This window comes from Bacillus sp. FJAT-27001 (genome assembly GCF_019039175.1).
Taxonomy (GTDB): domain Bacteria; phylum Bacillota; class Bacilli; order Bacillales; family Bacillaceae; genus Bacillus; species Bacillus velezensis.
Genome location: NZ_JAHOAA010000001.1, coordinates 743,294 through 800,025, shown reverse-complemented (window position 1 = coordinate 800,025; position 56,732 = coordinate 743,294). Strand labels below are relative to the sequence as shown.

64 protein-coding genes, 1 riboswitch and 1 other annotated feature (1 of these 66 cut by a window edge) are annotated in these 56,732 nt (G+C 47.9%); of the genes, 53 read left to right on the top strand and 11 right to left on the bottom strand.

Annotated features, from left to right (window positions below; translation table 11 throughout):
* The 28 genes from BGM27_RS03175 to BGM27_RS03040 form a co-directional block, all read left to right on the top strand.
* A protein-coding gene (locus BGM27_RS03175) for a PBSX family phage terminase large subunit (RefSeq protein ID WP_007407277.1) crosses the window boundary here: on the top strand, positions 1-634 show its end. The gene continues 665 nt to the left of window position 1, outside the view; only the last 634 of its 1,299 coding nucleotides appear in the window; its start codon lies beyond the left edge, outside the window; it ends in the stop codon at positions 632-634.
* A gap of 48 nt (positions 635-682) precedes the next feature.
* Positions 683-2,068 carry a phage portal protein gene (locus tag BGM27_RS03170; protein WP_106080344.1) on the top strand — a complete coding sequence of 462 codons (1,386 nt, stop codon included), beginning with the start codon at positions 683-685 and terminating at the stop codon, positions 2,066-2,068.
* A 25-nt stretch (positions 2,069-2,093) separates the two neighbouring features.
* Positions 2,094-2,939, top strand: a complete 846-nt coding sequence (locus BGM27_RS03165) for an XkdF-like putative serine protease domain-containing protein (protein WP_007407275.1) — start codon at positions 2,094-2,096, stop codon at positions 2,937-2,939.
* A gap of 26 nt (positions 2,940-2,965) precedes the next feature.
* Positions 2,966-3,901 (top strand): phage major capsid protein, encoded by a 936-nt coding sequence (locus tag BGM27_RS03160; RefSeq protein WP_007407274.1) that lies wholly within the window; start codon positions 2,966-2,968, stop codon positions 3,899-3,901.
* 16 nt (positions 3,902-3,917) lie between these two features.
* The gene (gene yqbG, locus BGM27_RS03155) at positions 3,918-4,301 is read left to right on the top strand and encodes a protein YqbG (RefSeq protein WP_007407273.1); all 384 of its coding nucleotides are present in this window, start codon (positions 3,918-3,920) and stop codon (positions 4,299-4,301) included.
* Positions 4,298-4,654 (top strand): DUF3599 family protein, encoded by a 357-nt coding sequence (locus BGM27_RS03150; RefSeq protein ID WP_007407272.1) that lies wholly within the window; start codon positions 4,298-4,300, stop codon positions 4,652-4,654. The genes yqbG and BGM27_RS03150 overlap by 4 nt, the downstream gene beginning before the upstream one ends.
* A complete protein-coding gene (locus BGM27_RS03145; protein WP_007407271.1) occupies positions 4,651-5,154 on the top strand; it encodes an HK97 gp10 family phage protein in 504 nt (167 codons plus the stop codon). Before BGM27_RS03150 ends, BGM27_RS03145 begins: the two co-directional genes overlap by 4 nt.
* A complete protein-coding gene (locus BGM27_RS03140; RefSeq protein WP_007407270.1) occupies positions 5,151-5,597 on the top strand; it encodes a hypothetical protein in 447 nt (148 codons plus the stop codon). The genes BGM27_RS03145 and BGM27_RS03140 overlap by 4 nt, the downstream gene beginning before the upstream one ends.
* Positions 5,594-5,803, top strand: a complete 210-nt coding sequence (locus tag BGM27_RS03135; RefSeq protein ID WP_007407269.1) for a YqzN/YkzM domain-containing protein — start codon at positions 5,594-5,596, stop codon at positions 5,801-5,803. The genes BGM27_RS03140 and BGM27_RS03135 overlap by 4 nt, the downstream gene beginning before the upstream one ends.
* Positions 5,803-7,200, top strand: coding sequence for a phage tail sheath family protein (locus BGM27_RS03130; RefSeq protein WP_007407268.1), 1,398 nt, complete (start codon positions 5,803-5,805; stop codon positions 7,198-7,200). Before BGM27_RS03135 ends, BGM27_RS03130 begins: the two co-directional genes overlap by 1 nt.
* Position 7,201: 1 nt before the next feature.
* Positions 7,202-7,645, top strand: a complete 444-nt coding sequence (locus BGM27_RS03125) for a phage tail tube protein (protein WP_003154837.1) — start codon at positions 7,202-7,204, stop codon at positions 7,643-7,645.
* A 76-nt stretch (positions 7,646-7,721) separates the two neighbouring features.
* Positions 7,722-8,168 (top strand): phage tail assembly chaperone, encoded by a 447-nt coding sequence (locus tag BGM27_RS03120; RefSeq protein WP_003154836.1) that lies wholly within the window; start codon positions 7,722-7,724, stop codon positions 8,166-8,168.
* Between the two features lie 41 nt (positions 8,169-8,209).
* Complete coding sequence (locus BGM27_RS03115; protein WP_015239684.1) at positions 8,210-8,362, top strand: hypothetical protein; 153 nt, start codon at positions 8,210-8,212, stop codon at positions 8,360-8,362.
* The gene (locus BGM27_RS03110; RefSeq protein WP_007407267.1) at positions 8,350-13,473 is read left to right on the top strand and encodes a transglycosylase SLT domain-containing protein; all 5,124 of its coding nucleotides are present in this window, start codon (positions 8,350-8,352) and stop codon (positions 13,471-13,473) included. Before BGM27_RS03115 ends, BGM27_RS03110 begins: the two co-directional genes overlap by 13 nt.
* A complete protein-coding gene (locus BGM27_RS03105; RefSeq protein ID WP_007407266.1) occupies positions 13,466-14,125 on the top strand; it encodes a LysM peptidoglycan-binding domain-containing protein in 660 nt (219 codons plus the stop codon). Before BGM27_RS03110 ends, BGM27_RS03105 begins: the two co-directional genes overlap by 8 nt.
* Before the next feature lie 13 nt (positions 14,126-14,138).
* Positions 14,139-15,116 carry an XkdQ/YqbQ family protein gene (locus BGM27_RS03100; protein WP_007407265.1) on the top strand — a complete coding sequence of 326 codons (978 nt, stop codon included), beginning with the start codon at positions 14,139-14,141 and terminating at the stop codon, positions 15,114-15,116.
* Positions 15,116-15,382 (top strand): DUF2577 family protein, encoded by a 267-nt coding sequence (locus BGM27_RS03095; protein ID WP_007407264.1) that lies wholly within the window; start codon positions 15,116-15,118, stop codon positions 15,380-15,382. Before BGM27_RS03100 ends, BGM27_RS03095 begins: the two co-directional genes overlap by 1 nt.
* A 103-nt stretch (positions 15,383-15,485) precedes the next feature.
* A complete protein-coding gene (locus BGM27_RS03090) occupies positions 15,486-15,911 on the top strand; it encodes a DUF2634 domain-containing protein (RefSeq protein ID WP_003154825.1) in 426 nt (141 codons plus the stop codon).
* Positions 15,904-16,950, top strand: coding sequence for a baseplate J/gp47 family protein (locus BGM27_RS03085; protein ID WP_007407263.1), 1,047 nt, complete (start codon positions 15,904-15,906; stop codon positions 16,948-16,950). Before BGM27_RS03090 ends, BGM27_RS03085 begins: the two co-directional genes overlap by 8 nt.
* The gene (locus tag BGM27_RS03080) at positions 16,934-17,512 is read left to right on the top strand and encodes a YmfQ family protein (protein ID WP_007407262.1); all 579 of its coding nucleotides are present in this window, start codon (positions 16,934-16,936) and stop codon (positions 17,510-17,512) included. Before BGM27_RS03085 ends, BGM27_RS03080 begins: the two co-directional genes overlap by 17 nt.
* Positions 17,509-17,781 (top strand): hypothetical protein, encoded by a 273-nt coding sequence (locus BGM27_RS03075; RefSeq protein ID WP_003154822.1) that lies wholly within the window; start codon positions 17,509-17,511, stop codon positions 17,779-17,781. Before BGM27_RS03080 ends, BGM27_RS03075 begins: the two co-directional genes overlap by 4 nt.
* 2 nt (positions 17,782-17,783) lie before the next feature.
* Positions 17,784-19,406 carry a pyocin knob domain-containing protein gene (locus BGM27_RS03070; RefSeq protein WP_007407261.1) on the top strand — a complete coding sequence of 541 codons (1,623 nt, stop codon included), beginning with the start codon at positions 17,784-17,786 and terminating at the stop codon, positions 19,404-19,406.
* Between the two features lie 12 nt (positions 19,407-19,418).
* The gene (locus BGM27_RS03065; protein ID WP_007407260.1) at positions 19,419-19,790 is read left to right on the top strand and encodes an XkdW family protein; all 372 of its coding nucleotides are present in this window, start codon (positions 19,419-19,421) and stop codon (positions 19,788-19,790) included.
* A gap of 4 nt (positions 19,791-19,794) precedes the next feature.
* Positions 19,795-19,992 (top strand): XkdX family protein, encoded by a 198-nt coding sequence (locus BGM27_RS03060; RefSeq protein WP_007407259.1) that lies wholly within the window; start codon positions 19,795-19,797, stop codon positions 19,990-19,992.
* Positions 19,993-20,048: 56 nt separating this feature from the next.
* The gene (locus tag BGM27_RS03055; protein WP_007407258.1) at positions 20,049-20,810 is read left to right on the top strand and encodes a hypothetical protein; all 762 of its coding nucleotides are present in this window, start codon (positions 20,049-20,051) and stop codon (positions 20,808-20,810) included.
* Between the two features lie 51 nt (positions 20,811-20,861).
* Entirely contained in the window at positions 20,862-21,125 is a 264-nt protein-coding gene (locus BGM27_RS03050) for a hemolysin XhlA family protein (protein ID WP_003154815.1), read from the top strand.
* Positions 21,126-21,138: 13 nt separating this feature from the next.
* Positions 21,139-21,402 (top strand): phage holin, encoded by a 264-nt coding sequence (locus BGM27_RS03045; protein ID WP_003154813.1) that lies wholly within the window; start codon positions 21,139-21,141, stop codon positions 21,400-21,402.
* Between the two features lie 13 nt (positions 21,403-21,415).
* On the top strand, positions 21,416-22,294 hold the full coding sequence (locus tag BGM27_RS03040) for an N-acetylmuramoyl-L-alanine amidase (protein WP_007407257.1): 879 nt from the start codon (positions 21,416-21,418) through the stop codon (positions 22,292-22,294).
* 33 nt (positions 22,295-22,327) lie between these two features.
* Here the strand turns inward: BGM27_RS03040 and BGM27_RS20775 are convergent, their stop codons facing one another.
* The 6 genes from BGM27_RS20775 to BGM27_RS03015 all read right to left on the bottom strand — a co-directional run bounded on the left by BGM27_RS20775 (position 22,328) and on the right by BGM27_RS03015 (position 26,802).
* Positions 22,328-22,453 (bottom strand): hypothetical protein, encoded by a 126-nt coding sequence (locus BGM27_RS20775; RefSeq protein WP_023356844.1) that lies wholly within the window; start codon positions 22,451-22,453, stop codon positions 22,328-22,330.
* A 96-nt stretch (positions 22,454-22,549) separates the two neighbouring features.
* On the bottom strand, positions 22,550-22,720 hold the full coding sequence (locus BGM27_RS03035; RefSeq protein WP_003154807.1) for a type II toxin-antitoxin system SpoIISB family antitoxin: 171 nt from the start codon (positions 22,718-22,720) through the stop codon (positions 22,550-22,552).
* Positions 22,721-23,467: a type II toxin-antitoxin system SpoIISA family toxin gene (locus BGM27_RS03030; RefSeq protein ID WP_007407256.1), complete on the bottom strand. Its 747-nt coding sequence runs from the start codon at positions 23,465-23,467 to the stop codon at positions 22,721-22,723. It abuts the gene before it with no gap.
* A gap of 104 nt (positions 23,468-23,571) precedes the next feature.
* Positions 23,572-24,570 carry an inorganic phosphate transporter gene (locus tag BGM27_RS03025; RefSeq protein ID WP_007407255.1) on the bottom strand — a complete coding sequence of 333 codons (999 nt, stop codon included), beginning with the start codon at positions 24,568-24,570 and terminating at the stop codon, positions 23,572-23,574.
* Between the two features lie 12 nt (positions 24,571-24,582).
* Positions 24,583-25,200, bottom strand: a complete 618-nt coding sequence (locus BGM27_RS03020; protein ID WP_003154804.1) for a DUF47 domain-containing protein — start codon at positions 25,198-25,200, stop codon at positions 24,583-24,585.
* A 285-nt stretch (positions 25,201-25,485) separates the two neighbouring features.
* Positions 25,486-26,802: an APC family permease gene (locus BGM27_RS03015; RefSeq protein WP_007407254.1), complete on the bottom strand. Its 1,317-nt coding sequence runs from the start codon at positions 26,800-26,802 to the stop codon at positions 25,486-25,488.
* Between the two features lie 322 nt (positions 26,803-27,124).
* Here BGM27_RS03015 and BGM27_RS03010 point away from each other — a divergent pair, with 322 nt between their 5' ends.
* From BGM27_RS03010 to BGM27_RS03000, 3 genes are all read left to right on the top strand, one after another.
* Entirely contained in the window at positions 27,125-28,075 is a 951-nt protein-coding gene (locus tag BGM27_RS03010; RefSeq protein WP_007407253.1) for a ring-cleaving dioxygenase, read from the top strand.
* 184 nt (positions 28,076-28,259) lie between these two features.
* Positions 28,260-30,407: a glycosyltransferase family 39 protein gene (locus BGM27_RS03005; protein WP_007407252.1), complete on the top strand. Its 2,148-nt coding sequence runs from the start codon at positions 28,260-28,262 to the stop codon at positions 30,405-30,407.
* Positions 30,408-30,418: 11 nt separating this feature from the next.
* Positions 30,419-31,390: a glycosyltransferase family 2 protein gene (locus BGM27_RS03000; RefSeq protein ID WP_007407251.1), complete on the top strand. Its 972-nt coding sequence runs from the start codon at positions 30,419-30,421 to the stop codon at positions 31,388-31,390.
* 363 nt (positions 31,391-31,753) lie between these two features.
* Here BGM27_RS03000 and htrA read toward each other — a convergent pair whose 3' ends face one another.
* The gene (htrA, locus tag BGM27_RS02995; protein ID WP_007407250.1) at positions 31,754-33,103 is read right to left on the bottom strand and encodes a serine protease HtrA; all 1,350 of its coding nucleotides are present in this window, start codon (positions 33,101-33,103) and stop codon (positions 31,754-31,756) included.
* A gap of 286 nt (positions 33,104-33,389) precedes the next feature.
* Here htrA and BGM27_RS02990 point away from each other — a divergent pair, with 286 nt between their 5' ends.
* From BGM27_RS02990 to BGM27_RS02945, 10 genes are all read left to right on the top strand, one after another.
* Positions 33,390-34,949, top strand: coding sequence for an MFS transporter (locus BGM27_RS02990; RefSeq protein ID WP_007407249.1), 1,560 nt, complete (start codon positions 33,390-33,392; stop codon positions 34,947-34,949).
* A 155-nt stretch (positions 34,950-35,104) separates the two neighbouring features.
* Positions 35,105-35,929, top strand: coding sequence for a M55 family metallopeptidase (locus tag BGM27_RS02985; protein ID WP_007407248.1), 825 nt, complete (start codon positions 35,105-35,107; stop codon positions 35,927-35,929).
* Positions 35,930-35,943: 14 nt separating this feature from the next.
* Positions 35,944-36,870, top strand: coding sequence for an ABC transporter permease (locus BGM27_RS02980; protein WP_007407247.1), 927 nt, complete (start codon positions 35,944-35,946; stop codon positions 36,868-36,870).
* A 5-nt stretch (positions 36,871-36,875) separates the two neighbouring features.
* A complete protein-coding gene (locus BGM27_RS02975; RefSeq protein WP_003154782.1) occupies positions 36,876-37,823 on the top strand; it encodes an ABC transporter permease in 948 nt (315 codons plus the stop codon).
* A 5-nt stretch (positions 37,824-37,828) separates the two neighbouring features.
* The gene (locus tag BGM27_RS02970) at positions 37,829-38,857 is read left to right on the top strand and encodes an ABC transporter ATP-binding protein (protein ID WP_007407246.1); all 1,029 of its coding nucleotides are present in this window, start codon (positions 37,829-37,831) and stop codon (positions 38,855-38,857) included.
* Positions 38,854-40,473 (top strand): peptide ABC transporter substrate-binding protein, encoded by a 1,620-nt coding sequence (locus BGM27_RS02965; RefSeq protein WP_007407245.1) that lies wholly within the window; start codon positions 38,854-38,856, stop codon positions 40,471-40,473. The genes BGM27_RS02970 and BGM27_RS02965 overlap by 4 nt, the downstream gene beginning before the upstream one ends.
* A gap of 87 nt (positions 40,474-40,560) precedes the next feature.
* On the top strand, positions 40,561-41,496 hold the full coding sequence (locus tag BGM27_RS02960) for a S66 peptidase family protein (protein WP_007407244.1): 936 nt from the start codon (positions 40,561-40,563) through the stop codon (positions 41,494-41,496).
* 36 nt (positions 41,497-41,532) lie between these two features.
* Positions 41,533-42,600 carry a dipeptide epimerase gene (locus BGM27_RS02955; RefSeq protein WP_254122765.1) on the top strand — a complete coding sequence of 356 codons (1,068 nt, stop codon included), beginning with the start codon at positions 41,533-41,535 and terminating at the stop codon, positions 42,598-42,600.
* Positions 42,597-43,496, top strand: coding sequence for a C40 family peptidase (locus BGM27_RS02950; protein ID WP_007407242.1), 900 nt, complete (start codon positions 42,597-42,599; stop codon positions 43,494-43,496). Before BGM27_RS02955 ends, BGM27_RS02950 begins: the two co-directional genes overlap by 4 nt.
* Before the next feature lie 3 nt (positions 43,497-43,499).
* Entirely contained in the window at positions 43,500-44,471 is a 972-nt protein-coding gene (locus tag BGM27_RS02945) for an ABC transporter ATP-binding protein (protein WP_007407241.1), read from the top strand.
* A gap of 27 nt (positions 44,472-44,498) precedes the next feature.
* Here BGM27_RS02945 and BGM27_RS02940 read toward each other — a convergent pair whose 3' ends face one another.
* Together BGM27_RS02940 and BGM27_RS02935 are read right to left on the bottom strand one after the other, a co-directional pair.
* Entirely contained in the window at positions 44,499-45,548 is a 1,050-nt protein-coding gene (locus BGM27_RS02940) for a lactonase family protein (RefSeq protein ID WP_007407240.1), read from the bottom strand.
* Between the two features lie 70 nt (positions 45,549-45,618).
* Positions 45,619-46,479, bottom strand: a complete 861-nt coding sequence (locus tag BGM27_RS02935; protein WP_007407239.1) for a dimethylarginine dimethylaminohydrolase family protein — start codon at positions 46,477-46,479, stop codon at positions 45,619-45,621.
* 189 nt (positions 46,480-46,668) lie between these two features.
* Between BGM27_RS02935 and BGM27_RS02930 the strand changes: the two genes are divergently transcribed.
* The 8 genes from BGM27_RS02930 to BGM27_RS02895 all read left to right on the top strand — a co-directional run bounded on the left by BGM27_RS02930 (position 46,669) and on the right by BGM27_RS02895 (position 52,914).
* Positions 46,669-47,187, top strand: a complete 519-nt coding sequence (locus BGM27_RS02930; RefSeq protein ID WP_007407238.1) for an acyl-CoA thioesterase — start codon at positions 46,669-46,671, stop codon at positions 47,185-47,187.
* A gap of 99 nt (positions 47,188-47,286) precedes the next feature.
* Positions 47,287-47,832 carry a GNAT family N-acetyltransferase gene (locus BGM27_RS02925; protein ID WP_007407237.1) on the top strand — a complete coding sequence of 182 codons (546 nt, stop codon included), beginning with the start codon at positions 47,287-47,289 and terminating at the stop codon, positions 47,830-47,832.
* 12 nt (positions 47,833-47,844) lie between these two features.
* A riboswitch (guanidine-I (ykkC/yxkD leader) is annotated at positions 47,845-47,953 on the top strand.
* A 66-nt stretch (positions 47,954-48,019) separates the two neighbouring features.
* Positions 48,020-48,358: a DMT family transporter gene (locus tag BGM27_RS02920; RefSeq protein ID WP_007407236.1), complete on the top strand. Its 339-nt coding sequence runs from the start codon at positions 48,020-48,022 to the stop codon at positions 48,356-48,358.
* Positions 48,358-48,672 carry a DMT family transporter gene (locus BGM27_RS02915; RefSeq protein WP_007407235.1) on the top strand — a complete coding sequence of 105 codons (315 nt, stop codon included), beginning with the start codon at positions 48,358-48,360 and terminating at the stop codon, positions 48,670-48,672. The genes BGM27_RS02920 and BGM27_RS02915 overlap by 1 nt, the downstream gene beginning before the upstream one ends.
* Before the next feature lie 74 nt (positions 48,673-48,746).
* Positions 48,747-49,649 (top strand): formyltetrahydrofolate deformylase, encoded by a 903-nt coding sequence (gene purU / locus BGM27_RS02910; RefSeq protein WP_007407234.1) that lies wholly within the window; start codon positions 48,747-48,749, stop codon positions 49,647-49,649.
* Between the two features lie 86 nt (positions 49,650-49,735).
* Positions 49,736-49,949 (top strand) — a binding site (T-box leader).
* A 69-nt stretch (positions 49,950-50,018) separates the two neighbouring features.
* Complete coding sequence (gene proB / locus BGM27_RS02905; RefSeq protein ID WP_007407233.1) at positions 50,019-51,131, top strand: glutamate 5-kinase; 1,113 nt, start codon at positions 50,019-50,021, stop codon at positions 51,129-51,131.
* Positions 51,128-52,375, top strand: a complete 1,248-nt coding sequence (gene proA / locus BGM27_RS02900; RefSeq protein ID WP_007407232.1) for a glutamate-5-semialdehyde dehydrogenase — start codon at positions 51,128-51,130, stop codon at positions 52,373-52,375. The genes proB and proA overlap by 4 nt, the downstream gene beginning before the upstream one ends.
* 113 nt (positions 52,376-52,488) lie before the next feature.
* Positions 52,489-52,914: an organic hydroperoxide resistance protein gene (locus BGM27_RS02895; protein WP_007407231.1), complete on the top strand. Its 426-nt coding sequence runs from the start codon at positions 52,489-52,491 to the stop codon at positions 52,912-52,914.
* A gap of 27 nt (positions 52,915-52,941) precedes the next feature.
* Here BGM27_RS02895 and BGM27_RS02890 read toward each other — a convergent pair whose 3' ends face one another.
* Positions 52,942-53,451, bottom strand: coding sequence for a MarR family winged helix-turn-helix transcriptional regulator (locus BGM27_RS02890; RefSeq protein WP_020953982.1), 510 nt, complete (start codon positions 53,449-53,451; stop codon positions 52,942-52,944).
* A gap of 75 nt (positions 53,452-53,526) precedes the next feature.
* Here BGM27_RS02890 and ohrB point away from each other — a divergent pair, with 75 nt between their 5' ends.
* The 4 genes from ohrB (at position 53,527) to BGM27_RS02870 (ending at position 56,277) form a co-directional block, all read left to right on the top strand.
* Positions 53,527-53,937: an organic hydroperoxide resistance protein OhrB gene (gene ohrB, locus BGM27_RS02885; protein WP_003154758.1), complete on the top strand. Its 411-nt coding sequence runs from the start codon at positions 53,527-53,529 to the stop codon at positions 53,935-53,937.
* 140 nt (positions 53,938-54,077) lie between these two features.
* Positions 54,078-54,662 carry an alpha-helical endospore appendage domain-containing protein gene (locus BGM27_RS02880; RefSeq protein ID WP_007407229.1) on the top strand — a complete coding sequence of 195 codons (585 nt, stop codon included), beginning with the start codon at positions 54,078-54,080 and terminating at the stop codon, positions 54,660-54,662.
* Between the two features lie 21 nt (positions 54,663-54,683).
* A complete protein-coding gene (locus BGM27_RS02875) occupies positions 54,684-55,145 on the top strand; it encodes a hypothetical protein (RefSeq protein ID WP_007407228.1) in 462 nt (153 codons plus the stop codon).
* 4 nt (positions 55,146-55,149) lie between these two features.
* Positions 55,150-56,277 (top strand): glycosyltransferase, encoded by a 1,128-nt coding sequence (locus tag BGM27_RS02870; RefSeq protein WP_007407227.1) that lies wholly within the window; start codon positions 55,150-55,152, stop codon positions 56,275-56,277.
* A 20-nt stretch (positions 56,278-56,297) separates the two neighbouring features.
* Here the strand turns inward: BGM27_RS02870 and BGM27_RS20490 are convergent.
* On the bottom strand, positions 56,298-56,732 hold a 435-nt coding region (locus BGM27_RS20490), incomplete at its 5' end, for a BclA C-terminal domain-containing protein (RefSeq protein ID WP_483297754.1).

Below are 56,732 nucleotides of genomic sequence, written 5' to 3'. Positions count from 1 at the left end.
TTTGTACCGGATCGCCCGCAAAGGACAGTTCGGCGTCAACGGCATCCGCGTGTTTCCGCAGTTTCAGGTCATGGAGCACAACGAAGTAACGGAGCGGATTGCTTCCATCAGGCGCCCCCTGTTTCGGACCGGCATGGATTTCGGTTTTGAAGAGTCATACAATGCGGTCATCCGGCTTGCCGTCGATCCGGATCAAAAAGAGCTTTATATTTTCTGGGAGTATTACAAAAACAAAATGACCGATGATCAGACAGCTGAGGAGCTTCAGGAATTGGCGGATCAAAAAGAGCTGATCAAAGCGGATTCGGCTGAGCCGAAAAGCATCCAATATTTTCGCAGGCAGGGCTTTTGCATGGTTGCGGCCAAAAAGTTTCCGGGCTCAAGACTTCAGTATACAAAAAAACTGAAACGGTTCAAACACATCTATTGCTCAGACAGCTGTCAACATACGATCCGCGAATTGCAGAACTTAACGTACGCAAAAAACAAAAACGGCGCTCTGTCGGAAGATGAGTTTTCAATTGATCCCCACACACTTTCAGCCATTTGGTATGCGCTGGATGACTATGACGCGGCGGATCTGAAAGATGCATCACAAAAACGAAGACGTCCGAATCGGGAAAGGAGGAGGTAGGCGTTGCCGAACTATCAAAACGTTAGAGCCACCGTCTTTAAATCAAAAATGGCCGCGCCGCAGGCAAGGCAGATGAACGAAGATCAATTTGCCGATCTGTACGGCGAAGACATTATTTCACCGCCCTATAATCTCATTGAACTGAAAACAATCGCCGAATACTCGACGATTCTTCAGCAGTGCATTGACGCGTATCGGGTCAATATTACGGGTTTTGGGTTTGATGTGGAATATACCTTTGATGTAAATAGCCCAGATTGCTCCCCGTCAAAAAAGGCCCGGGCCGAAAAAAACTGGATGAAGCTGGAGAGCTTTTACAAATGTCTTCATTTTGATGAATCGGCCGAGACGATCCTCGGATATGCGATAGAAGACCGTGAAAAAACGGGCAACGGTTTTCTCGAAGTGCTTCGGGACGGGGCGGGAAAACCAGCGGGGATTGAATATCTGGATGTGAAACATATGCGCGTGTGCGGTGTGACTGATCCCGTTGAAGTTATATTTTCTTATGAAGAAAACGGCGCATCCAAAACGATTAAAAGGCAAAAACGGTTCCGTAAATATGTTCAGATGCTGAACGGTCGGAAAGTGTTTTTTAAGGAATACGGCGACCCCCGCATGATGGACATGAGAACCGGCGAATACGTAAAGACCCTGTCTGAGGAATACCGGGCAAATGAAGCCATTCACTTAAAAATCGGCAGCGGCACTTACGGAATTCCGCGCTGGGTCGGCAATATCGTCAATCTGTACGGCGCCCGGAAAGCGGAAGAACTGAATTTTATGTATTTCAAGCAGGGCCGTCACGTGCCGGCCGCCATTACGGTTGAAAACGGCATGCTGTCAGAAGCATCGTACAAAGAGCTCCAGGATTATATGAATGACCTGGAAGGGGTGGAAAACGCCCACAAGTTTCTGCTGATTGAGGCGGAAGGCATTGCGAAGGAAAAAGACCTTCACGGAGGCGAAGACATTACGCCCGTGTCTGTGGAAATTAAATCACTTGCCGAAATTCTGCAGGATGATGCGCTGTTTCTTGAATATGACGACAAAAGCAGAAATAAACTCCGTTCCGCTTTCCGTCTCCCGCCGCTTTATACGGGCGAGGCGCAGGAATACAACAAAGCCACCGCCGATACGGCACGGAAAATAACGGAGGAGCAGGTGTTTCAGCCGGAGCGGAAAACGCTGATTAATAAGCTCAACACGTTATTTTTGCCTGAACTGGGTCTCCACGATGTACAGCTCACATTGAAGGGGCCTGATTTTCGCGATCCGCTTGAAATTGCGAAGGTGCTTACGCCATTTATTTCCGCCGGCGCGGTCTCTCCTAATGACCTCCGTGATCTGGCCGGAAGAGTGCTCGGCAAGACGCTTGAGGAATGGCCTGAAGAGTACTACAGCCGGCCGGTGCTGAAAGGGAAAAAGGAGTAATCCTGAAAGGGGGTGAAAACATCTCGTGCCGAGAGAATTGAGAAATGCCGTCATCAGTTTTGTGAGCTATGTCGATAAGGCGGCGAACCAAACGGAATTCTTTTTTACAAAATCAGCCGGAGGCCTTCCGTCATTTGAAAAAAAGGTGCAGGTGTTTACAAAAAGCGAATCGGATGAGCAGAAGCTTGTTTACGGCATCGTTTACGAGCCGGATGTCCCGGATGCCCATGGCGATTATATGACGGCTGAAGAGATTGAAAAGGCCGCTCACGGTTTTTTGGCGGACGCCCGCAACATCGATACAAATCATAATTTTGAAGGCGGGACCGGCGAGGTGGTGGAGTCGTACGTCGCCCCGGATGACTTTGAAATCGGGAATGCTGTGATCCGGAAAGGATCTTGGGTGCTTGTCACCAAAGCTTCCGATGAAGTATGGGATCAGATTAAAGCCGGTATCATTACGGGCTACAGCATGGCGGGAACCGCTGACGTTTACGAAGAGCCGGCAGAAAAGCAAGCCGGCTTATTCGGCGCGGTCAAGCAATTTCTCGACCGTGACCGCAAATCAAGAAACCGCAAGGGAGAGGACTTGAACAAGATGAGAAAAGAAGACGTAAGAGAATCGATTGAACACGCGCTACACCCGCTTTTAAAGCGGCTTGACAGCTTGGACCAAAACACGGAAGACAAAGACGGGGCGGCTGCGCCGTCTGATGAAGAAAAGCTGAAAACGCTTGTTGAGGACATGCTCGCGCCGATTATTAAACGCATTGAAGCGCTTGAAAAAGTAAGAGGCGCATCAAAGCAGCCGGAAGAAGAGACGGGCGGCCAAGAGCCTGTTAAAAAATCCATTTGGAGCGGACTGCTTTAAGCCCAGTCAGAAGGAGGAACTGTAGAGTGAGAAATCAAGATATCATCAGAAAGGCGGAAATGTCACTTTCCGCTTTAAAAAGCGGCGGTTTAATGAACCCCGCACAAGCTTCAGCATTTATCCGCATGGTGCAGAACACGCCGACTATTTTCAGCGAATCGCGTGTGATTCAAATGGAAAATGACTCGCAGAAATTTGAAAAAATCGGTTTCGGCCAGCGGATTCTGCGTGCCGCTGAGGAAGGAAAAGCCTTAACTGACGATCAGCTGACCGTCCCGGCAACAAGTACGGTGCAGCTGAATACGAAAGAAGTCATTGCGGAAATTAATATCACCTATGACACGCTTGAAAATAATATTGAAAAAGACGGCCTGCAGCAGACGATCATGCAGATTTTGGCGGAGCGGGCGGCAGTCGATATTGAGGAGCTTGTCGTAAACGGCGATACATCTTCTTCTGATCCGTACTTGGCACAGCTTGACGGAATCCGTAAGCAGACTGTATCTCACGTCATTGACGGAAACGGGGAAGAGCTGTCCAGAGCCACATTTAAAAAAGGCTTAAAAGCCATTCCGGCAAAATATTTGCGCCTGCCTCAGGAATTCAGATTTTACACATCTCAAGGCATGGAGATTGAATGGAAAGACCGTGTGGCTGACCGTCAGACCAATCTGGGGGATCTTGCGGTGCAGGGCGGTTTGTCTTCAGCATTCGGCGTTCCGGTCAAAGGAGTGTCCAATCTGCAGCCGTACTCGGTCGGAGAAGGTGACTCCCAGTACGATGCGTCTGACATCATTTTGACTCACCCGAAAAATATCATTCTCGGTTTTTCACGGAATATCCGAATCGAAGTAGATAAAGATATCCGCAGCCGCAAATTTATTATCGTACTGACGGCTAAACTTGACAGCAAATTTGAAGAAGAAGATGCAAGCGCCAAAATCGTAAACGTTAAAGAATAAGACGGGGGTGGCAGTTATGTTAATTCAGCCGTCTGACGTTGTTTCATATTCAGTTTATGATCAAGTCAAAAACAGGCCGGAGCCGCTTCTTATACAGGACATTCTGGAGGCGGAGGCGGAAGCGGCCAGAATGGCGGGGCATTCGTTCACTGACCCTATTTACTCACCGCTTCCCGAAAAGATTAAGCTTGCGTTATTAAAGCTTTCTCAATATTTTGCGCTGATCAACCAGAATGAAGCAGCCGCTTCCGCCTATCAATCTGAAAAGATAGGTGACTATTCCTATACGGTGGCAGGTGAAGGCGGAATCAGAAAACCGGCGGTGCACCATCTGCTCTGTGAATATATCGCGCCGGGTTATTCCCCGGTTTCTGCAAACGCAAAGGTGAGACCTTTATGAGCTACGAACGGCTGCTCACTGACAGATGCGATATTTATCATGAGACGGTGTCAGTTCCGAAGGCCGGACGCTTCGGGATTCCCGCCGAAAAGCTCCAGCCTGTCTTTTCTTATCCGGAAGTGCCCGATGCTGAAGACGTGCCGTGTCTGTTTGTTGAAAAACAGCAGCAGCTTATTCAGCTTGCGCCTGATCATAAGGTATATCAGCGGTTTCTCGTTCATTTTCCGAAAGAGGCCGCTGTGCGTGTCAATGACAAAATCATTTGGGAAGGACAGGCGTATATTCTGGAAATGCCGAAGAAAGCAAGACAGCACCATTGGGAGGTTATCGCTGTGAGAGATGACAGACTATGAGCATAAAAAACCTTGAACAATGGAATCGGTCGCTGCAAAAGGCGTCATCCGGAGAATTTGCCCGTCAGGCAGGCGAATGGCTGGAACAGTCAGGAGAGGATTTTCTCGACATGGTAAGGGAGGAGCTTATTCATTCGGGAGGAATTGAAACAGAAAACCTGCTGTCTTCTTTCCGAAAAGGAGCGCAGGATCATGTATGGATCATTGAAAACGGGGGACTGACCCTTGAAATCGGCACCAATGTAGAGTATGCCTCATTCATAAATGACGGACATTGGACCGTCTCAGATGAAAATGTCAGATGGGTGCCCGGGTATTTTCAAGGCTCCCGGTTCATCTATGATCCGTCAGCTTCAACGGGAATGGCGCTCAAAAAACAGTGGATCAGCGGGACTGGGTTTTGGGACAAAGCCCTTCTTTTGTATGAAACACTCTTCGCCGAATCGCTGGACAAGCGTTTCAATCAGTGGCTTAACACGTTGGGGGGAGATATCGGATGAATCGCGAAACCGGTTCAATCGCCGCTTTTTTGTATCAGCAGTGCGGCGTGCCCGTATATGAAAATGAACTGCCTGAACAATTTCAGGTACCGTCACTATACATTCCGCCCCCGTATGTTTTTGACGAGAATGACACAGTCTCCACCTTTAAGAAGACATACAGTCTGAATGTGAAGCTGTTCCATGCCGACTCGGTGCAGGCGCTCTATGCAGCCGACCGGATCGCCGATGCGGTGAGAGAATCAAGACAGCTGATTCCGCTGCTTACGGAATCAGGGGAGGATACCGGTGATTTCGTCCGCATCAGCCGTATCGAAACAAGAGTCGGAGACAAAGGCGAGGCAGTGATCACAATCCGCTGGACGAGCCGCTACTACTATCAGAAACAAACATCTCCCGCACTGCGGGATGTGGACATTAACAGCGGGGTGAAAGAAAAGTGAAACAATATAAAAAGAAAAACGCCGCAGCGGCGGAACGAGCGGTTCTTTATGACACGGCGGATTTAACAAAGCACGCGAAGGAGCTTTTCGGCGTAAAACCCGAGATTCTCCAGGGTGCTTTATTCGGCGTGAAGCAAAAACAAATGACAAAAGCGCAAGCTAAGTCTTACATTGAAGCATTTTTAACCAAGGAGGTCATGCAATAATGAACGGCGGAACATTTACGCAAGGAAAAGAAAAAGAACGTGCCGGGATCTATTTTAACTTTAAAACAACCGCCCAGGAGCGGGTATCGATCGGTGAACGCGGGATTGTCGCCCTTCCCGTCGCATCCGGCTGGGGGGAAGCGAAAACATTCGTTTCCATTTCAAGCATTGAAGATTTGAATAAAAAAGTGGGGCTCAGTATTGAAGATCCGTCACTGATTCTGCTTCGTGAGGCGAAAAAGAAAGCAAAAACCGTTTTGATGTACCGTCTGACAGAGGGAATCAGAGCGAGCGCCGATCTTTCACAAGGTGTTAAAGCAACCGCTTTGTACGGCGGTTCAAAAGGAAATGACATCATCATCCGCATCAGTGAAAACGTCCTTGATCAGACCGCTTTCGATGTGACCACTTACATGGATGAAGCGGAAGTTGACAAACAAACGGTGAAAAAAGCCGAAGAATTAAAAGCAAACGGCTATGTCACATTTACGGGAACGGGCGAACTGTCGGCTTCCATCCCGCTGACAGGCACTGAGGAAGAATCCGGGGAAACGTTAAACCCGCAGGCAGGCATCCGTCTCGCGGGCGGAACTGATAAAGCACCGGTCAACTCAGACTATACGGATTTTTTAGCTGCTGCTGAAACGGAGAATTTCGATGTCATCGCTCTTCCTGTCGCGGAAAACGATCAGCTGAAAGCGACATTTGCCGCATTCATTAAACGCCTTCGCGATGCGCAGGGACAGAAAGTGCAAGGGGTGACCGCCCATTACAGCGGGGATTATGAAGGCATTATCAATGTTACTGAAGGTGTGCTGCTGGAAGACGGAACCGAGATTAAAGCTGAAGATGCGACCGCCTGGGTGGCAGGCGCAAGTGCCAGCGCCGCATTTAATCAATCCTTAACATTCGTTGAATACGAAGGCGCCGTCGATGTGCTGCACCGCCTGACTCATGATGAAGTGATCGAACGTCTTTCCAAAGGTGAATTCCTTTTCTCTTATGATGCCCGTGATAAGTCAGTCAGCGTTGAAAAAGATATCAACTCATTGGTGACATTTACGGCAGAGAAAAACAAAAAGTTCGCGAAAAACAAAATCGTCCGTGTGCTTGATGCGGTGAATAACGATTTGACAAGAGAACTGAAAGCCTTAATTAAATCGAAAAAAGGCACGGGCAGCGATCTTCCTGCGACAAATGACGGCCTTCAATTCGTCAAAACGATGATCATTCAATATTTGACTACGCTTCAGGATGCGGGCGGCATCGCAAATTTTGACTCAGATACAGACATTACAATCGGGCTGAATGAAGACCGCGACGGCTTTTTAATCGATCTCGCCGTACAGCCTGTGGATGCGGCAGAAAAATTCTACTTTAACGTGGAGGTAAACTAAGATGGCATTAAAAGCGCAAAACACGATTTCAGGAAAAGAAGGCCGTTTATTTCTCGACGGAGAAGAGATGGCGCATATTAAAACGTTTGAAGCAAACGTGGAAAAAAACAAATCAGAAGTAAACATCATGGGCCGCCGCATGACGGGACATAAAACAACAGGCGCCAACGGAACGGGCACGGCAACATTCTATAAGGTCACATCCAAATTCGCAGTCCTTATGATGGATTACGTCAAAAAAGGCAGCGACCCGTATTTTACGCTGCAAGCCGTTCTTGATGACAAATCATCGGGCCGCGGAACAGAACGCGTTACTCTGTATGACGTCAACTTTGATTCTGCAAAAATCGCCGGACTGGACGTAGACTCAGAAGCACTCGAAGAAGAAGTGCCGTTTACCTTTGAAGATTTCGATGTGCCGGAAAAGCTTTCTGAAACGTTTTAATTAAGATCGGTATGAGTGAAACAGGCCTTTTTACAGGCCTGTTTTTTATAAAAAAAAGAGTAAGGGAGTTTTCATCATGAGCGAAAAAAACGAACAAGTATATGATCTATCATTCTTTATGCCGGGTAAAACAGTCGAGGCTGAGGAGATTCGGGTTCCGCTTTCAAAGCGTTTTGTCGATAAAAAAGGAAACATCGTGCCTTTTATTTTTAAAGCCATTACGACTGAGCGCATTGATGAACTGGAGAAGGAAAGCACGACATATAAAAATGTGAAGGGCAGAGGCCGAGTAAAAGACTTAGACAGCCAGCGCTTTTATGCGCGGATCGCGGTTGAATCTACGATTTACCCTGATTTCCGGTCTAAGGAGCTCCGCGACGCTTACAAAACGGCAGATCCGGTCGAGGTGGCAAAACGCGTGCTTTCAGTCGGCGGTGAGTATGCAAATTGGCTGAATAAAGCGATTGAGATCAATGGTTTTGAAGATGAATTAGAAGATCTGGAGCAAGAAGCAAAAAACTGATAAAAGATGGGAATAAGGAAGCCGTGTATCTCTATTACGCGATGCATGAGCTTCATTATTCTCCATCAGAACTGAAAGAGTTATATGAAGCACCGAGACATTTTAAGGCGCTGTTGTACGGTTTAATCGGTTACAAGCTGGACATTCTTGAAAAACAAGCGAAGAAAGGGGGAGCGACATCATGGCAAAGCTGACCGCCCGTTTTGAATTGGAAGATCGGGTTTCAAAGAAAATAAGGAAAATCCAAAATGGCTTCAGAGCGCTTGAGAAATACAGGAAAATGACAAAACGCCAAAGTGAAATTGATATACGCAAAGAGAGTAAATCTGTTTTAAGAACAATTGACCGCATTCAGCGCTCTATGAAAAGAAAGCTGGGCGCACAAATGATCTCTATTTCAGCTGAAGACGGAGCCAGTGCCGTCATTCAAAAGGTGCAAGCCCAATTAGCGGATCTGCCTGCGTCTTTAACCATTAAAATAGGAGCAAAAGACAGCGCGACAGCGGCATTTGAGAGATTGCGGGATCTGGCTGCCGGTTTTAAAGGATTTACCGTTTCACTGTATGCGTCAGACGAAGTGACCCCTGCCATGGAACGTATCAAACGCTATATGCAATCTGCGTTAAAGAACGGGTACTCTGTCACTATACGCGTCATAGATCACGTCATGAAAACAGTCGGCCGAATTTCAGCGGGCATTGATTCGCTGACGGGAAAAAACAATGTCATTCAATTATCGTTAAACGAAAAGGTGACAGCACAGCTGGCTGCAATGCAAAAGAATATGCCGGACGTCGGAAAAGCTTCTGCATCTGCTGCTCCTGCTTCGCCGAAAAACGATTTTTCAATGCTTGACTCCATTGCAGACACCTTCATGAAAAAAGTCAATGACATCGCATCCAAATTTTATCCGGAAACAATCATAGCGGAACTGGATAAATTCGCTGCAAGCTTTATGAAGAAAGCGGACGAAATCGCAAGCAAATTCAGCCCGCAAACGATATTAGCAGAACTCGATAAGTTCACGACCTCATTCATGGGGAAAGTAGACGAAATCGCGAGCAAATTCAGCCCGGAGACGATATTAGCCGAACTGGACAAGTTTACGACATCATTCATGGGAAAAGTGGATGAGATCGCGAGCAAATTCAGCCCGGAGACGATTTTAGCAGAATTGGACAAGTTCACGAAATCATTCATGGGAAAAGTGGACGAGATCGCAAGCAAATTCAGCCCGGAGACGATATTAGCCGAACTGGATAAGTTCACAACGTCATTCATGGGAAAAGTAGACGAAATCGCGAGCAAATTCAGTCCGGCAACGATTTTAACCGAACTGGATAAGTTCACAACGTCATTCATGGGAAAAGTGGACGAGATCGCAAGCAAATTCAGCCCGGAGACGATTTTAGCAGAGCTGGACAAGTTCACGACCTCATTCATGGGAAAAGTGGATGAGATCGCAAGCAAATTCAGCCCGGCAACGATATTAGCCGAACTGGACAAGTTCACAACATCATTCATGGGAAAAGTAGACGAAATCGCGAGCAAATTCAGCCCGGAGACGATTTTAGCAGAACTCGATAAGTTCACGAGCTCATTCATGGGAAAAGTAGACGAAATCGCAAGCAAATTCAGCCCGGCAACGATTTTGGCAGAGCTGGATAAGTTCACAACGTCATTCATGGGAAAAGTGGACGAGATCGCAAGCAAATTCAGCCCGGAGACACTTTTAGCAGAACTGGATAAATTCGCTGATTCGTTTATGAAAAAAGTAGACGGGGTCGTAAGTAAATTCAGTCCGGAAGCCATATTGAAAGAACTGGATAAATTCACTGATTCATTTATGAAAAAGATAGATGACGTTGTCAGCAAATTCAGTCCGGAGACCATATTGAAAGAGCTGGATCATTTTACTGATTCGTTTATGAAGAAAGTCGACGACGTTGTCGGCAAATTCAGTCCTGATAAGCTAATCGACCGCGCCGAACAATTTGTAAATGACACGATTGACCGAATTTCTGAGAAATTCGATTTTCTCAATCCGGATAAGATTTTGGAAAAAGTGGAGCAGTTTACATCCTCACTGTTCGGAGGCATTGATAAAAAGTTCGGCAAATTCAGTCCTGATGCGATCATCGAAAAAGCCGAGGCATTTGTTGATAAAATTGTCAGCAAGATTGCCAAGAAATTTGAGAAATTCAGCCCGGATAAAATCATCGAAAAAGCCGGGGAATTAATAGAAAAAATATTATCAGGAATCGCTGAAAAATTAGGCAAACTCAATATCGGCGGATTATTAGGAGGCGGCACGAAAAAAGAAAAGAGTAAGGGCGGCCTTACTGCCGGCGGCTCCAACGGCCCGAAGCGTCCTGATCTGACAAAGGGTTCACAGCGCACGGTAACAGCGCCAAAATCTTCAGGAAAGTCAGCAAAAAAAACCGGCGGGGCTTTGGGGGGCTGCTGCTGCTGTACCGGAGTGACGAGGGGCAAAAGCAGTAAAGTCGAAGGGCGAAATAAATCCTCGAAAAAAGGTTCCTCCGTAAAGGAAAGCAAACAGGCATCCGTAAACACGCCGAAAACAAAAGGGGCAGGTAAAGGCATCGGCGCGCTTTTGAAAGGCTTGGGAGATTCAAAGGCGCTAAAAGGCGGTATGAAAGGGTTAAAAGGTGCCGCTAAAGGAATTCCCGGCATAGGTGAATTGTTATCACTTACTGATTTAGCCGGCATCAATAAAGATAATGCAGGAGAGAAGGTCGGCTCAGCAGGCGGCGGTCTTGCCGGAGCCGCGGCCGGAGCGGCAATCGGCAGCGTTGTTCCCGGAGTGGGCACATTAATCGGCGGCGCGGTAGGCGGCATCGCCGGCAGTTTAGGCGGTTCCAGCTTGGGAGAGGCCTTTGATTCAGGAGCTTTGAAAGACACGTGGAATGATATTTCCAAAGCGGCGCAAAGTGCTTGGACAACAATACAAGATACTTGGGGAAGCGTTTCATCCTGGTTCATGGAAAATGTATGGACGCCGGTTTCATCGGCTGTCGTCGGAGTGGCGACCAGCATCTGGTCAAATATCGTGAATGCGTGGACGACGATTCAAGGGATTTTCAGCACGGTGTCATCCTGGTTCATGGAAAATGTATGGACGCCGGTTTCATCGGCTGTCGTCGGAGTGGCAACCAGCATCTGGTCAAATATCGTGAATGCGTGGACGACGATTCAAGGTGTCTTCAGCACAGTATCCGGCTGGTTTATGAGCACGGTGTGGGGGCCCGTAAAATCGGCTGTCGTCGGAGTGGCGACGTCCATTTGGAGTAAAATCACAGGAGCTTGGGATAAAATTAAATCTGTTTTCAGTACGGTTTCCGGCTGGTTCATGGATACTGTCTGGAATCCGGTGAAAGACATGGTGAAAAATGTCGGTAAAGGAATATCAGATGCTTTCCAGACTGCTTTAGATACGGTAAAGGATATATGGAAAGGGTTAAGCGGATGGTTTGAGAAACATATAAAAGAACCTCTTGTAAAAGTGGGAACAGCCATATCAGATGCTTTTTCTGCAGCATTCGACTGGGTGAAAAAGATTTGGGATAAAACCGGCGGCAAAATGATTTCAGGCATAATGAACTTTGTCACAGGAGGCGGCGGAGATAAAAAGAAAACGGACAAAAACGCCACGGGCGGCTACATTACAAAGCCGACCATTTCCTGGATCGGTGAAGCCGGTAAAGAATTTGTCATTCCCGTTGACAACAATCGCGGACGCGGAAAGATGCTGCTTTCACAAGCTGCGTCTAAGCTCGGCATGCGTGTTGTCGATGATATGGGCGCGGCTTCGGCTCAGTCTTCTGCTGTTCCGGCGGGAACGGGCGGTGTTTCTTCTTCTGCATCTGTGTCGGCCGCAGCGTCTGTAGAGGCATCCGGACTTGCCGGGACGGCTTCATCACTCGGCAAACAGTTTACTGAAGGCTTTGACAGCGGAATCAGCAAAAAAGCGGTGGATATGGACGGCTGGAAGGAAAAAAACATCGGAGCGCCGTTCAATACCCTCATTTCGTCTTCATCCGGTTACGGAAAGCAAGTCGTTGCGGGCTATGCCAAAGGTCAGAATACTTCACCGACGGGCACCGATTCATTTTTAAAAACGAAGGTGAAAACACCTTATCAATCGGCGGTTAATCAATCGTCATCATGGGGCGCCGCAACGGTGAAAGGATATTCGGCCGGACAGAATGCAAAAGATACGGGAACGTCGCAATACGTAAGCACACATATCAATAAACCGTTTGTGCAATCAAGAGATTCCGCGAACGGCTGGGGGTCAGGCCTGATCGGACACTTCGTATCAGGGATGACTGCAAAAGGAAGCGAAGTCAAACAGGCGGCCAAAGATATGGCCAAAAAAGTCGAGGACGCATTCAGGGAAGAGCTTGATATTCACTCTCCTTCCCGTGTCATGATGAGCCTCGGGCGCTTTGCTTCAGTCGGCGTCGTCAAAGGGCTCGGCTCAGTTGACGTGAAAAAATACGCCGAAAAACAGGCAGGCTCGCTTGCAGCAGCCTTTTCCGGCATGGGTGCAGCGGGAGGAAGCGTCAAAGAGTGGCTTTTGGCCGCAATGAAAGCAACCAATACGCCGATCAGCTGGCTTCCGGGATTAATGACGATCGCACAGTATGAGTCAGGCGGCAACCCTAATTCCATTAATCTATGGGACAGCAACGCCAAAGCCGGACACCCGTCACAGGGGCTTATGCAGACGATTCCGAGCACCTTTGAAGATCACAAAGCGCCGGGCATGAATGATATCAGAAATCCAATTCACAACGCCGCTGCCGCTATCGGCTATATTAAAAGCCGATACGGCTCGATCAGCAATGTCCCCGGGATTAAAAGTATGGCTCATGGAGGCCCTTACGTCGGTTATGCCAATGGGGGTCTGATTACCAAGGAGCAGATCGCCCGTGTCGGCGAAGGGAACAAACGGGAGTGGATCATCCCTGAAGAGCGGGGCATCCGCGGCCGTTATCTGCTGCAACAAGCCGCTCAAGCGCTCGGCATGGAAGTGTCCGATCCGTCCCAGACGGAACCGGCGGCGCTTTCAGCCGGCACGGTTTCCGCAGCCGTTAAAGGCGGCGGACAAACCGTTCAAAAAATGGGAACAAAAGAAATTAAAATCGAATTCAGCGGCGATCAGCATTTCCATAACGGACAGGACGCCGACAGCCTCGCCGCCAAAATCAAACAGGCGCTGATTGATGAACTGCAAAAAGACATTTATACCGGAGCAAAGGGGGCCGTTGCTTTTGACTAAATCTGTTTACGAATTTTGGCTGTCTCAGGGGAAGGACAAGCTCCGGCTTCCCGTTCTCCCTGAAGCGATTGATATCGCAAACAGCGTGCAGAATGATTCCGTGAAAGTCACCGGACTTGGAGAGGTGACGTTTATCGAAGAACTGGGAGCGAAAGAAATTTCGTTCTCTTCTTTTTTTCCGAAACGGTACAGCCCGATTGCCGAATATCAAAGCATCCCTTCGCCGGAAAAAGCCATTTCAGCCATTGAAGCATGGATGAAAGCGAAAAAACCCGTTCAGTTTTTGATTACAGGAACAAAAGTTAATGTCACATGCAGCATTGAAAGCTTCAATTACAGCGAAGGTGACAATGAAATCGGCGACCGGAATTTTGATATCGTACTGAAAGAATATAAAACCGCTTCGCCAAGAAAAATCAAACAAAAGAAAAAAACGAAAGTGAAGCGCCCGTCCAAAGTTTCACCCAAAACATATACCGTCAAAAAAGGGGATACGCTTTGGGACATCGCCGGTAAGTTTTACGGAAAACACACGGAGTGGCGGAAAATCTGGAACGCGAATAAAACCGCCATGATTAAGCGCAGCAAAAGGAATATCCGGCAGCCGGGGCATTGGATCTTCCCGGGGCAGAAGCTGAAGATACCGCAATGAAACGGGTGAAAAGATGATTGAACTATTTGTCATAAAAGAAACGGAGTGGCTCGAGCTTGTCACAGAAAGCGTAACGCTGGAAGGACACAGATATCAGGCGCCCCGCTCCATCGAAGCGACGATTGTCGTAAAGCAGGGCAGCCAGACGTATTACGGTGTATCAGAGGGGGATACGGTTTTGTTCAAATGGAACGGAAAAGAACTATTCCGCGGCATTGTCTTTGCAAGAACGCCCGATGAGCAAACCATCGCCTTCACCGCATACGATATGCTTCAATACCTTGTGAAAAACCAGGACGTTTACGTGTTTTCCAACAAGCGCGCCGATCAAATATTGAAAAGGATCGCCAGCGATTTTCAAATTCCCGTCACATCCATTGCCAACACAGGCCATACCATTAAATCACTCGTTTTTAAAAATGATACAAGCCTTTACGATATGATGCTAAAAGCGTTAAAGCAGACAAAAAGCCAGACGGGGCGCAATTATCAGCTCTATTCAGAAAAAGGCAGGCTCGGCTTGCGTGAATGGCCGGAGCCGTCTGACATATGGGTGCTGGAAACAGGAGTTAATATCACAGGGTATCAATACAGCACCTCAATTGATGACACCGCAACCCGTGTCGTCATGCGGCTGCAAAAAGACGATAAAACCGTGAAGGCTTCCGCGTCAGACAGCGCGGGCATGAAAACATTCGGCGTTTTGCAGTATACCGAAACGGTTTCTGACGACATTAATGAAGCCCAGCTGAAACAGCGCGCAAAAGTGAAGCAGGCTGAGAAAAAAGGCGTTAAGAAAGAGCTGAAAAATATACAGGCGATCGGTATTCCTGGGTTGGAAAGCGGATTGCCTGTCTATATCTCAATTCCGGAAATCGGGCTGAAGAAAACCTATTATGTAGATACGGACCGCCATGAATTCCAAGGAACAAAACATACCATGACGATTGACGTCACGGAGAAAAATTCACTTCCGGAGGGGACATCCTGATGAGATTAAGTGATGCCATTAAACATTTAGCCGTCGGAGCGGTTGACGCCGAAGCGCCGGTGGAGCTGATGCCGGCCGAAGTGACCTCCGTTTCGCCGCTCGAGCTGAAACTGAAAGATCACGACAAACTTTTGATTCCGTCTGATGCACTCATTGTGCCGAAGCGGCTGAGATCCGGGGGAGAGGATCCGCTTCAGACGGGAGATCGGGTGATGACCGGCGCTTTAACAGGAGGACAGTCTTTCTTTGTACTAGACAAAATTTAACCGTCATCCGGACGGAGATGTACGAGAATATCAGCCTATTAAAGCCGCTTCATCATCCGAAGAGGGCTTTTTTACATGATCAAATCAAAAAGGAGCGGGTGCAATGGCCCTGACACCGGAAATCGAATTTGAAGATTTGGAGGATGCGAGTGAGGCTGTTGAGACTTCACAAACCTACCGAATTGATTTTGAAAACAACCGGATTACCAATGAACTGATAAACGGACTGGACGCAATCAGACAATTCGTCTATATCGCTCTTCACACAGAACGGTATTCATATTCGGTTTTCAGCCATGATATCGGAAATGAACTGCAGGAAGTGCTTTCAGATCAGAACACGACGGATGCTTATAAAAAAATGGAGATTCCAAGACTGATAGAAGAAGCCTTGCTGTATGATGACCGTATTTTGGCCGTTACCAATTTTGAGATTGAGAAAAAAGATGATGCCTTCATCGTCTCTTTTACCGTTGAAACTGATGAGGGCATGCTTGAGATAGAGGAGGTGCTGGGTGAGGATGTTTGAAGCTCAGACGTTTGACGACATTATGGATAGAATGCTGGCGCGCGTTACGGCGGATATTGATACGAGAGAAGGCAGCGTCATTTACAATGCGCTCGCGCCTGCGGCCGCTGAGCTCGCAAAGTCTTATATTTGGCTGGATACCGTGCTGGAGCTCGTGTTTTCCGATACGGCTCAGGGAGAATTTCTGGACAGGCGTGCTGCTGAAGCGGGAATTGAACGAACACCTGCCACAAAAGCGGTCAGAGCAGGAGAATTTACAGCGGGCATCACCATTCCGTCAGGCTCCCGTTTCTTCGTTGATAACCTGTATTTTCAATATACGGGAGATGGGACGCTTGAATGTGAAACAGCCGGTGAAGCGGGCAATGCCGGCATTTCAGGGCAGAACCTGCTGCCGCTTGATACGATACCCGGGCTTGAGAAAGCAGTCGTGCGCGATATATTAATTCCCGGCCGTGAGGAAGAAGATGACAACAGCTTAAGGGCGCGCTATTTTACCCGTGTCCGCCGGGAGGCAGTCAGCGCAAATAAACAGCATTATAAACAATGGGCCGAAGAGGTTGACGGCGTCGGCAGGGCGAAAATCTTCCCGCTTTGGAACGGAGACGGAACGGTGAAGGTTGTCATCACAAATGCGAATTTGGAACCGGCATCAGATATTCTGATCAAAAAAGTAAAGGATTATATTGATCCGGACGAAGGGCAGGGAGAAGGACAGGCGCCGATCGGAGCGGCAGTAACGGTGGAAAGCGCCGTATGGAAGGAAATCGAAATCTCCGCTTCCGTGCTGCCTGAGCTGAACAGCTCGATTGATGACGTAAAAGCGGAGATTGAAAAAGGCGTCCTGAATTTATTTAAGAAAATGGCCTTCGAAGAAAACACCGTCCGTTTATCACAAATTAACAACATCGTTTATAACTCGGCATCCGTCAGTGACTACGCCGATATCAAAATGAACGGTGCAGCGGAAAACCTCGTGCTCAGTGACGTGGAAATTCCTAAACTCAAAGAGGTGACAATCCTTGAGCAGACTCGATGAGATGACGGCGTACCTCCCGCCGTTTTTAACCCGATTAAAGGAGATGGCACAACTGCTTGAGGCGGAAGCTCCCGAGTTTGAGCGGCAGAATAACGATATTTTCGATTTGACAGATCAGCTCTTTATCACGACGGCGACGTGGGGGCTTGACCGCTGGGAAAAAATATTAAAAATACCGCGGGAATCAGGTGACACGGAGGATATGAGACGGCTCAGGCTGATTTCAAAGATGTCGAATATTCCGCCCATCACACATCAAGCGATCGAGCAGGCGCTAAACCGTTTTTTAAAACATCCGTCAGCTTACGTTCGGATGTTTCCGGGGCAGTATCGTTTTTATGCCGATATCGGGCTTGATGACCTGCAGCACATGAACGAGCTGATTGAAACGCTTGAAAAAATCAAACCCGCTCATTTGGCGTATACACTGAGAGCCGCATTAAACGAAACACTGGAAATCAAAGACCGGGTCATTCTCAACAATCGGAGATACCGAAAAGTCAGTGAACTGAAGGTCGGTTATTCCGTCACACTCAACAATAACGAGGTGGTCTTACCATGATATCAGCCGCTTACAGACAGCGTGCCGCAGCCGATCTGAAAAACAGGATCACAAAAGTGCTGTTAAACGGAAAAGAAACTCCGATTGCGGACATTTCCGTAAAAGATGCCGCAGTCACCGTTCTCACACGCAGGGAAGAAGACGTCAAACACATTGAAACCGTGCAGATGCTTGACGAAACAGGAAGCGTCATCACAGAACGAAAAACAAATTTAGATCTCAGTAATAACAGAACGCTTGATTTAAGATTTACCTTTGAGGTGGTGTAACGATGGCTTACGAAGAAAAAACAGACTGGCTTCCGGACGATCCGATTAACGAAGATGACGTCAACCGCTGGGAAAAAGGCATAAATGACGCACACACGGATCTGGCGGCCCATAAAAACGACATGAACAACCCGCACAAAACGACAAAGGCGCAAATCGGCCTCGGAAACGTGGATAATGTCCAGCAGGCAGCAAAGAAAGATTTTGATCAGCACAATCAAGATCTGGACCGGCATGTGACGAAGGAAGAGCGCCAGAAGTGGAATAACGGGCAATTGTCTAAAATGACAAAAGATAATGGCTCCGCTTTTATTGATATCTCTGACGGACAGGATTTTCATCAGACCGCTGCCAGCCAGAATAAGGCCTTTACTTTCTCAGCGGCTGCAACTGGAGTAAATACCCCGCCTAAACCGTCAGAGGGTATATACTTTTATTCTTCAAAGAATAACGGAGAGGCGGCCGCTTTCTCAGATGACGGGGGATTTTGGAGAAAAACGCTGAAAAACGGCATCTGGACGGAATGGATGCCATTTGAAACCGCTGCCGGAGCACAAGCAAAAGTAAATGAGCATGCCGACAAAACAGATCTTCATGTAACCAAGTCTGACAAAGACAAATGGAATGCAGGGCAGTTATTCAATCTGACTGACAATGACGGGAATGCTAAAACGGTAACGGAAACAAACTTAGACAATATAAAAACGTCCGGTATCTACTATATATCAGTTCAGCATACGGAAAATAAGCCTGCGGAATACGGACAATTAATTGTAATGCAAAGAACCCGCGGAGCATCACCGACGTTTGTCCAAATGTTTATAGACACAGTGACCGCCGGAAATCCCATATACGTCCGAAGTTTCAGCACTAAAGGCGTATGGTCGGAATGGAGCCAAAGAGAAACAGATGCAGGCTCTCAAGCAAAAGTAGACGCTCACGCTAATAAAAAAGACATCCATGTCACACAGGCGGATAAAAATATGTGGAACGGGGCACAGCTTTCGAAAATAACAAACGATAACGGCGGCTATCTTCTTACAATTGGTGATGATGATAACTTTCTTGAAAAAATCGTTAAAAACGGCAGGGCGTTCGGCACCTTTTATTCAACCGGCAAAGCGGCAAACAGTCCGAGCAACGCTTCGACCCGCGGCATGTTTCATTTTACCTCTCTTGACAGTGAGGGAAAGGGAACGTTTGGGTATGTCATTGCCGTCGATTATAAAAATAATATGTTCACGAACTATTTGGATTTGAACTTGGGCTGGCAGGGCTGGCGGCGCCTCGTTACTGAACTTGATACTGAGAATGTACCTTGGATCAATGTTCCTTATAAAAATGGCGCTAAATCAGGAGACAGGCCGCTTCAATACCGCAAAGTGGGAAACACCCTTCACCTGAACGGACACGTTCTTACGGACAGAGAAGTGGTATTCGGGAGTGTGCCATCCTCTTGTGCGCCGGCCAAAGGCGTTGTGACGATGGTTGCAGCCAGCGGCACCACCGGTTACAGCAAATTTATTATTTATTCTAATGGAGATATGAAGCTGACGGGAATTATGGCCAATATAGAAAATAACGTGAACGGTTATTATATTGACCTTGTTTTGGCACTCACGTAAAGGAGCGAGAATATGAAATTAATATTTCCGTATGACAATGACAACATTTATACAGGCACTCCGGTTGAGCTTTATCCGGATTCTGAGACAGGAGATTATATGATGCCTCCTAACGCTGCGGACTTTCCGCCGGAAATAAACGGCGAAGGCATGTGGCGCCCATTTTTTGATGAAGAGAAACAAGAATGGGTGGAAACGGCTGACGAAGCATATAAAGACAGCTTAAAAAAAGATACGGCTCCCGATTCAAACCAGCTTGCAGGCCTCGGCGGACAGCTGGCGAATGAGAAATTGGCCAGAAAAGCAGCCGAACAAGCGCAGCAGTCACTCGGCAGGCAATTAGCGTCTTTAAAATTAGAATTATTAAACGTAAAAGGAGAATGAAAAAATGGAGAGACTTAACTTTTGGGTTTACGCTTTGTTTTATAAGTGGGCCTCAATAGAAATGGTAAAACAAGCTATGGGCTATGATGACTGCTCTGCCGAAGATCTGGCTGAAGGTGTGGCCGCGAAGTATATCACGCCTGAGGAATTTCAAGAAATAACGGGTGAAACATACGAAAATTATAAAAATGCTGTGTCATAAGCCAAACGGCTTTTTTTATTTGTCATTTTTAATAAATGAGAAAAGGAGGACGGCCGATGAAAAAGCATTCATTTGAATTTCCCGCCGATCAACTTGGCAGACCCGGCGCCGTAAAAGCTTATCGCGGTAACAAAAACGATTATGTCACACCTGTTGCTGATTTGTCCGGAATGGCAGAGCTTCTTACCAATACGCCGCTAGAAGCGATTGAAGTATACAGCCAATTCGGACAAGACCGTTTAGGAGCCGTCTTAATAGACAGAGTACAGGGGTGGGCTTATTCGGACCGCAGCGGAACTCTTTTTATCGAAGAGAGTGAGGATAACAATTCGTGGACGGCTTCACATTCTGTCGCAGTCAAAGGCGGAGTGCTGACCGCTTCGGGGTGGGTCAGCCTGACAAAACGATATTACCGGTTCCGTTTTGAAAATGGAAATCAAAAGCAGTCCGAATTTGTTTTATACCAATCTGTCGGTACGGGCGGTGATATGGCGTTTTCATATACAGACGTGATTTTTCATGAAAATGCAGCAGAGGCGGGCGAGGGAAGCATCTTCTCGGCGGGCGCTTGGAAAAAACTTCTCGTCGAAATCACCGGCACGGCTGAGTCGGGCCATGTCGCGTTTTGGGGGAGATCCATCTCGGGAAAAAATGTGCCGATCAGAGGAATCAGGTCTGATGACGGGACATCAGCCGCCGGTACGTCAGGCACAGAAGAAGTGTGGTCATTTGATATTGCCGGCTTTAAGGAAATCGTCATGGAAATCCAGAGCATTTCCGGCGGGAGCCTTTCTGTCAAAGGCACGGCATTTTCGTAAGAATGAAGCTTCCGAAGGGAGGTGAGAACAATGTAAGAGGGGGGAGCGGAAGTGCTTCTGGATGAACAAGCGGTGCAAAAAGAATTCGCAGGCATCAAAGGTGAACAAAAGGTGCTTGAACAGCGGGTAGCCGCATTAGAGCGGGTATCCGACCGGCAGGATCAGCAAATCATGACGCTGAATGAAAAACTGAACAAAATTGACGAAAACACAACATGGATTAAGCGGACCATTACAGGAGCGATCGTGACAGCAATCTGCACGGGCGTCATTGGCGGAGCCATCGCCATCATGTACAATCTGCTGCAAAAGTAAGGGGGAAATCGATATGAAATTCGCGGACAAAGGCACGGTCGTCAGGACGGTGCTTCTTTTGCTTGCTTTATTGAATCAAACTTTGCTGATGTTCGGCAAATCGCCGCTGAATATTCAGGAGGACCAGGTCAGCCAGCTTGCAGATACGCTGTATGCCGCCGGGTCGGCCGTTTTTACAATCATAACGACTGCCGCCGCCTGGTTTAAAAACAATTACGTTACAGCAAAAGGGAAAAAACAGCAGGCTTTATTAAAAATAAACAATTTATCGAAATAGGAGAGATGAGAATATGGTAAAAATCACACAGGATTTTATCCCGGCAGGAAACAATAACCGCCCAGGCTATGCAATGACACCGATTTACATTACGGTGCACAATACAGCCAATACCGCAGTCGGAGCTAACGCCAAAAGTCACGCAAGCTATGTGAAAAATCCCGATACACCGACAAGCTGGCATTTCACAGTCGATGATACGGAAATTTATCAGCATCTTCCGCTGAACGAAAACGGCTGGCATGCGGGTGACGGAAACGGGGACGGCAACCGTAAATCCATCGGTATTGAAATTTGTGAAAACGCAGACGGCAACTTTTCACAGGCCGTGGCAAACGCCCAATGGCTCATCCGCACATTAATGACCTCGCACGGCATCCCGCTTGCAAATGTCGTTGCGCACAAGCATTGGTCAGGAAAGCTTTGTCCGAGAAGACTGTTGGATACATGGGATGAGTTTAAAGCGGGAATCGGTTCTGGGGAAAGACAGACGTATACCGTCCAAAAAGGAGATACGCTGTCGGCGATCGCGCGGAAATTCGGCGTCAGCGTGGCCGATCTGCAGAAATGGAATAACATCGCTGACCCGAACCTGATTAAAGTCGGACAAGTACTGATCGTCAGCCCGCCGGTTGAAGCACTGTATTCTCTTCCGGACGAGGTGATTCAGCTGACAGAGCCGTACACGTCCGGCGAAAAGGTATACCAGGTGCAAAACGCGCTCGCCGCGCTTTATTTCTATCCTGAAAAAGGAGCTGTCAATAACGGAATTGACGGTATCTACGGTCCGAAAACCGCAGATGCCGTGGCCCGCTTCCAATCTGTAAACGGACTGACGTCTGACGGCGTCTACGGCCCCGCTGTAAAAGCGAAAATTCTGATGCAGCTTTAACAAAAAAGCTGAGTCCCGTTCACATTGCGGGATTCAGCCTTTCTTCTTTTTTAACCGGTTCAATAGCCTGAGATTCCTCGCCCGCATCCTCAGCGAATAAGCGGAAAGCCCGAAGCGTCCGTAATCCACAAACTTTACGCGCCTGACAATTTTCTTCACATCATCACCTGTCGCATCTCTTTGTTGGTTTTATTATATGAAAGATATGGAAAAAAGGAATAAGGACAAGAGCCGTGTCTCCTGTCCTTAGTGTAATCAAGCTTTTTTTTGTTTATACTTGTCAATCAGCCGCTCGTTTTCTTTGAAAATTCTGGCGGTATGAGGGCTGACCTGGTAACTTGCGATACTTGTCATTGAACGTTTTTTAAACATTTTGAACGGTTTCGCTCTTTGTTCCGGCTGCCCGTTTTGAAATGCCTGCTCCATTTAACCGTCACCTTCCTCTTCTATTGGCAGCATTAAATCATAAATGCTCGTTAGCGATGTGAAAAGCAAATAATCGAATTCCGTCAACAGGTTTTCCGACGTGAGTTTGATCACGTAATGGCGGTTCTGGACTGTAAACGGAATAAGCACAAGCCTGCCTTTTTGATCATAGTAGACGTCTTTACGGTTAAGACGGGACTGAACGTCCGCCGCATCAGGCATATGCTCCGTCAAGCGGTCCTTATCCGATTGTGCGGAATAGTCGCACAAGGAAGCCGTGACATTCATTTTTTCGGCATAAGCGGCCAGCAATCTGCTGATGCCTTCCGCATAAGCTTCTGTACTTCCATAATATACATGGATCGGTTCATTTTTCAACAGATATTGATAGGTTTTCAGTTTTTCAAGATAGGAGTGAAGCATTTCGTTATTTTCTTCTAAAATTTCCCGCGTATCCGTCTCTAATTCATTGCCGGCGAGCTTTTTGATATACGCGCTCAAAAAGATAAACGCATCAATAAGGGCAAAGCAGACGGCAACAATCAAATATTGTCTCCATGCGGCAAAGAGCGATTCGGGATCATATGTCCAATAGACCATGGAGCCCAGTACAAATAGTAAATACCACGTTTTACGGATGGCAAACATTTTTTCTTTTACCTTTGCCTCATACCGCCAGGATGCGTACACATATAAAATGAGTGCGGCCGCCATCGTCCACACCATGATCTGAAAAAACAAAAGCATGAGCATCCCTCACAATTTGAAAAATGGTCTGCTATGTTCATTCTATGTCATGACATCATTTTCCTGTCACAAAAAAAACCGCTTCTGTAAAGAAGCGGATGTCATCAGAAAAAGAGATCTAGGATGAAAAAGGCGATGGCGCCGAGTGTACCTGCAATCGGCAGGGTGATGACCCATGTAATGAGCATCCGTTTAGCCGTTCCCCAGTTTACGCCTTTTACGCGGTGGGAAGCGCCCACACCGAGAATGGAAGACGAAATGACGTGCGTCGTGCTGACAGGGAGATGAATAAACGTGGCCCCGAAAATAATGGCTGCGCCGGTTAAGTCGGCAGATACGCCGTTTACCGGACGGATTTTCATAATTTTTCCGCCGACGGTTTTAATGATTTTCCAGCCGCCGATGGATGTGCCGAGACCCATTGCCAGGGCACAAGAGAGCTGCACCCAAAAAGGAATGGCATCACTTTTATGTAAATTGGCCGTCATAAGCGCCATCGTAATGATACCCATCGCTTTTTGCGCGTCGTTCGTTCCGTGTGTATAGGACTGAATGGCAGCCGTCAAAATCTGCACTCTGCGGAAGCGTTTATTTGTTTTCGCCAGATTGCTGTCTTTAAAAATCAGCTTCACGATCGAATATACGATAAAGCCGAGAACAAAGGCGATGATCGGTGATAAAATAAGTGCTTCGATAATTTTAATGAACCCTTTATAATTAAGCGTTGCAAAACCTGACGCTGCAATGGCCGCTCCGGCGATCGCTCCGATAATCGCATGTGAAGAGCTGCTCGGAATGCCGAAATACCATGTGATCAAGTTCCAGACGATTGCGGCGAGTAAAGCCGCCAGAATGACAACTGACCCGTTGTCTAATGTATAAGGATTCACAATGTCCTTTGTAATGGTTTTCGCCACACCGGTAAATGTCATCGCTCCGAGAAAGTTCATGATGGCGGCCATGACGATTGCGTGCCGCGGCTTCAGCGCTTTTGTCGAAACTGAGGTGGCGATTGCGTTTGCGGTATCGTGAAATCCGTTAATGAAGTCAAATACCAAAGCGCATATGACAATTAATATCGTTAAAAGTAATAGAGTATCCATTATAACCCCTCGTTACGCGTTTTTCATAATAATGGTTTCAAGGTTATTGGCAACGCTTTGGCAAGAGTCGGCAATTTCCTCAAGCGTTTCGTAAATTTCGCGGTACTGAATCACTTTAATCGGATCGGTTTCTGTGCCGAACAGATTTTTTAATGATTTACGGTGCAGGTTATCACAGCTGTGCTCGTATTCCTTAATTTTAATGGCGTGAGGGTGAATGTCCTTCAATCGGTTTTCTGCAAGCAGTTCAATCGTGATTAAAATTTCCTTCGCGCACTCTCTGATGTATCCGCTGAACTTATCGATATGCTCATCGGAAGAAGTGATCGAGAAAATCTCCATCATTGCTGAAAAATGTTCGATTCCGTCAAGCACGTCATCGAGGCTGTTTGTCAGCTCAAGGATGTCTTCACGTTCAATGGGAGTGATAAAAGCTTTGTTCAGCTCTTTAATCATGACATGAACATGATTATCTCCTTTTGTTTCAAACTCTTTTAACGTATCGGCAAATTCCTTTAAAGTCGTCTGGTTCGTCACTTTAAAGTTGACAAAGTATTCTGCGGTTTCGTCTATGTTTTTTGCGATTTCTGTTAAAAGGAGTGAGAACTTATCTTTTTTTCTTTTTATCATTAAAAACCCTCCATTGTTTGAATGAGACAATGCACACATCAAATTATTATATAGCCTTTTGTCGAAAAAAAACAGATAAAGTCGAAAAAAACGCCTCTTGATTTTTTCGTAAAAACGTGTCTCATCCTGTTTTTCTTATGTTACCCACTTCGCCAAAAAAACGTAACATACTTCGAATTCAGACATCTTGCTTAAAAAGTATAACAAAAGATGTGAATTTGCTGTCAACTTTTGCACGTGATTTTGCCAGAAAAAAAACGGCTCCCGTAAAAGGAACCGTTTTTGTCAGTTTTTTCTGCCGTTTTTCAGCCAAAAATAAAGCGGCAGCCCGGCGAGGCCGATCAAGAGGGACAGCACGCAGCTCAGTGTATCTGTAATGATCGTGCTGATCAGCACAAACAGTGAACCCGCGATGGCCAAAACAGGAATGATCGGATACAAAGGCACGCTGTAGGCGCGCGGTTTTCCGCCGCTTTTTTTTCTGAGGATAAACACGGCGAAAAAGGCCATGACGTAAAAAATATAAATCATGAAAATAGAGATTTCAGACAGCTTATCGGGATTGCTGGCGATCATAAAAATAATGGCCAGCGCGATCTGAAATGACACGGCAATCCACGGGGTGCGGAACGTCGGGTGCACCCGCGAAATCTGTCCGGCAAACGGCAGCTGTTTCCGTTCCGCCATCGCAAACGAGACACGCGGAAAAGCGAGAATCTTTCCGTTTAAACAGCCGAAGATGCTGACGATGATTCCGACGCTGATCAATTTTCCTCCGATGTCGCCAAACAGCATTCCGGCAGCGGTGCCGGTCGCATTTTCACCGAGTTTGACGATGTCGGTCGCAGGAAGAATGTGCAGCAGCGCAAAGTTAATGAAAAGATAAATGGCGGTGACGACCAGCAGTCCGCCCGTCATCGCTCTCGGGAGCAGCTTTTCCGGATTTTTCATTTCGCCGCCGAGTGCCGCAAGCAGAATCCAGCCGTCATAAGCAAACAAGGTGGCCAGTATGGCAGCGCCGAAATTCATGTCCGACATGCTGCTTGTAACGGCTGTGAAAATATGCTGATCGCCTTTCCAAAGGCCGAACACGATCATGCAGATAATCGGAATCAATTTGCCGACAGTCGTAATTCCCTGGACGATGCCGCCATATTTCGTTCCGATAATGTTAATGATGCTTAAAAACAAAACGGCTGAAATCCCGATCAATTTAGACCAGCCGGAATCCCAATTGAACAAGTGCGCCATCAAAGAGCCGAAATACAAGCCGATTGCTCCGATAATGGCGGGGCCGTAAATGATAATTTGAACCCATCCGCACAAAAAGCCCCAAAATTCGCCGTACACTTCTTCGAGATATGTATAAAGTCCGCCCGTTTTCGGAATCTGAGTGCCGATTTCCGCAACGGTCAAGCCGCCGGCAAGCGTCAAAATGCCTCCTAACAGCCACGCGATAAGCGCAGTTTTCGCATCACCGGAGTAGGCAAGCACGGCGCCTGGTTTCATAAATACGCCGGAACCGATGATGGTGCCGATAACAAGTGAGAGGGCGATGGTAAGGCCGATCTCTTTTTTAAGTCCGTTCTCTTCAATCTGCATATCCTTTCCCTCCAGATGTAAAATCGTCATGCTGAAAAAACTATTTTCCATATTGTAAACCCTAATTGCTGAAACACGAATAAAATAAATTTTCTGATTTTGTTGTTTTCCCTAAAAGATAAAGGTTTCTTCTTTTAAGAAGGAAAAAATACCGTTTTAAAAGCGAACATTAATGGTTTTTTAATATCGAAGGTTCGTTATTTGGGGAGCGGCAGTCTGCAGACCGTCTGTGAAGCAGATGGGTTGACTTTGCGATCCGGATAACATAAATTGTATATATAAAATATCTCGAAATCGAGATAATTGACTGGAGGATAACATAATGAAAGTTAATGGAATACACCATGTATCAGCATTGACGGCTGATGCGCAGAAAAATTTAGATTTTTATCGGAACATCCTGGGACTGAAGCTTGTGAAAAAGTCCGTAAACCAGGATGAACCGACGATGTATCACTTATTTTACGGTGATGAAGCAGCCAATCCGGGATCGGAATTGACGTTTTTCGAAATTCCGCGGATTGCGCCGTTTCATGCGGGAACAAACAGTATTTCTTCAATCGGCCTGCGTGTCCCGGATGCACAAGCGCTGCAATATTGGAAAAAACGATTTGAAGAGCATCAGGTCGCTCATGGCGACATCATGACAATAGCGGGCAGAGAGACACTCGCTTTTTGGGATCATGAAGGACAGCGGCTTGTGCTGACAGCTGACGAAAAAGGAAAAGACATCGGTGAAGCGGTGAAGCAAAGCGGCATACCGGAAGAATATTCTTTCCGCGGTCTTGGTCCCGTTGAATTGACCGTCCCGTATGCAGAACCGACGCTGCGTGTGTTAACCGATGTGCTCGGCTTCACTGAAATCGGGAAAGAAACGCATGAAGACCGGGGCACGGTTACGGTGCTCGAATCCGGAAACGGAGGCGCGCGCACGGAAGTCCATCTGATTGAAAGAAACGATCTTCCGCGCGAGCGTCCTGGAAAAGGCAGCGTCCACCATGTGGCCTTCCGCGTTCAGAATGAAGAGGAGCTTGCTTTATGGCACCGCATCATTACGAAAGAAGGTTTCAGCAACTCAGGCATTGTAGAGCGTTATTATTTCAAAGCGCTGTACTTCCGGGAGCCGAACGGAATTCTGTTTGAATTGTCAACGGACGGTCCGGGATTTATGGTTGATGAAAAACCTGAAGAGCTAGGCAAAACGGTTGCGCTCCCGCCTTATCTCGAACACCGCCGTTCTGAAATAGAAGCACGGCTGAAACCGATACAGTAAATCAGAAATCATGACAGATGCCTCCCGGCTTGACGGGGGCATCTTTTTTTTTGCTTTTTTACCCGTTTTGTCATTCTTTTTACCTATTTGTAAACGGCAAAATAATTGTCTTTGTTTATTAATAAATTTTTCACATTTGGTTGTTACACTTGTTCAAAGTTAAACAAAAGGAGTGAAAACACAGGTGAAAATGAAAAAACGCGAGATAGACGCAGTCTTCATTCTCATTTTACTCGCTTCCGCATTCTTGAATATGTACAACATCTGGAATGACGATACGGTGAATCCTTATTACACCGCAGCGGTAACGAGTATGCTTCAAAGCTTTCATAATTTCTTTTACGCTTCATTTGACGCAGCCGGGTTTATCACGGTAGATAAACCGCCTGTTACATACCAGGTTCAAACGATCAGCGCGCTGATATTCGGTATGCACGGGTGGAGCGTCGTCCTGCCTCAGGCATTGGCGGGTGTAGGTTCAGTTCTATTCATGTACTTATTAATAAAGCCGACGTTCGGAAAAACGGCGGCGCGCATCGCCTCATTTGTCATGGCGTGTACACCGATCGCAGTAGCGGTCGCGCGGACGAACAATGTCGATGCTTTACTGGTCTTTTTCCTCTTGTTCGCCACCTGGCTTCTCTTTAAAGCGATCAGAAAAGGCAGACTGATCTGGCTTTTGGCGGCATTTTTTGTCGTCGGAGCAGGCTTTAACACAAAAATGCTTCAGGCTTATATGATTTTGCCGGCCTTCTTGCTGTTCTATATGATTGCGGCAAACACCACGATTAAGAAAAAAATCATTTCATTGGTAAGCGCGTTAGCCGTTTTAGCAGCCGTTTCATTGTCATGGCCGCTCATTGTTGACAATATTCCTGCCAGCAAAAGGCCATATGTCGGAAGCAGCCAGACAAACTCCGTATTGGAATTGGCTTTCGGATATAACGGGATTCAGCGGCTGACAGGGCAAAGTTCCGGCGGCGGCCAGGGCGGGCCGGACGGAAACGCATTGAAAGAGATGTCTTCTTCCGGCGGTTCTTCACAAATGCAAAAACCGCCTGGCCAGTCTTCAAGCAGCAGTTCAGCAAGCGGAAACAAACCACAAAACGGCAGTATGACGGCACCTCCATCTAACGGGAAAATGCCAAGCGGCGGTCAAGGAGGTCCTCCAAGCGGCGGAGATGGTCCCGGTGGCGGAGGAAAAAGCGGTGCAGGCACCGGCTCGAAAATGCAATCAGGTTCAGGAATGTTCGGAACGGGAACTCCTGGTCCGCTGCGCCTTTTCCAAACGGAATTATCTGATCAGATCAGCTGGCTCCTGCCGTTTGCGATTTTTGGAATGGCCGGTTTATTGATCGCCGGGGCGAGAGAAAGAAGACGATTATCAGCAGAACAGAAGGAAACGATCTTTTGGGCAGCGTGGCTTGTGCCGATTGCCGGATTCTTCAGTGTGGCGGAATTTTTCCACCATTATTATCTCATTATGCTGGCGCCTCCGATCGCGGCACTTGTCGGTGCGGGATGGGTCGCCCTCGTTCATCTGTACCGCAAGCAGGCGGGATGGAAAACTTGGCTATTGCCGGCCGCTATTCTTGTGACAACCGGATTTGAGCTGTTTATCCTCAGAAACTACAATGATCAAATCGGCGCAGGCTGGAGCATCGGAGCAGGCGTTCTCGGCGCAGTGGCAGCAATCGCCCTGTTCGTATTCAAACAGCGCCAAAAACCGCTAAGTTATTATGTTTCACTTGCAGCCCTTCTCGTCTTGATGGTCATGCCGATTTATTGGGCGAGCACACCGCTTCTGTACGGAGGCAACAGCTCATTGCCTGAAACAGGCCCTCAGCTCGCTTCAACAAGCGGAAAAGGCATGGGAATGGATAACGCATCTGTCAATACAAAACTGATCAACTATTTAGAGAAACATAACGCCGGAGCGGACTATCTATTTGCTGCAACCGATTCCAACACGGCGGCGCCTTACATTATTAAAACGAAAAAAGCGGTCATGGCGATCGGCGGATTCAGCGGGTCTGACCCGGCCATTACGCTGACTCAATTTAAAAAGCTCGTAAAAGAAGGGAAAGTAAAATACTTCTTAACATCCGGAATGGGCAAAGGCGGAAATAACGATATTGTGCAGTGGGTTGAGAAAAACGGAAAGAAAGTATCTTCAGATAAATGGCAATCAAGCACAGATCAGAAAACGAAAAATAGTGATCCGGCTGATACAAAAAGCAGCAAGGCCGCGGGTAAAAACAGCCGAATGAGCGGCGGGCCGGGCGGAATGAATCAGTCAGCTTCACTATACGAACTTCAATCTGATGAATAGGAGGAAAAAACATGAGCAGACATATTCAATATTCAATAGTCGTCCCGGTTTATAATGAGGAACCCGTCATTCAGACAACCTATCAGCGCTTGAAAGAAGTCATGGATCAAACAAAAGAGCATTATGAATTGATCTTTGTCAATGATGGAAGCAAAGACCGCAGTATTGAGATTTTAAGAGAGCAAAGTCTGATTGATCCGAGAGTGAAAATTATTGATTTTTCCAGAAACTTCGGACATCAGATCGCGATCACAGCGGGTATGGATTATGCAGAGGGGAATGCAATCGCCGTCATTGACGCCGATTTGCAGGACCCTCCTGAATTAATCCTTGATATGATTGAGCAGTGGAAAGAAGGCTACGATGTGGTGTACGCCGTCAGAACGAAACGAAAGGGAGAAACCTTTTTCAAGAAACAGACGGCCTCTATGTTTTACCGGCTGCTGCGGAGCGTGACTGATATTGATATTCCGCTTGACACCGGAGATTTCCGCCTGCTGGACAGAAAAGTCTGTGATGAGATGAAAAGATTAAAAGAAAAAAATCCTTTTGTCAGAGGACTCGTCAGCTGGGTCGGCTTTAAGCAGACTGCTGTAGAATATGAACGTGATGAGCGGCTTGCGGGGGAAACGAAATACCCGCTTAAAAAAATGCTGAAGCTTTCCATGGACGGGATCACAACGTTCTCTCATAAACCGCTCAAGGCGGCAAGCTATGCGGGAATGATCATGTCCGGAGCGGGTTTTCTCTATATGTTTATCGTTTTATACATGAAGCTGTTTACGAACAGCACCATTACGGGCTGGTCCTCTCTGATTGTGATACAGCTGTTATTCAGCGGCATCGTTCTATTAATGCTCGGAATGATCGGCGAATATATCGGAAGGATTTATGACGAAGCAAAAGACCGTCCGCTCTATATCGTGCAAAAAGCGTACGGCATGAAAAACGAAAAGATTTATCGGGACCAGCATATGTCTTAACCGAAACACCCTGTCCGGCCAGCGGACAGGGTGCTTTTATGTGAAATAAAAGCCTCGGGATGACAGAATGTCCCGCGGCTTTTTTCATTCATCTGCGGCCGGTCTGCGTGTGCAGAGAGCGCATGATCAGTCCGGTTCCCGAAAGTTCAGTAAAATGCTTGCACCCAGCGTCATACCTCAAGCAGCGTTTTGCTGAGGAAGCTGAATGCTCAGCTGCAGCAAGATCAGGCCTGTAACGACCAGCAAAAGTCCTGTTTGTTTCATGTGTAAGTATCCTCCTTTGTACACTAAGTCATACGGTTGATCCAGGCCTAAAGTTTCCGCTGTACATAAAAAATCCAAGGAGGCTGCCTTGGATTTTTGTTAAGAAGATGTTTCTTCTTTTTGAGTCAGTTTCATTTTTTTCGTCATTTCCTTGCCGTTTCTGATAATCTTCACGTCAACGGTGCTGCCGACTTTCGTATTCTTGTAGAGAATATTGCGGAGTTCGCTGCCCGTGCCGGTTTCTTTCCCTTTTAAGCTGATAATGATGTCTTCTGCTTTTAATCCGGCTTTGGCAGCAGGTGAGCCCTGCGCCACTTCTCGAATATAAACGCCTTTATTCAGCTGTTTGCCGAAAAGCCCGAGTGTGCCTTCCTGATAGTTTTGCGGCACTTGTTCCAAGTCGATCATGCTCACGCCGATATAAGGGCGCTCTACCTGTCCTTTCGTGAGAAGCTCTTCGGCGATCGGTTTTACATCGTTGCTCGGGATGGCAAAGCCGATGCCTTCTACATCACTTTCGCTGATTTTCATGCTGTTGATGCCGATGATTTTGCCGTCTGTATTTAAGAGCGGTCCGCCGCTGTTTCCGGGATTGATGGCGGCATCGGTTTGGATGACGTTGATGCTGGACTCGCCGGCTGACGTAGAGATCGAGACGGTTCTGTTTAAGCCGCTCACGATGCCTTGTGTGACGGTGCGGGAAAGGTCTTTTCCGAGCGGATCACCGATGGCGATGACGGATTCACCCGTTCTGAGAGCGGATGAGCTGCCGAAACTTGCCGTTTTTGTCACGTGTTTATCACTGATTTCTAAAACGGCCAAGTCTGTCAGAGAGTCGCTGCCGACGAGTTTAGCTGTTACATCGGTGCCGTCATATAATGACACTTTAAGGGAAGAGGCGCCTTCGACCACGTGGTTATTCGTAATGATATACGCTTTGCCGTTTGCTTTCTTAAAAATAACGCCTGAACCCGATCCCGTTTCCGCATCTTCACCCGATGAATTTGAGTTTGAATCTGAGCTTGATCCGAATCCGAATAAATCGGAACTGCTTTGCTGCTTCTGCAGATTGGTGATCCCGACGATCGCCGGTGAAATGTCTTCCACCATATTCGAAATGCTGCTTGAATTTGCCGATGAGCTGTTTGCCGATTTGCCGCTGTCTGATTCAGAAGATGTCTGCTTGGCGGTTACCGATGACGTTTCCTGAGCGGGAGCCGGATTGGAAGTATCTTGAGTCTGATGGTCTCCAAGCGGCGTAAATGTATAGATGCCGAGGGCGAGCCCTCCGCCGATCACTCCGCCGAGAAGCGGTCTGAACCAGCCGAAGCTTCGTTTTTTCTTGTCCTCGTCCGGCGCGGAATATCCGGCCGTCTGCGGGTTTTCTTTTACTAAAAGGACTTCCTGTTCTTTTTGGTCTGTCCGATTTTCATCACGATAGTTATCCATCATGTTCACTCCGTTTCTCTATTTCATCATAGCATGATTTGCCTATTATTACTGACTCCATCTTAAACAAAAAGTGTGGGATAATAATGAAAAGATTGTGGGAAATTGTGAAAAAGATGAAATCGGACGGCGGCGCTTTATATTGACAATTTCCATCGGATTTGAAATAATAAATGAGATATTATGTTCAATCCTTCACATGAAAAGATATGAAAATTCTGTCAAGCTAATGGGGGAAATCTGTTAGCTTTTTCACTTTGTCAAATAGTCAGAAAGGAGCTGTCACATGAAAGAAAAACATCACTGGATCATTTCTCTGCTCGCTGTATTGGCGGTCGGGCCGGGGCTGATGTCGAATACCGCTCTTTCGGCTGTCCAAAGCCTTGTCCGGCAGACGGTCGGCGGGGAAAACTTTGACTCTTTTCATCCGATTATTATCGGTAATATGGCTTTTGCCTTATTCGTGCCGGCGGGGCCGTATTTAAGAAAAAGATTCGGCTCCCGGCCTGTCTATATGATTTCGATGGCCGCGGGTGTCATCGGAGCGCTCCTTGCTGCTGTGACAAATGATATTTATCCGCTCGCCGCGGGCCGTTTTTTACAGGGAGCTGCGACGGGCACTATGCTGATGATTATGATTCCGATGCTGGTGCTTTCGTTTCCGATTGAGCGCCGGAATTACGCATTATTTGTGTTGATCGGCGGATTTTACGGGTCCGTTATTATGGGGACTGTTTTAGGCACGGCGGCGGCAAGCGCCGGCCATTGGCATTGGCTGTTCGGCATTTTTGGCCTGCTGTCTTTTTTCGGCCTCATTTTCAGTTATATGTGGCTGCGGGATGACGCTCATAAAAATGCTGAAAAATCTCCATTTGACGGCATCGGTTTTCTGTTAGCGGGTGTATCAGCCGTGCTGACCGCCTATACATTTATTCATCTGCCGAAATGGGGCTTTTCATCATGGCAGACATTGGCGGGATTTGGAGGAAGCATCGTCATTCTTCTGATCTTGCTGATCATGCAGTACAGAAACGAACATGCGCTGATTTCGATTAAACTTATGCTGATTCCAAAGCCGATTCTGGGTGTTTTCATGATCGCTGCGGGCAGTATTTCCATAGCGGTCAGTCTTTCTGCATTTCACGGGGAGCTTCAGACCGCATATCATATGTCACAAACTCAACTGATATTCCTTTATACGAGCCTTTTGGGAGGCGTGGCCATCGCCGCTGTCATCAGTGCATTAGCATATGATAAAGTCGGTCCGGGCATGCTCGGCATAACAGGCTCTGTTATACTGGTGTTCGTGAATTTCCAATGGATGACGGCGGATCATCATATACCGCTTATTCTATTTGCGGGGCTTTTCGTGATGCTGGCGGCCGGGACAGGGCTTATTGTGGCAGCCGGACTGATGGGAGCCGCGTTGGGCGGACCGCTTCCGGAACTGGTGAAACGCATGACGGCAGTTCAGTTTTTGAGGCTTTTCATTTATATGGGCGCACCTGTTTTAATAGGGTATTTTACGAAAAGAGATGCTTCCGGCACGCTTCGGCGCGCGCGCGGCACGCAATCACCGCATGATCTGCTGATGGGGACATACAGCGATTTGTTTCTTATTGCTTTCATCTTAAGCTTGCTTTTAGTGTGTTTATCATTTGTCATGAATGCGACCGGCATGGGACATAAGCTGGCGCATAAACCGCATGCCGTCCGTAAGCAGGCGGCTGAACAGCCTTCGCCGCAGGCTCCTGAACCGATCAGGCATCAGGTCATTCCCGATCATGAATACAGAAGTGCGGTCAGACAGTTTCAGCGTCATCATATAAGCAAAAACAGTATGTAACTTTTTCTATCAGCAAACCCTTTTCCCGGTGAAAAGGGTTTGTTTTTTCCCATAATGGCAGAATGGTATATTGCATGTTTCATCCTTTTTTAATATAATTTGTTAGAATATTCATAATTTAATATCGAAATTTTAAGTAAAAAAGGAGGCATTACATGAAACTGTATCTATCTGTGGATATGGAAGGGATTTCCGGGCTGCCTGATGAAACATTTGTCAATTCCCGCATGCACAATTATGAGCGCGGCAGGGTTCTGATGACCGAAGAAGCAAACTGGTGCATCGCAGAAGCGTTTAATAACGGATGCACGGAAGTGACCGTGAATGACAGCCACTCAAAGATGAATAATCTGCTCGCGGAAAAACTTCACCCTGAGGCAGAGCTGATTACGGGGGATGTCAAGCCGTTTTCCATGATGCAGGGGCTTGATGAATCGTATTCGGGCGTGATGTTTATCGGCTATCATGCGAGAGCGTCGATGCCGGGCGTTATGTCGCACAGCATGATATTCGGCGTCCGCCACTTTTACATAAATGATAAGCCGGTCGGTGAACTGGGGTTAAATGCCTATCTCGCCGGATTTTACGATGTCCCGGTCATCATGGCTGCCGGAGATGATTGCGCCGCAAAAGAAGCGGAGGAGCTGATCCCGAATGTGACGACTGCCGCCGTCAAACAAACCATTTCAAGAACCGCGGTCAAATGCCTGTCCCCTCAAAAAGCCGGACGGCTCCTGACGGAAAAAACAGCCTATGCGCTCAAAAATAAAGATAAGGTCAAACCGCTGACTCCGCCTGAAAGACCTGTATTAGGCATTGAATTTGCCAACTACGGACAGGCTGAATGGGCCCATTTAATGCCGGGCACAGAAATCATCCCGGGAACGACAATCGTTCAATTTCAGGCAAAAGACATGCCGGAAGCCTATCAGGCCATGCTCGTCATGACAGAACTCGCCATGAGAACAACATTCTGTTAAAGGGGTGAACGGCATTGCTGCGGTATTTTATCAAACGTTTTATCGCCATGATTATGACCGTCCTCGTCATTACCACTCTGACATTTGTCATGATGAAAGTGATACCCGGCTCGCCTTTTAACGAAGAGCGGGGCACAAACGAAGCGGTCCAGCGAAATCTCGAATCCTACTACCATCTGAACGAACCTCTTATCACTCAATACGCCATCTATCTAAAATCCATTCTTACCTTTGATTTCGGTCCTTCAATTAAAAAACCGTCAGACAGTGTAAACGCTATGCTTGAACGCGGGTTTCCGGTCTCATTTGAGCTTGGGATAACGGCGATCATCATCGCTGTTATTTCCGGACTCGCGCTCGGCATAATGGCCGCTCTCAGGCGCGGCGGCTTTCTCGATTATGCGGCCATGAGCCTTGCGGTGCTCGGGATTTCCATTCCGAATTTTATTATGGCTACGCTGCTGATTCAGCAATTTGCGGTTCATCTAAGATGGTTTCCGGCAGCTACCTGGACGAGTCCCGTTCACATGGTCCTGCCGACTGTTGCGCTTGCCGTCGGTCCAATGGCCATTATCGCGAGGCTGACAAGATCAAGCATGGCCGAAGTGCTGACTCAGGATTACATCCGCACGGCAAAAGCAAAGGGGCTTTCTCCCGTCAAAATTGTGATCAAACACGCATTGAAAAATGCTCTTATGCCTGTTGTGACAGTACTCGGGACGCTTGCCGCAAGTATTTTAACGGGCAGTTTCGTCATCGAGAAGATTTTTGCCATACCGGGAATGGGCAAATATTTCGTAGAAAGCATCAATCAGCGAGATTACCCGGTCATCATGGGAACGACCGTATTTTACAGTGTGATTCTGATCGTCTTGCTGTTTCTGGTTGATTTGGCATACGGCCTGTTAGACCCGCGCATAAAACTTCATAAGAAAGGGTGATCCTGATGAATCTCCCGCAAGAAACGGTAAAACACACAGAAGTGCCCGATGACTGGTTTCAGCCGGGCGCGGAAAGAAAGGGTGAAACCGAGTCGGTCAAGCGTCCGAGCCTGTCTTACAGTCAGGATGCGTGGCGGCGGCTTAAAAAGAATAAATTGGCGATGGCCGGCCTTGTGATATTATGCTGCCTGTTTCTATCGGCTGTGTTCGGTCCGCTGATATCACCGCACAGCGTGACAAGGCAGACGCTCGCCGAGCAGAATCTTCCTCCGTCTTTTTCACACTGGTTCGGAACCGATGAACTTGGCCGGGACGTGTTTACAAGAACGTGGTACGGAGCGAGGATCTCTTTATTTGTCGGTGTGATGGCGGCGCTGATCGACTTTTTGATCGGCGTCATCTACGGAGGCGTCGCCGGCTACAAAGGGGGCCGGACAGACAGCGCCATGATGAGAATCATCGAGGTTCTCTACGGATTGCCGTATCTGCTCGTTGTCATTTTGTTAATGGTGCTGATGGGGCCGGGGCTCAGTTCCATTATCGTCGCTCTGACCGTGACGGGATGGGTCGGCATGGCGCGGATTGTCAGAGGGCAGGTGCTGAGGATGAAGCATGATGAACACGTATTGGCTTCGAAAACGTTTGGAGCGAAAACATTTCGGATCATTAAGAAAAATCTGCTGCCGAATACGATGGGAGCCATTATTGTCCAAATGACGCTTACGGTGCCGGCGGCGATTTTTGCGGAATCATTTTTAAGTTTTCTCGGACTCGGCATTCAGGCGCCGTTTGCAAGCTGGGGAGTCATGGCAAACGACGGGCTGCCGGCGATTTTATCAGGCCATTGGTGGCGGCTGTTTTTCCCCGCTTTTTTCATTTCCTTGACGATGTACGCGTTTAACGTACTTGGAGACGGCTTGCAGGACGCGTTAGACCCGAAACTGAGGAGGTAGGAAAAATGGCGCAGCAAGTTCTTTCCGTTCAAAATCTGCATGTTACTTTTTCAACATACGGAGGCACTGTAAAAGCCGTCCGAGGCGTCAGCTTCGATTTATATAAAGGTGAAACGTTTGCGATCGTCGGTGAATCGGGCTGCGGAAAAAGCGTGACGTCACAAGCCGTGATGGGTCTTCTTCCGAAACATTCGGCAAAGATTGAATCCGGAAGCATACAATTTAAACAGAAAGACCTTTGCCGAATGTCGGATCGGGAAATGCGGGCAATCCGAGGGCGCGATATTTCTATGATCTTTCAGGACCCGATGACGGCGCTCAATCCGACTTTGACCATAGGGAATCAGCTCTCAGAAGCGCTGTTGGAACACCGCGCCATGACAAGAAAACAAGCTGAATCCGAAGTTCTCGCCATGCTGGATCTGGTCGGTATCCCGGACTCGAAATCCCGCCTGAAGCAGTACCCCCACCAATTAAGCGGGGGCATGCGGCAGCGGATCGTGATCGCGATGGCTCTGATCTGCGAGCCGGAAATTATGATCGCCGATGAACCGACAACGGCTCTTGATGTAACGATTCAAGCACAAATCCTTGAATTATTTAAGAAGATTCAAAGAAAAACAGGCGTGTCTATTATTCTGATCACACACGATCTCGGCGTCGTCGCTCAGACCGCCGACAGAGTCGCCGTCATGTATGCGGGGAAAATCGCCGAAATCGGCACGAGGCATGATATTTTTTACCGTCCGGCTCATCCATACACAAAGGGGCTGCTTCGTTCAGTGCCGCGGCTGGATATGGAGGATAGTGAGCTGTCGCCGATTGACGGGACGCCGCCTGATTTATTCGATCCGCCGCCGGGCTGCCCGTTTGCCGCCCGCTGCCCGGACAGGATGATCGTCTGTGAAAAGGTATACCCGGCAACAACCGTGAAATCCAAAAGCCATATCGTCAATTGCTGGCTTCAGGATCACCGTGCAGAGCGGCTGAAGCAGCAGCTGACGGCAGCAGAGGAAAAAGGGGGATTGAAATGAAAAAGAGATGGGCGATCGGTGTGATTGCTGTTGTTTCGTTTGCTCTGATGGGCTGTACAGCCAATGAACAGGCGGGGACAGAACCCGGCAAAGCAAAAGAACAGGGGGGTGAAACGGTGCTGCGGCTCAATAACGAAAATGAGCCGACCTCACTTGATCCGCCGATCGGATTTAATAATGTTTCCTGGCAGCCGCTGAATAACATCATGGAAGGATTGACGAGGCTCGGAAAAGATAATAAGCCCGAACCGGCCATGGCGGAAAGCTGGAAGGTGTCCGCTGATAAGCTGACATATACCTTCAATATCCGAGATAACGCCGAATGGACAAATGGCGATCCCGTTACTGCGGAAGACTTCGTGTACGCCTGGAAACGGATGCTCGATCCGAAAACGGGCGCATCTTCCGCTTTTCTCGGCTATATGATCAAAGGCGGGGAAGAATTTAACAGCGGAAAAGGCAAACAAGAAGACGTGAAAGTCACGGCAAAAGATAAAAAAACGCTTGTCGTCACATTGGCGGCACCGCAGGATTATTTTCTGAGCGTCGTGTCCAATCCGGCGTATTTCCCGATTAATGAGAAGGTCGCCAAGGCTGATCCGAAATGGTTCACTGAAGCAAAAACCTTTGTCGGCAACGGGCCGTTCAAACTGACGGAATGGAAGCATGACGACAGCATGACGATGGTCAAAAACGAGACGTATTGGGATAAAAAGACAGTGAAACTGGATAAAGTCACATGGGCGATGGTCAGTGACCGGAATACCGACTATCAGATGTTCCAGTCGGGGGATTTGGATACCGCCTTTGTGCCGGCAGAGCTGAGCGAGCAGCTGATGGGAGGAAAAAATGTCCGCACGTGGGATCAGGCCGGACTCTATTTCTATCGTTTTAACGTAAAAATGGAGCCGTTTCAAAATGAAAAGATCAGAAAAGCGTTCGCGGCAGCGATTGATCAGAAAGAAATCACGGATTATGTGACCAAAAACAGTGAAAAGCCGGCACATGCCTTTGTATCCCCGGGATTTACTCAGCCTGACGGGAAAGATTTCCGCGAAGCGGGCGGCAGTTTATTAAATCCGGATGAATCAGAAGCCAAAAAACTGCTGGAAAAAGGCATGGCAGAAGAGCATTATGACAAGCTGCCCGCCGTTACATTGACATACAGCACAAAACCGGAGCATAAGAAAATAGCGGAAGCGATTCAGCAGAAGCTCAAAAGTGTGCTCGGTATAGACGTTAAGCTCGCCAATATGGAATGGAACGTCTTTTTAGAAGAGCAGAAAGGACAGAAGTTCCAGTTCTCTCAAAGCTCATTTTTACCGGATTACGCAGACCCGATCAGTTTTCTAGAGGCTTTCCAGACGGATAATTCCATGAACCGCACCGGCTGGGGCAGCGCGGCATACGACGGCTACATCAAGCAGGCAAAACAGGAAGCCGATGCCAAAAAACGTTTTGCGCTCATGCATAAAGCGGAAAAACTGCTCATGAACGAGGCTCCGATCATTCCGATTTACTTTTACAATCAGGTGCATCTGCAGAACAGCGGCGTGAAGGGCATTGTCCGGCACCCCGTCGGTTACATTGATCTGAAGTGGGCGGAAAAGTCCTGATCTTACAGCGGAAACATACGCCGCTCTTTTGCCGTTAAAGGAGCGGCGTGTTTCACTTTTCAATCCGGAAAGGAGATTGAAAAAGTCATGAACCATAAACCGAAAGCACTGCAAAAAGGCGACACGGTCGGTGTGATTGCGCCCGCAAGCCCGCCTGAGAGCGGGACGCTGCAAACCGCGCTGCTGTTTTTAGAGAATGAGCTTGGCCTTCAAGTGAAACTCGGCCGGGCGCTGAAGACCCGTCACGGCTATTTGGCGGGAGAGGACCGGGCGCGTCTCGATGATCTCCATGACATGTTTAGTGATCAAAATGTCAAAGCGGTGATATGCGCGTGCGGAGGATTCGGCACGGGCCGCATTGCCGCCGACATCGATTTCGGCTTAATCCGCCGCAATCCGAAAATTTTCTGGGGATACAGTGATATCACGTTTTTACATACCGCCATTCATCAAAATACGGGGCTCGTCACATTTCACGGCCCGATGCTGAGCACCGATGTCGGGCTTGAAGATGCTGATCCCCTGACAAAAGCGTCGTATCATCAGCTTTTTACAGAAACGGAATTTACCTATACGGAGGACATTTCTCCCTTAGAGGTGCTGACAGGCGGAAGGGCCGAGGGAGAGCTTGCAGGCGGCAACTTGTCGCTCATTACGTCCACACTCGGCACGCCGTTTGAAATTGATACAAAAGACAAATTGCTGTTTATCGAGGATATTGATGAGGAGCCGTATCAAATCGACAGAATGCTGAATCAATTAAAGATGGCCGGAAAACTGTCAGACGCAGCCGGAATCCTGGTCTGTGATTTTCACCAATGCGAACCGAAGCATAAAGAAAAGTCGCTTACTTTAGAGCAAGTGCTGAACGATTACATTGTCAAATCAGGGAAGCCCGCGCTCAAAGGCTTTAAAATCGGCCATTGTTCACCGAGCTTCGCCGTTCCGATCGGAGCCCGCGCGGTTATGGATACGGCGGCCAAAGCGGTAACGATTGAATCGGGGGTTTCCGGAAGGGAGTGATCAGGCGTGAGGATTACAGATATTCAAACGGGACGGATGTCCGTGCCGCTGAAAAAGCCGTTTAAGACCGCTTTACGCACGGTTTACAATGCTGAATCGGTCATTGTGAAGCTCACTTTTGACAACGGTCTGACCGGCTGGGGGGAGGCGCCGCCGACGGTTGTCATTACAGGCGACAGCGCGGACGGTATTGAAAGCGCCGTCCACGATGTGCTGAAGCCGGCTCTCTTGGGGCGGAGCCTTTCCGGCACGGAAGCTGTTTTGTATGATACCAGCCGGCTGTTGGAAAGAAATCAAAGCGCAAAAGCCGCGGTGGATATGGCTGTATATGACGGATGGGCGCATATGCACGGACAGCCGCTTTACCGGCTTCTCGGCGGTTATCGGAATACACTGGAAACAGATTTTACCGTCAGCGTCAATTCTCCTGAGGAGATGGCGGGAGATGCAGACCGTTATGTGAACAAAGGATTTCATATTTTAAAAATAAAAGTCGGCATAGGTGACATATCGGACGATGTTGCGCGGATTCAGGCGATCAGATCACGTGTCGGCGGAAACGTCAAACTGAGATTGGACGCCAACCAAGGCTGGACGCCGAAAGAAGCCGTAACTGCGATCCGAAAGATGGAAGACGCCGGTCTCGGCATTGAGCTGGTCGAGCAGCCTGTTCACAAAGACGATATCGCCGGGCTGAAGCAGGTCACAGATGCCGTAGACACGCCGATTATGGCGGATGAGAGCGTCTTTACCCCCCGTCAGGCCTTTCACGTGCTGCAGACGAGAAGCGCCGATTTAATTAATATTAAGCTGATGAAAGCGGGCGGCATAAAGCAGGCGGAAACAATCAATGCGATGGCGGAAACGTGCGGCGTGGAATGCATGGTCGGCAGCATGATTGAGACCAAGCTCGGCATCACCGCCGCGGCTCATTTTGCCGCGGCCAAACGGAATGTGACAAGGTTTGATTTTGATGCGCCGCTTATGCTGAAAGATGATTTGATTCAAGGCGGCATCACATACAGCGGCAGTCAGATTGCGATTCCCGACGAACCGGGTCTCGGCATTACCGGTGTGTCGATACAAGAGGGGGCGAAAAGATGAGAGCAGCCGTTACAGCGGCAGCAGCCAACGTATGGACGCTGCCGTCATCTCCCCGTTCGTATGATGCGCCGATGCTCGAAAACCCGCCGCAGATCAGAAAATGGTTAGCGTCTATGGGATATGAAGAGCGGCTGCAATTATGCACAGACAACCTTGTCCAAACGCAAGCGCTTTTCGGGGAAGAAGTGATCATTCTCAAAGAGGAAGGGGAATGGGCTTTTGTCGCCGTTCCCGGCCAGCCTTCAAACAAGGATGTGCGCGGATATCCGGGGTGGATGAAAAAAAGCCAGCTTTCAAAAGACGGCTTTCATGCATCTTCCCCCGCCGTATGGATTACCAAACCGACAGCTTTTTTATATCACACAAACGGCAAACCGGACTTGGAAGTAAGTTTCTTAACGCGTCTTCCGGCATCAGGACGTGAGAAAGGCTTTTTCCGGGTGGTGACGCCGCTCGGAGAAAGGTTCGTAAATGAAGCTGACGCAGACGAGTGCCGGCATACGGAAGGACGGGCGGCCGATGTCATCGAAACGGGCATGATGTTTCTCGGGCTTCCGTATTTATGGGGAGGACTGAGCGGTTTCGGGTTTGACTGTTCCGGGTTTATGTATTCGATATTTAAAGCAAACGGCTATACCCTTCCCCGTGATGCAACGGACCAAGCAAAAGCCGGATGCGGCGCGGCGGTAAACGATATCCTGCCGGCTGACCTTTTGTTTTTCGCCTATGAAGAAGGAAAAGGCGCGATCCACCATGTCGGTTTGGCGCTGGGAGACGGCCGAATGCTGCACTCCCCGAAAACGGGAAAAACAATCGAAGTGCTGTCTTTGGAAGGAACCGTCTATGAAAAAGAATTATGCACCGTACGCCGCTGTATAAGCGAAAAGGGGGAATAGAAAATGACGGCATCTCCGCTCCTTGAAGTCAACGGGCTGAAAATGCATTTTGACGCAGGAAGAAAGAAAGCCGTAAAAGCAGTCGACGGTGTCAGTTTTCACATTAAAAGAGGGGAAACATTCGGACTTGTCGGAGAATCGGGATGCGGTAAATCGACGCTCGGAAGGGTTATTCTCCGTCTGTATGACCCGACGTCCGGTTCGGTATCATATGAAGGGACGGATATACACCGTGCCGCGGCAGAACAGCGGTCGGTCTTCTTCCGCAAGCTGCAGATGATTTTCCAGGATCCTTACGCCTCGTTAAATCCGCGCCTGACCGTAAGGGAAATTATTATGGAGCCGATGGAAATCCACAATCTTTACAATACAAGGAAAGCCCGTCTGATGATGGCGGATGAACTGCTTGAAGCTGTCGGGCTCCATCCGGATTTCGGCAGCCGGTATCCCCACGAATTCAGCGGCGGACAGAGGCAGAGAATCGGGATTGCCAGAGCGCTCTCTCTGCATCCCGAATTTATCGTGGCGGATGAGCCGATTTCCGCGCTGGATGTGTCGGTACAGGCTCAGGTCGTCAACCTTTTAAAAAGGCTACAGAAAGAGAAAGGGCTGACATTTTTATTTATCGCCCACGATTTATCAATGGTCAAGCATATCAGCGACCGGATCGGCGTGATGTATTTGGGCCGCATGATGGAAATTACAGAAAGCGCTGCGCTTTACCGGGAACCGCTTCACCCTTATACGAAGGCGCTTTTATCCTCAATCCCGATTCCTGATCCGCTTCTTGAGGACAAGCGTGAACGCATTATTCTGAAAGGGGAGCTGCCGAGCCCCCTTAACCCGCCGAGCGGCTGTGTATTCAGGACGCGGTGTCCTGAAGCGATGGAGCTCTGCGGTAAGATAACGCCTGAGCTTGAAGAAGTGAAGGCGGGGCGTTTTGTCGCCTGCCATTTATACAAAAAAGAAAGCTGACAATATAAAGTCAGCTTTCTTTTTTAATTAAACCTGATGCAGAAATGACACGCAGACCGGATACGGAACCGGAATGTCAGATTGAAGCAGAGTCAATTTGCCTGTTTCCGGATCACGTTCAAACAAAACCAGATTTCCCGTTTCTTCGTTTGACGCGACAAGGAATGTCTCGGAAGGGTCAAACGCGAAATCACGCGGCCAGTTTCCTTCTGTCGGCACCCATTCAAGAAGAGACAATTCGCCGGAATATTGGTTGATCTTATAGATGGCGATGCTGTCATGTCCGCGGTTGGCGGCATAAAGAAATCTGCCGTCTTTAGATATGCGGATCGCGCTGCCTTGCGATTTGTCCGTAAAGCCTTCAGGCAAAGCGGAAATGACCTGCAGCTCTCTGAATTCACCTAAGGTCGGGTTGTATTCAAGCGCGATGACTTCATTACTGATTTCCGTCATGACATAGGCGTATTTTTCCGCCGGATGGAAAACGATGTGGCGCGGCCCTGAACCCGGTGCGAAAGAGTGAGTTTTCACCTCTGTGAGCGAATCGTTTTTCATTTGGTAAGTATAAAGCGTATCCGTCCCTAAATCGACGGCTGCAATGTAGTTATGCTCAGGTGTATAGCCTGCGAAATGGGTATGCGGTTTCTCTTGTCTTTCATGAGGACCTGTTCCCGTATGAGCGGCTTCGGCAGCCGGCTCCCGCAGACTTCCGTCTTCATTGACGGGAAAGGCGTGCACTTTTCCGCTGTGGTAATTAGCGGTTAACACATATTCATGTTTATCATCAATGCTGACGTGGCATGGAGACGGGCCTTCAATCAGCTGGTGGTTCACAAAAGTTAATTCCCCGCTGTTCTGATGAATCTGATAGGCTGCGACGCCGCCTTTTCCGTCTGCCTTTTCAATGGAATACAGCATGCTGTTATCAGAATTCGGAGTGACGTATGTCGGGTTGCCGAGCTTTGCTGCCAGCTTCGGACGGCTGAGCCGTTTCGCTTCTGTATCAAGTTCAAAACAATAAATGCCTTCGCTTCCGCCTTTTGTATATGTTCCCGCGTATCCTATGTACTTAGCCATTCGGTTTCCCCCTTTAGAGTCTTGTCTTCTCTATATTAACGTATCTTGAAGGAAACTGCCTTGTAAATGTTTAAGATGTTCTGACAAGCGGCAAGGTGCAGCAGCGGAAGGAACCGCCTGATTTAATAATTTCGGAAAACTCGGTTTCAATGACTGTATAACCTCTTTTTCTGAGCTCGCGGTTCGTATGACGGTGCTGCGGCAGGCTGATAATTGTCTGATTGCCGATTGACAGGATATTCGGACCGAGCGTGAATTGCTCTTCTTCAGGCACTTCTATCATCTCAAAACGTTCGGCGAGAAGATCAATTTCTATCTGCCGCAAGCCATTTTTGCAGTATAGCGCCTCCGTTTCCGAGATCATATTAAATACACAGTCCAAATGTAAGAAATCTTCCTTGAGAGGGATCGGCACAACCGTCATCTCCGGCAGCGCCTCCCGCAGCTCCCGGACAGCCGCTTTATCCGTGCGCTCGCTCAGCCCGGCGTAAACGGTGCCGTCTGCGATCAAGATGTCGCCGCCTTCAATGTTCGCTTTTTTCAGTCGCGTATAGGGGATTTTCTTATTGTCAAGCAGGTTTTGAAACACTTTTTCTTCTCCCTGCCGGACTGAAGCCGCCATGTTTGAAATAAACGCCGTCTCGCCTAAGACAAATCCGATATCCCGGGTGAATACCTGCTCAGGCAATGCGGGATCGGCAGGCAGCAGGACGACTTCAATCTGATGAGATCTTAAAATGTCAATAAACTCACTATGCTGTTTGAGGGCAACGGGTATGTTAATATTTTCTTGTTTGAAATGTTTCTGCGTTCCGTTAATAATATCCTTGATGGCCATGTGTTCCGGCCGGCATAAGATGACTGTCTGCAAAGCATCAAACTCACTGCGGCAAGCCGGTTTCCGCGTGGATTTGGGAATGGATACGTCCATGTGATATCCTCCTATCGGTATTCAATGTGCGTTTATTATTCCCGGATGTGATGAATAATGAAACATTTATGAGAGAATATCTAACCAACTTAATATTTAAAATTTTAGACAAAACGGTCAAAGTATTGTTTAATAGGGTACAGATGAATGAGTCAAAACGACCAGACACCAAAGGGGAGTTTAAATAATATGAAGTTGCCAGAATCAAGATTTTGCAAAGAAACAAGGGTTGTTAAAACAAGCAGGGTTTTTCCGCTTGATACGAATAATCACAATACGCTGTTTGGCGGAAAGCTGATGAGCTACATTGATGATATCGCTTCAATTTCCGCGGCCCGCCACTGCCGATGTGAAACAGTCACGGCCTCAATGGACTCTGTAGATTTTTTGCGCCCCATCGGCCAACAGGATTCCGTATGCCTTGAATCTTACGTCACATGGGTCGGCACATCGTCTATGGAGGTGTTTGTCAAAGTCATTAAAGAACATCTGATGACGGGCGAACGCGAGCTTGCGGCAACGTCGTTTCTGACCTTTGTCGCGCTTGATTCAAACGGGAAATCGGTACCCGTTCCGCGGATCGTGCCGGAAACCGAGGAAGAAATCATGCTTCACAATACGGCCGTTCAGCGCGCCGGAGAACGAAAAAACCGCTTAAAACACAGCAAGGCCCTGGCCGAGGCGCTCGGAACAAATAAACCTTGGTAATCGTCAAACCGCTTTTTTAAAAAGCGGTTTTTTTATGCTGAGAAAGGACTTTTCCTGCCGGATCCATAATCTATTACAGGGAAAGGAGACGTGGCGTGCATGATGAAACATAAGTCTTCCGGCACCATCCTGACAACCGGGCGTATCCGTCTGCGGACTATGCGGGATGACGATGAAGAAAATTTGTACGGGCTGTTTACCGACAGAGAGGTCATGAAATATTATCCTTCTCTTAAAAGCAGACGGGAAACGAAGGAATGGATTGCCTGGAACAAACGATTGGCCGCAGGATACGGCGTCAGTCTTTGGATCGCAGAGGATAAAGAGACGGGCGCATTTCTCGGTCAATGCGGAATCGTTCCGCAGACGGTAAACGGAAACACTTTGATGGAAATCGGCTATATGTTTGCCCGCCGCCGCTGGGGCTGCGGCTATGCGACAGAGGCGGCGAACGCCTGTCTGGACTACGGTTTTCATACGCAGCAATACGGACGCATAGCGGCGCTGATTGATCCGGAAAACGCTGCCTCCGTCCGTGTCGCGGAAAAAATCGGTATGGTGCCCGGTGAGACCGTTACCAAATGGGAGAGGCAGCTGACGGTTTTTGACATCACATCTGACGTTGAACGTTTCGGCGAAATGTAGTATGATACGAACAGACATGTTTTCTAGGGTTCCGCATGTTTATACATGGCCTGGTCCGAGAGAAAACACATATGCGGACATATCCCGCATATGCACACGGAGGGAAAAAAGCCCGGGAGAGTCAATCTCATGTGAGACGACTATCCGGGCTTTTTTGTATTGTCCGGATACAGAAAGGGTGAAGAACATGAAATGGGGTTTAGTGGTCATAGCGGCCGTATTTGAAGTGGTATGGGTCACCGGCCTGAAACATGCTGATTCGGCACTGGCGTGGAGCGGCACGATTACGGGAATCATCATCAGTTTTTATCTATTAATCAAGGCGACAGACAGCCTGCCCGTAGGAACGGTATATGCGGTCTTTACCGGACTCGGGACAGCGGGCACCGTGCTCAGTGAAATCCTGCTTTTCAAAGAGCAGGCCGATCCGGTGAAAATCGTGCTGATCGGCGTTTTGCTGATCGGTGTCATCGGATTAAAGCTGGTCACACAGGATAAGCCTGAGACGAAGGAGGAGAAGGCGTAATGCATTGGATCAGCCTGATAGCCGCGGGTCTTTGTGAAATGCTCGGGGTCATTTTAATGAATCAATTTCAAAAAGAAAAGAAAGTCAAATGGATTCTTTTCATTATCGCCGGATTTGCGGCTTCTTTTTCCCTGCTTTCTTATGCGATGGAGACAATCGCGATGGGCACGGCCTATGCGATCTGGACCGGTATCGGCACGGCGGGCGGCGCATTAGCCGGCATTCTTTTCTACGGCGAGCAGAAGGATGCGAAGCGCATCTTTTTCATTGCGCTTATTTTATGCGCTGCCGTAGGGCTGAAAATTCTTTCGTAAATTGATTTTTATCAAATCTTCAGTATAATCTATTAGTAAGTTACGAATTATGAAGATACGAGGGATTAAAACAGATGAATTCATATATGACACAGCGGCTGAAAGAATACCGCCGCGGGAATGAGGAAAAAGGGCGCCTGCTTGTCAGCTGCCCCGACCAGCCGGGAATTGTATCGGCCGTGTCGGCGTTTTTGTTTGAACATGGCGCAAACATTATTGAATCAAATCAATACACGACTGACCCTGAAGGCGGACGGTTTTTTCTTAGGATCGAATTCGACTGCAAGGGCATTCGTGAGAAAAAAGAGGACTTACAGCAGGCGTTCGCCTCAATCGCCCAGACATTCGGCATGACATGGAGCCTGTCTCTGGCAAGTGAGCTGAAGCGGGTGGCGATCTTTGTATCGAAGGAGCTGCACTGCCTTCATGAACTGATTTGGGAATGGCAAAGCGGCAATATGATGGCCGAAATTGCGGTCGTTATCAGCAACCACGAAGAGGCCAAAGAAGTGGTTGAACCGCTGAATATTCCGTTCCATTACATGAAAGCTAACAAAGACATCCGCGCCGAAGTGGAGCGGCGCCAGCTTGAGCTGCTGGAGCGGTATAAGATTGATGTGATCGTTCTTGCCCGCTACATGCAGATTTTGACGTCTGATTTTGTATCTGCCCATCCGAATCGGATTATTAACATCCACCATTCATTTCTGCCGGCCTTTATCGGCGCTAATCCGTATAAACGGGCTTATGAGCGCGGAGTGAAATTAATCGGCGCGACCTCTCACTATGTGACGGACGATCTTGATGAAGGGCCTATTATTGAACAGGATATTGAACGCGTCGATCACAGAGATCACGCAGAGGATCTGAAGAATATCGGCAGAACGATTGAGCGGAGCGTGTTGGCAAGAGCCGTAAAATGGCATCTGGAAGACCGCGTCATCGTTCACGGAAACAAAACGATCGTATTTAATTAATGACGGTCCGCCGGGGAGGCGGACTGTTTTTTATGGATGAAAATGTCTTGACAAGAACCTGTTTTCTTTGCATAATATAAAAAAATCATTGAGCGTTGAAGAGGATCAGTACGCAGAACTTTCTGTGACAGAGAGCAAAATGGCCCGCTGAAACATTTTGCCGCATGAAACCTGCCGAACCTGCCTTGGAGTCCTGAGGGGAAAACTCAGGCGCGATAACCTGGCGTTACAGGAAAGCGGGACGCGTGAAAAACGCGTTCAAACAAGGTGGTACCACGGAAAGCCCATTTCGTCCTTATTTTTCAGGACGGAATGGGCTTTTTTTATTGACGAGAGCCGGTTTGGATTGATTGCCACGGAGGAGAAACGATGAAAAAACAAAGAATTGTTGTGAAAATCGGGAGCAGCTCGCTCACCAACAGTAACGGAAGTATTGATGAAGCAAAAATCAAGGAACATACGGAAGCCATTTCTTTATTAAAAGAAAACGGGCATGAAGTGATCCTCATTACCTCAGGCGCGGTGGCAGCGGGTTTTTCCGCTCTCGGCTATCCGTCGCGACCCGTTACGATAAAAGGAAAGCAGGCAGCTGCCGCAGTCGGCCAGACACTTTTAATGCAGCAATATATGGACCATTTAAAAAGATACGGTCTGACGCCGGCACAAATTTTATTAACAAGAAATGATTTCTCAAAAAGAGAGCGGTACAGAAATGCCTATGCCACTGTAATGGAACTGTTGGAGCGGGGAGTCGTGCCGATTATTAATGAAAATGATTCCACATCAGTCGAAGAGCTGACGTTCGGTGATAACGACATGCTGTCGGCGCTTGTAAGCGGTTTGATTCATGCAGACCAATTAATGATTCTCACAGACATTAACGGGCTGTACGATGCCAATCCGAATGAAAACCCGGACGCAAAGCGGTTCGACTATCTGAATGACATCACACCAGAATTGCTCGGATATGCCGGATCAGCAGGCTCAAAGGTCGGCACCGGAGGCATGAAGTCAAAACTTCTCGCCGCCCAGACCGCATTGTCGCTCGGGGTGAAGGTATTTATCGGAACCGGCTCCGGACGGGAAAAACTGATGGGAATTTTAGACGGAAAAGGCGACGGCACTTATATCGGCGATAAAGACCTGTCCTCAGTAAATAATACACGGCAATGGATCATGTTTCATTCTCCGATATCAGGGGAAATCATCATTGATGGGGGAGCGGAGCAGGCGATGATTCATAACGGGTCAAGTCTCCTCCCGGCCGGCGTCGCCGATGTCTGCGGCAGTTTTCCGAAAGGGGCCGTAGTGGAAGTCAAAGGGCCCGGCGGCATTATCGGCAAAGGGCAGACGCAGTACTCATCCGATGAAATTTTAGAAGCCAAAGGGAAGCGGAGCGACCAGCTTTCAGGAACGAAGCAGGTGGAAGTGATTCACAGAGATGATTGGGTGAATTTATTTGACGAGGGGGAACACAAATGAGTGAAGTATTGCAAAAAGCAGCCTTGGCAAAAGAAGCGGCTGCCGAAATGGTCATGAAAACGACGGCTGAAAAAAACGAAGCGCTCCAATGTATTGCAGACGGACTCAGAAATGAACGCCGGCTGATTTTAACAGAGAATCAGAAAGATATTGAAGCGGGACGGAACAGAGGACTGACACCTGACATTATTGACAGGCTGACTCTTGATGAAAAACGCCTGCTCGATATCGCGGACGCCGTGGAACTGCTGATCGGTCTTGAAGATCCCGTCGGTGAATCGCTGGAGACCATTCAAAAAGAAAATGGATTATCCATTGAAAAAATCCGCGTGCCCCTCGGAGTAGTGGGCATGATCTATGAGGCCAGACCGAACGTTACCGTAGACGCGGCCACACTCTGCCTGAAAACCGGAAACGCGGTTGTGCTCAGAGGAAGTTCTTCCGCTATCCACAGCAACATAGCGCTTGTCAGTGTGATGAAACGCGCTCTGGGGCTGTCAAAGCTTCCGATTGATGCCGTTCAGCTCATAGAAGATACAAGCAAAGAAACCGCCAAACAGCTCTTTACATTAAATGACGGGCTGGATGTATTGATCCCGCGCGGCGGTAAAAATTTAATTGATCTTGTGGTCAGGGAATCAACCGTACCCGTTTTAGAAACCGGAGCGGGCAATTGCCACGTGTACATAGATGAGTCAGCAGATCCTCAAATGGCAAGCGAGGTCGTCATCAATGCCAAAACACAGCGTCCTTCGGTCTGCAACGCGATTGAATCTCTTTTGATTCATGAAAAATGGGCCGAAGAACACGGGCGAAAGCTGCTGAATCAGCTGACAGAAAAAGGGGTGGAGCTCCGAGGAGACCAGGTGATTTGCAGACTGGAGCCTCAAGCGAAACAAGCAGAAGAAGCCGATTGGGGAGCGGAGTATCTGGCGCCGATTCTCAGTGTGAAAACGGTGCAGGACGTACAGGAGGCGGTCCGCCACATTCAGCAGTACGGCACAAACCATTCAGAAGCCATTCTGACGGAGAACACCGAGCATGCGGCTTACTTCCAGACCGCCGTTGACGCCGCCGCCGTGTATCATAATGCTTCAACCCGGTTTACGGACGGTTTTGAATTCGGATACGGAGCCGAAATCGGCATCAGCACGCAAAAGCTTCACGCGAGAGGGCCGATGGGGCTTCCGGCGTTAACATCTACAAAAATCATCATCAAAGGAAACGGACAAATCCGGGTATAATCTTTTAAGCTTATCCTTCAAAAAGGGTAGGCTTTTTTTATGCGGAAAGATTGACGCCCTCTATTATATTGTGTAAAATTAAATTGTACGCAATATAATAGAGGTGAATTCACATGACAAAACCATTATTTACTGCAACCGTATCAGCCGCCGGCGGACGTGAAGGGAAAGTCACGTCTTCTGACGGAGTGCTGAATCTTGATGTTGCCATGCCGGGAACGCCAAGAGCAAAACGGCTCGAACATGCTACAAACCCTGAACAGCTGTTTGCCGCAGGATATTCAGCCTGCTTTGACAGCGCTCTTCAGCTCGTAGCGAGAAAAGAGCGTCTGAGTATTGAAACAGAGGTCACTGCGCATGTCAGTCTGCTGAAAGATGAAGCAGACCAAGGATATAAACTAGGCGTTACGCTTGAGGTCAAAGCATCCGGCATTGATAAACAGGAGCTTGAAGCCCTTATCCAAAAAGCGCACGGTGTCTGCCCGTATTCAAAAGCGACAGCGGGAAATATTGAAGTGAAGCTTCTGGCAGCAGAATAAAAATAAGGATGCCCATTCGGGGCATCCTTATTTTTTGCCGTGCAGCGTATTCAAAACCTCATAAAGCGACTGCTTTAACTGCTTTAATTCCTCTTTTGACCGTCCCGTCTGTTCCAGCATGGCAATGGGAATATCCGCCGCTGTTTTCTGCAAGGCCCGTCCTTCATCTGTGAGCCTGATCGTCACGGATCGCTCGTCTTCAGCCGACCGCTTTCTCATGATGATTCCGTGCTGCTCCATCCGTTTCAGCATCGGTGTCAGCGTTCCGGAATCCAGGTACAAAAGCTCACCCATCCGTTTCACATTCAGTTCTTCGTGCTCCCATAATAAAAGCAGTGCCAAATATTGGGGATAAGTTACGTTGAGCTTATCAAGCAGCGGTTTGTACCGTTTCGTCATTTCCCTTGAGCTTGCGTACAGCAAAAAACAAAGCTGATTCTCCAGTTTCATATGTTCAAAATCTTTTTCTGCCATTACTTCTTTCACCAACTCTTTGTTTGTTAACGTTACCCCTATTGTAGCTGAAAAACGAACCATTTCCTATTCCAATCATGTTTAAAAATATGAGCAGGGGCAATATATACAGTAAGTACAATGAGGAGGCTGATAATAATGGCATTATTTACTTCAAAAGCGACCGCAGTCGGCGGACGAGCAGGACATATTAAATCCGAAGACGGGGTGCTGGATTTTGACATCATCATGCCGAATGCAAAAAAAGACGGAGAAACCGGCACAAACCCTGAACAGCTCTTTGCGGCAGGATATGCTGCCTGCTTCGGGGGAGCGCTTGAGCTCGCCGCCCAAAAACAAAAAATCGACATGACCTCTGAAATTGAAGGACAGGTCAGCCTTTTAAAAGATGAGAGTGACGGAGGTTACAAAATCGGCGTAACGCTCGTCATTGATACAAAAGATCTTGACAAAGAAACGGCGGAGAAGCTAGTGCACGCCGCTCACGAGTTCTGTCCGTATTCAAAAGCAACAAGAGGAAATGTAGACGTCAAACTTGAATTAAAATAAATCAACGAACGAATATCCCGGATTTTATATCCGGGATATTTTATTAACGAAAACATCAGTAATGATCTCTTCTCTCCCGGAATAAGAATACGATATAGCACTTTTGCATAATGACACCAAGAGAAAAGAGGGAGAAATCGATGTCTCTTCCAAACATACCGAACATCACCCCCGACATTACACTCTCCAGATGTGAGACCCTGAACCTCCTTCTTTCATCCGTGGCTATGGAAGAAATCGGACTATCCCATATTCTGCAGGCGGAAGCGGAAAGGATTCAAATGTTTCTCGGCGCTTCCGGCGATCCCTCCTTGGAGGAATTGTCATCAATCAATAGAAGCACTGAACGGCTCCTGCGCACCGTCATGAAATCACAACTCCTTTTGCAGACGAAGCTTGAGGACATTATCTTCTTACAGGATTCTGAAGCCTGTATGGACCCGGACGACCCAAGCAATCCGAGTAATCCGGGCGATCCTGATGACCCGTGGAATCCGGACGACCCGAGTAATCCGAGTGATCCGGGCGATCCTGATGACCCGTGGAATCCGGATGATCCAAGTAATCCGAGTGATCCGGGCGATCCTGATGACCCGTGGAATCCGGACGATCCCAGTGATCCGGAAGATCCGTGTGACGGCCTGTTTTACGGCCGCATTGGCTGCTGTGAGTGCGGGGATTGTGAGGACTGCGATTGGAAGAAAAAAGGCGGGGAGCGTTCATAAAAAAAGAGACGGGTGAAGCATATGCCGTATCCAAGCATCTCAAAAGCGAAACAGGCATCTTTTGAAGCCTTGCATTGTCTCACGATGGCGCTGTTACATATATTATCTGTGACCGTGGATAAAAGAAGGGGTTCAAATTACAAAGAAGAAATCAGGCTGTTCTCCGCATTGTGCCGCTGGCAGATGGAAACAGGCGGCCGTCTGTTTTTAATGATCAGCTTGGAAGAAGAGCAGAAGCAGATGTATGAGCGGCACTTTTTTGAAATGAAGACAGTTACGGAACGAACGAAAAAATTCATTTCTGAAAGCCCGCGCGAATTCCGGGCGCATCCGATTACGAAGCGGGCTGTCAGGCAGCTTCAGGAATGGAATACGGAAACTGCCGAACCTGCCGTCAGATGGGTGCGGCCTGTCATCATCACGATGAACGGCACTCCTGAACGGCCTTGGTTCAATCAACAACTCCAAAATCGGGAAAGGTGAGAAAATGAGCGGAAATGCTGAATGTAAACTGACTCTTTGCATGATTGTGAAAAACGAGGAGAGATACATCTCCCGTTGTTTATCAAGTGTACAAGACATCGTTGATGAGATCGTCATCGCAGACACCGGATCACAAGATAATACAAAAGATATCTGCAAAAGCTTTCAGGCAAGAGTGTTTGATTTCGAATGGGAGAATGATTTCGCAAAGGCCAGAAATTACGCCCTGCAGCATGCCGAAGGAGATTGGATTTTAGTGCTTGACGCAGATGAAGAGCTCGATCAGGAGACGGGCCGTTTTTTAACTTCGCTGCTTCATGACGGATTACCGAGCCGGGGCCTTTTGAAAATCATCAATTATACGGGGAAGCAGCTCGATGAAAATGAAGCGTTTGAAAGCATGCAGCCGAGACTGTTCCGCAATCATAAAGGCCTTCTGTATCAAGGCAGAATTCACGAGAATATCTCGGCTTCCAATGAGGAAGAAAACAATGCTTTTTTCACGCTCCCATGTGTGATTCATCACTACGGCTACTTGGAGCAGGAAGAAAAGATCAAGCAAAAACATAAACGGAATATCAGCATTTTAAATGAAGAGCTTTCAGAGGAAAATCCTGATCCGTGGCTTGTCTATCATTTGGCAAGTGAATGCTACAGAATCAAAGACTATGAAAAAGCATTACATCTTGTCAACGGCTCAATTTTTCAATTTTTAAGCGAAAAACGAATGCCTCCGTCTCTCCTGTATTATTTGAAATATACAATATTGCTTGAGCTCAAACGGTATGAAGAAGCCGAACAAGGGATTGAAAAAGTGCTCAAGCTATATCCTGATTACAGCAATCTTCATTATTATAAAGGCCTTGTATTATATCATTTGGAAAAGTACAGAGCGGCAATCAAAGCATTTGAATACGGAACGCAGGTTGAAGGAGAAAACGCTGATCACTTCATTTTAAAAGGTGCCGCCGATTTCAGAGCCTTTTATTATATGGCGAAATGCCATGCTGCATTAAACCATGATATGACGGCCATCGCTTACGCCAAAAAATCCGTGAAGTTCAATCCTCAATTTAAACCCGCGAAAGAACTTCTGTCTCAATTAAAAAAGGATCAGCGGACAAACGCCTGATCCTTTTTTTGCATGTTCCATTAAGATAATCGAATAATGTTTAAAGCTGCACCGACGCTTCCTCCAAGCAATGTGGCCGCACCCAATAATCCGAACAGCTGAAGCTGGATGGTGCTGCCTGCTGGCAAAGTCACAATAAAGGAGTTATTAAAGTTTGCCAAAGACGCGACCGGGGCGATAATCGAACTTGCAGGAGGAGTGCCGTTGATTAAAATACGCGAACTTACAAGCAAGCCGGCCGTTAAATTAATATGGTAGGAAATATAGTACCGTCCCGCCAGAGCAACGGTAAATATGGTATTTGCGGCATTAGCCGTAATATCTGCCGAAAGGTTTTGTTCATTCGGTAAGGAAATGGTCGTGCCGCCCACAATAACTGCGACAACACCGCCGCCCGTATTGCTCGCATAGCCGGAAGTGGCTGTCAGACTTGTTCCGGTGCTTCCGGTCGGCCC

Coding starts and splice junctions, on each gene's coding strand:
- yqbG (WP_007407273.1), top strand. CDS start 3,918: ATGTTAATTCAGCCGTCTGACGTTGTTTCATATTCAGTTTATGATCAA.
- BGM27_RS02935 (WP_007407239.1), bottom strand. CDS start 46,479: ATGGACGTATCCATTCCCAAATCCACGCGGAAACCGGCTTGCCGCAGT.
- BGM27_RS03030 (WP_007407256.1), bottom strand. CDS start 23,467: ATGCTTTTGTTTTTTCAGATCATGGTGTGGACGATGGCGGCCGCACTC.
- BGM27_RS02930 (WP_007407238.1), top strand. CDS start 46,669: ATGAAGTTGCCAGAATCAAGATTTTGCAAAGAAACAAGGGTTGTTAAA.
- BGM27_RS02945 (WP_007407241.1), top strand. CDS start 43,500: ATGACGGCATCTCCGCTCCTTGAAGTCAACGGGCTGAAAATGCATTTT.
- BGM27_RS02985 (WP_007407248.1), top strand. CDS start 35,105: ATGAAACTGTATCTATCTGTGGATATGGAAGGGATTTCCGGGCTGCCT.
- BGM27_RS03125 (WP_003154837.1), top strand. CDS start 7,202: ATGGCATTAAAAGCGCAAAACACGATTTCAGGAAAAGAAGGCCGTTTA.
- BGM27_RS02950 (WP_007407242.1), top strand. CDS start 42,597: ATGAGAGCAGCCGTTACAGCGGCAGCAGCCAACGTATGGACGCTGCCG.
- BGM27_RS02920 (WP_007407236.1), top strand. CDS start 48,020: ATGAAATGGGGTTTAGTGGTCATAGCGGCCGTATTTGAAGTGGTATGG.
- ohrB (WP_003154758.1), top strand. CDS start 53,527: ATGGCATTATTTACTTCAAAAGCGACCGCAGTCGGCGGACGAGCAGGA.
- BGM27_RS03110 (WP_007407267.1), top strand. CDS start 8,350: ATGGCAAAGCTGACCGCCCGTTTTGAATTGGAAGATCGGGTTTCAAAG.
- BGM27_RS03020 (WP_003154804.1), bottom strand. CDS start 25,200: ATGATAAAAAGAAAAAAAGATAAGTTCTCACTCCTTTTAACAGAAATC.
- BGM27_RS03040 (WP_007407257.1), top strand. CDS start 21,416: ATGGTAAAAATCACACAGGATTTTATCCCGGCAGGAAACAATAACCGC.
- BGM27_RS03145 (WP_007407271.1), top strand. CDS start 4,651: ATGAGCATAAAAAACCTTGAACAATGGAATCGGTCGCTGCAAAAGGCG.
- proA (WP_007407232.1), top strand. CDS start 51,128: ATGAGTGAAGTATTGCAAAAAGCAGCCTTGGCAAAAGAAGCGGCTGCC.
- BGM27_RS03075 (WP_003154822.1), top strand. CDS start 17,509: ATGATATCAGCCGCTTACAGACAGCGTGCCGCAGCCGATCTGAAAAAC.
- BGM27_RS03000 (WP_007407251.1), top strand. CDS start 30,419: ATGAGCAGACATATTCAATATTCAATAGTCGTCCCGGTTTATAATGAG.
- BGM27_RS02925 (WP_007407237.1), top strand. CDS start 47,287: ATGATGAAACATAAGTCTTCCGGCACCATCCTGACAACCGGGCGTATC.
- BGM27_RS03090 (WP_003154825.1), top strand. CDS start 15,486: ATGGCCCTGACACCGGAAATCGAATTTGAAGATTTGGAGGATGCGAGT.
- BGM27_RS02875 (WP_007407228.1), top strand. CDS start 54,684: ATGCCGTATCCAAGCATCTCAAAAGCGAAACAGGCATCTTTTGAAGCC.
- BGM27_RS03010 (WP_007407253.1), top strand. CDS start 27,125: ATGAAAGTTAATGGAATACACCATGTATCAGCATTGACGGCTGATGCG.
- BGM27_RS03035 (WP_003154807.1), bottom strand. CDS start 22,720: ATGGAGCAGGCATTTCAAAACGGGCAGCCGGAACAAAGAGCGAAACCG.
- BGM27_RS02955 (WP_254122765.1), top strand. CDS start 41,533: ATGTCCGTGCCGCTGAAAAAGCCGTTTAAGACCGCTTTACGCACGGTT.
- BGM27_RS03045 (WP_003154813.1), top strand. CDS start 21,139: ATGAAATTCGCGGACAAAGGCACGGTCGTCAGGACGGTGCTTCTTTTG.
- BGM27_RS03055 (WP_007407258.1), top strand. CDS start 20,049: ATGAAAAAGCATTCATTTGAATTTCCCGCCGATCAACTTGGCAGACCC.
- BGM27_RS03060 (WP_007407259.1), top strand. CDS start 19,795: ATGGAGAGACTTAACTTTTGGGTTTACGCTTTGTTTTATAAGTGGGCC.
- BGM27_RS03070 (WP_007407261.1), top strand. CDS start 17,784: ATGGCTTACGAAGAAAAAACAGACTGGCTTCCGGACGATCCGATTAAC.
- BGM27_RS02880 (WP_007407229.1), top strand. CDS start 54,078: ATGTCTCTTCCAAACATACCGAACATCACCCCCGACATTACACTCTCC.
- BGM27_RS03150 (WP_007407272.1), top strand. CDS start 4,298: ATGAGCTACGAACGGCTGCTCACTGACAGATGCGATATTTATCATGAG.
- BGM27_RS02990 (WP_007407249.1), top strand. CDS start 33,390: ATGAAAGAAAAACATCACTGGATCATTTCTCTGCTCGCTGTATTGGCG.
- BGM27_RS03120 (WP_003154836.1), top strand. CDS start 7,722: ATGAGCGAAAAAAACGAACAAGTATATGATCTATCATTCTTTATGCCG.
- BGM27_RS03065 (WP_007407260.1), top strand. CDS start 19,419: ATGAAATTAATATTTCCGTATGACAATGACAACATTTATACAGGCACT.
- BGM27_RS02940 (WP_007407240.1), bottom strand. CDS start 45,548: ATGGCTAAGTACATAGGATACGCGGGAACATATACAAAAGGCGGAAGC.
- BGM27_RS02895 (WP_007407231.1), top strand. CDS start 52,489: ATGACAAAACCATTATTTACTGCAACCGTATCAGCCGCCGGCGGACGT.
- htrA (WP_007407250.1), bottom strand. CDS start 33,103: ATGGATAACTATCGTGATGAAAATCGGACAGACCAAAAAGAACAGGAA.
- BGM27_RS02890 (WP_020953982.1), bottom strand. CDS start 53,451: ATGGTTCGTTTTTCAGCTACAATAGGGGTAACGTTAACAAACAAAGAG.
- BGM27_RS03025 (WP_007407255.1), bottom strand. CDS start 24,570: ATGGATACTCTATTACTTTTAACGATATTAATTGTCATATGCGCTTTG.
- BGM27_RS03140 (WP_007407270.1), top strand. CDS start 5,151: ATGAATCGCGAAACCGGTTCAATCGCCGCTTTTTTGTATCAGCAGTGC.
- BGM27_RS02915 (WP_007407235.1), top strand. CDS start 48,358: ATGCATTGGATCAGCCTGATAGCCGCGGGTCTTTGTGAAATGCTCGGG.
- BGM27_RS02960 (WP_007407244.1), top strand. CDS start 40,561: ATGAACCATAAACCGAAAGCACTGCAAAAAGGCGACACGGTCGGTGTG.
- BGM27_RS02975 (WP_003154782.1), top strand. CDS start 36,876: ATGAATCTCCCGCAAGAAACGGTAAAACACACAGAAGTGCCCGATGAC.
- BGM27_RS02970 (WP_007407246.1), top strand. CDS start 37,829: ATGGCGCAGCAAGTTCTTTCCGTTCAAAATCTGCATGTTACTTTTTCA.
- BGM27_RS02965 (WP_007407245.1), top strand. CDS start 38,854: ATGAAAAAGAGATGGGCGATCGGTGTGATTGCTGTTGTTTCGTTTGCT.
- BGM27_RS03085 (WP_007407263.1), top strand. CDS start 15,904: ATGTTTGAAGCTCAGACGTTTGACGACATTATGGATAGAATGCTGGCG.
- BGM27_RS03100 (WP_007407265.1), top strand. CDS start 14,139: ATGATTGAACTATTTGTCATAAAAGAAACGGAGTGGCTCGAGCTTGTC.
- BGM27_RS03115 (WP_015239684.1), top strand. CDS start 8,210: ATGCATGAGCTTCATTATTCTCCATCAGAACTGAAAGAGTTATATGAA.
- proB (WP_007407233.1), top strand. CDS start 50,019: ATGAAAAAACAAAGAATTGTTGTGAAAATCGGGAGCAGCTCGCTCACC.
- BGM27_RS03015 (WP_007407254.1), bottom strand. CDS start 26,802: ATGCAGATTGAAGAGAACGGACTTAAAAAAGAGATCGGCCTTACCATC.
- BGM27_RS03095 (WP_007407264.1), top strand. CDS start 15,116: ATGAGATTAAGTGATGCCATTAAACATTTAGCCGTCGGAGCGGTTGAC.
- BGM27_RS02870 (WP_007407227.1), top strand. CDS start 55,150: ATGAGCGGAAATGCTGAATGTAAACTGACTCTTTGCATGATTGTGAAA.
- BGM27_RS03170 (WP_106080344.1), top strand. CDS start 683: ATGGCCGCGCCGCAGGCAAGGCAGATGAACGAAGATCAATTTGCCGAT.
- BGM27_RS03130 (WP_007407268.1), top strand. CDS start 5,803: ATGAACGGCGGAACATTTACGCAAGGAAAAGAAAAAGAACGTGCCGGG.
- purU (WP_007407234.1), top strand. CDS start 48,747: ATGAATTCATATATGACACAGCGGCTGAAAGAATACCGCCGCGGGAAT.